The organism is Enterobacter cloacae complex sp. P18RS (genome assembly GCF_014982105.1).
GTDB lineage: Bacteria > Pseudomonadota > Gammaproteobacteria > Enterobacterales > Enterobacteriaceae > Enterobacter > Enterobacter hormaechei_C.
In genome coordinates, this window is sequence record NZ_JADCKV010000018.1 from 1 (window position 1) to 57,671 (window position 57,671).

At 55.9% G+C, this 57,671-nt stretch carries 53 protein-coding genes (1 of these 53 running past the window's edge); 25 read left to right on the forward strand and 28 right to left on the reverse strand.

Features of this window, described 5'->3' with window-relative positions; translation table 11 throughout:
* The first annotated feature begins 451 nt into the window (after positions 1-451).
* Together INF61_RS14670 and INF61_RS14675 are read left to right on the forward strand one after the other, a co-directional pair.
* Entirely contained in the window at positions 452-784 is a 333-nt protein-coding gene (locus INF61_RS14670; RefSeq protein WP_047636951.1) for an RcnB family protein, read from the forward strand.
* Positions 735-1,214 carry a GNAT family N-acetyltransferase gene (locus tag INF61_RS14675; protein ID WP_032654255.1) on the forward strand — a complete coding sequence of 160 codons (480 nt, stop codon included), beginning with the start codon at positions 735-737 and terminating at the stop codon, positions 1,212-1,214. The genes INF61_RS14670 and INF61_RS14675 overlap by 50 nt, the downstream gene beginning before the upstream one ends.
* 89 nt (positions 1,215-1,303) lie before the next feature.
* Here INF61_RS14675 and apbC read toward each other — a convergent pair whose 3' ends face one another.
* Complete coding sequence (gene apbC, locus INF61_RS14680; RefSeq protein WP_023295046.1) at positions 1,304-2,413, reverse strand: iron-sulfur cluster carrier protein ApbC; 1,110 nt, start codon at positions 2,411-2,413, stop codon at positions 1,304-1,306.
* Positions 2,414-2,550: 137 nt separating this feature from the next.
* On the opposite strand from apbC, the gene metG reads away from it, so the two are divergent.
* Complete coding sequence (gene metG / locus INF61_RS14685; RefSeq protein ID WP_023304104.1) at positions 2,551-4,584, forward strand: methionine--tRNA ligase; 2,034 nt, start codon at positions 2,551-2,553, stop codon at positions 4,582-4,584.
* Positions 4,585-4,694: 110 nt separating this feature from the next.
* Here the strand turns inward: metG and INF61_RS14690 are convergent, their stop codons facing one another.
* The 3 genes from INF61_RS14690 to INF61_RS14700 are packed head-to-tail and all read right to left on the reverse strand — an operon-like array spanning position 4,695 to position 7,610.
* The gene (locus INF61_RS14690; protein WP_015572337.1) at positions 4,695-5,165 is read right to left on the reverse strand and encodes a DUF1456 family protein; all 471 of its coding nucleotides are present in this window, start codon (positions 5,163-5,165) and stop codon (positions 4,695-4,697) included.
* A gap of 46 nt (positions 5,166-5,211) precedes the next feature.
* Positions 5,212-5,931 (reverse strand): two-component system response regulator BtsR, encoded by a 720-nt coding sequence (gene btsR / locus INF61_RS14695; RefSeq protein ID WP_047365136.1) that lies wholly within the window; start codon positions 5,929-5,931, stop codon positions 5,212-5,214.
* A complete protein-coding gene (locus tag INF61_RS14700) occupies positions 5,925-7,610 on the reverse strand; it encodes a sensor histidine kinase (RefSeq protein WP_017383370.1) in 1,686 nt (561 codons plus the stop codon). The genes btsR and INF61_RS14700 overlap by 7 nt, the downstream gene beginning before the upstream one ends.
* A 218-nt stretch (positions 7,611-7,828) precedes the next feature.
* On the opposite strand from INF61_RS14700, the gene mlrA reads away from it, so the two are divergent.
* Positions 7,829-8,569, forward strand: coding sequence for an HTH-type transcriptional regulator MlrA (mlrA, locus tag INF61_RS14705; RefSeq protein WP_193547873.1), 741 nt, complete (start codon positions 7,829-7,831; stop codon positions 8,567-8,569).
* Between the two features lie 69 nt (positions 8,570-8,638).
* The gene (locus tag INF61_RS14710; protein ID WP_017383372.1) at positions 8,639-8,752 is read left to right on the forward strand and encodes a protein YohO; all 114 of its coding nucleotides are present in this window, start codon (positions 8,639-8,641) and stop codon (positions 8,750-8,752) included.
* Here the strand turns inward: INF61_RS14710 and INF61_RS14715 are convergent.
* The 5 genes from INF61_RS14715 to bglX form a co-directional block, all read right to left on the reverse strand.
* Positions 8,727-9,464, reverse strand: a complete 738-nt coding sequence (locus INF61_RS14715; RefSeq protein ID WP_017383373.1) for an ABC transporter permease — start codon at positions 9,462-9,464, stop codon at positions 8,727-8,729. The genes INF61_RS14710 and INF61_RS14715 overlap by 26 nt on opposite strands.
* Positions 9,448-10,398 carry an ABC transporter ATP-binding protein gene (locus INF61_RS14720; RefSeq protein WP_193547874.1) on the reverse strand — a complete coding sequence of 317 codons (951 nt, stop codon included), beginning with the start codon at positions 10,396-10,398 and terminating at the stop codon, positions 9,448-9,450. The genes INF61_RS14715 and INF61_RS14720 overlap by 17 nt, the downstream gene beginning before the upstream one ends.
* Positions 10,391-11,548, reverse strand: coding sequence for an ABC transporter permease (locus INF61_RS14725; protein ID WP_193547875.1), 1,158 nt, complete (start codon positions 11,546-11,548; stop codon positions 10,391-10,393). The genes INF61_RS14720 and INF61_RS14725 overlap by 8 nt, the downstream gene beginning before the upstream one ends.
* 12 nt (positions 11,549-11,560) lie before the next feature.
* The gene (locus tag INF61_RS14730) at positions 11,561-12,478 is read right to left on the reverse strand and encodes an ABC transporter substrate-binding protein (RefSeq protein WP_015572333.1); all 918 of its coding nucleotides are present in this window, start codon (positions 12,476-12,478) and stop codon (positions 11,561-11,563) included.
* A 136-nt stretch (positions 12,479-12,614) separates the two neighbouring features.
* Positions 12,615-14,912 (reverse strand): beta-glucosidase BglX, encoded by a 2,298-nt coding sequence (gene bglX, locus INF61_RS14735; protein WP_017383376.1) that lies wholly within the window; start codon positions 14,910-14,912, stop codon positions 12,615-12,617.
* Positions 14,913-15,101: 189 nt separating this feature from the next.
* Here bglX and dld point away from each other — a divergent pair, with 189 nt between their 5' ends.
* Together dld and INF61_RS14745 are read left to right on the forward strand one after the other, a co-directional pair.
* Entirely contained in the window at positions 15,102-16,859 is a 1,758-nt protein-coding gene (gene dld / locus INF61_RS14740; RefSeq protein WP_045905494.1) for a D-lactate dehydrogenase, read from the forward strand.
* 102 nt (positions 16,860-16,961) lie between these two features.
* Positions 16,962-17,516 (forward strand): GNAT family N-acetyltransferase, encoded by a 555-nt coding sequence (locus INF61_RS14745; protein ID WP_017383377.1) that lies wholly within the window; start codon positions 16,962-16,964, stop codon positions 17,514-17,516.
* Between the two features lie 105 nt (positions 17,517-17,621).
* Here the strand turns inward: INF61_RS14745 and pbpG are convergent, their stop codons facing one another.
* Positions 17,622-18,545: a D-alanyl-D-alanine endopeptidase gene (gene pbpG / locus INF61_RS14750; protein ID WP_015572329.1), complete on the reverse strand. Its 924-nt coding sequence runs from the start codon at positions 18,543-18,545 to the stop codon at positions 17,622-17,624.
* Positions 18,546-18,712: 167 nt separating this feature from the next.
* Positions 18,713-19,300 (reverse strand): Yip1 family protein, encoded by a 588-nt coding sequence (locus INF61_RS14755; protein ID WP_003859296.1) that lies wholly within the window; start codon positions 19,298-19,300, stop codon positions 18,713-18,715.
* Positions 19,301-19,457: 157 nt separating this feature from the next.
* On the opposite strand from INF61_RS14755, the gene INF61_RS14760 reads away from it, so the two are divergent.
* Entirely contained in the window at positions 19,458-20,030 is a 573-nt protein-coding gene (locus tag INF61_RS14760) for a DedA family protein (protein WP_015572327.1), read from the forward strand.
* A gap of 77 nt (positions 20,031-20,107) precedes the next feature.
* On the opposite strand, the gene INF61_RS14765 is transcribed toward INF61_RS14760, so the two are convergent.
* The 3 genes from INF61_RS14765 to dusC all read right to left on the reverse strand — a co-directional run bounded on the left by INF61_RS14765 (position 20,108) and on the right by dusC (position 23,608).
* Entirely contained in the window at positions 20,108-20,872 is a 765-nt protein-coding gene (locus INF61_RS14765; RefSeq protein WP_073971596.1) for an SDR family oxidoreductase, read from the reverse strand.
* 50 nt (positions 20,873-20,922) lie between these two features.
* Complete coding sequence (mdtQ, locus tag INF61_RS14770; protein WP_193547876.1) at positions 20,923-22,341, reverse strand: multidrug resistance outer membrane protein MdtQ; 1,419 nt, start codon at positions 22,339-22,341, stop codon at positions 20,923-20,925.
* A gap of 331 nt (positions 22,342-22,672) precedes the next feature.
* The gene (gene dusC / locus INF61_RS14775; protein WP_015572323.1) at positions 22,673-23,608 is read right to left on the reverse strand and encodes a tRNA dihydrouridine(16) synthase DusC; all 936 of its coding nucleotides are present in this window, start codon (positions 23,606-23,608) and stop codon (positions 22,673-22,675) included.
* Positions 23,609-23,776: 168 nt separating this feature from the next.
* Here dusC and INF61_RS14780 point away from each other — a divergent pair, with 168 nt between their 5' ends.
* The 4 genes from INF61_RS14780 (at position 23,777) to sanA (ending at position 26,715) form a co-directional block, all read left to right on the forward strand.
* A complete protein-coding gene (locus tag INF61_RS14780) occupies positions 23,777-24,172 on the forward strand; it encodes a CidA/LrgA family protein (RefSeq protein WP_003859308.1) in 396 nt (131 codons plus the stop codon).
* A complete protein-coding gene (locus INF61_RS14785) occupies positions 24,169-24,864 on the forward strand; it encodes a CidB/LrgB family autolysis modulator (RefSeq protein ID WP_015572322.1) in 696 nt (231 codons plus the stop codon). Before INF61_RS14780 ends, INF61_RS14785 begins: the two co-directional genes overlap by 4 nt.
* A 128-nt stretch (positions 24,865-24,992) precedes the next feature.
* The gene (gene cdd, locus INF61_RS14790; RefSeq protein WP_032103253.1) at positions 24,993-25,877 is read left to right on the forward strand and encodes a cytidine deaminase; all 885 of its coding nucleotides are present in this window, start codon (positions 24,993-24,995) and stop codon (positions 25,875-25,877) included.
* 127 nt (positions 25,878-26,004) lie between these two features.
* Complete coding sequence (sanA, locus tag INF61_RS14795) at positions 26,005-26,715, forward strand: outer membrane permeability protein SanA (protein WP_017383381.1); 711 nt, start codon at positions 26,005-26,007, stop codon at positions 26,713-26,715.
* Between the two features lie 127 nt (positions 26,716-26,842).
* Here the strand turns inward: sanA and mglC are convergent, their stop codons facing one another.
* The 7 genes from mglC to INF61_RS14830 form a co-directional block, all read right to left on the reverse strand.
* Positions 26,843-27,853 carry a galactose/methyl galactoside ABC transporter permease MglC gene (gene mglC / locus INF61_RS14800; RefSeq protein WP_003859318.1) on the reverse strand — a complete coding sequence of 337 codons (1,011 nt, stop codon included), beginning with the start codon at positions 27,851-27,853 and terminating at the stop codon, positions 26,843-26,845.
* A 15-nt stretch (positions 27,854-27,868) separates the two neighbouring features.
* Entirely contained in the window at positions 27,869-29,389 is a 1,521-nt protein-coding gene (gene mglA, locus INF61_RS14805) for a galactose/methyl galactoside ABC transporter ATP-binding protein MglA (protein WP_193547877.1), read from the reverse strand.
* Positions 29,390-29,468: 79 nt separating this feature from the next.
* Positions 29,469-30,467, reverse strand: a complete 999-nt coding sequence (mglB, locus tag INF61_RS14810) for a galactose/glucose ABC transporter substrate-binding protein MglB (RefSeq protein ID WP_017383382.1) — start codon at positions 30,465-30,467, stop codon at positions 29,469-29,471.
* A 295-nt stretch (positions 30,468-30,762) separates the two neighbouring features.
* Positions 30,763-31,785, reverse strand: coding sequence for an HTH-type transcriptional regulator GalS (galS, locus tag INF61_RS14815; protein ID WP_003859324.1), 1,023 nt, complete (start codon positions 31,783-31,785; stop codon positions 30,763-30,765).
* Between the two features lie 155 nt (positions 31,786-31,940).
* Positions 31,941-33,098 (reverse strand): DUF418 domain-containing protein YeiB, encoded by a 1,158-nt coding sequence (gene yeiB / locus INF61_RS14820; RefSeq protein WP_045343783.1) that lies wholly within the window; start codon positions 33,096-33,098, stop codon positions 31,941-31,943.
* An 18-nt stretch (positions 33,099-33,116) separates the two neighbouring features.
* Positions 33,117-33,785, reverse strand: coding sequence for a GTP cyclohydrolase I FolE (folE, locus tag INF61_RS14825; RefSeq protein ID WP_015572317.1), 669 nt, complete (start codon positions 33,783-33,785; stop codon positions 33,117-33,119).
* A 102-nt stretch (positions 33,786-33,887) separates the two neighbouring features.
* On the reverse strand, positions 33,888-35,036 hold the full coding sequence (locus INF61_RS14830; RefSeq protein WP_193547878.1) for a YbfB/YjiJ family MFS transporter: 1,149 nt from the start codon (positions 35,034-35,036) through the stop codon (positions 33,888-33,890).
* A gap of 137 nt (positions 35,037-35,173) precedes the next feature.
* Between INF61_RS14830 and fghA the strand changes: the two genes are divergently transcribed.
* Both fghA and INF61_RS14840 read left to right on the forward strand, forming a co-directional pair.
* Positions 35,174-36,001 (forward strand): S-formylglutathione hydrolase, encoded by an 828-nt coding sequence (gene fghA, locus INF61_RS14835; RefSeq protein WP_017383386.1) that lies wholly within the window; start codon positions 35,174-35,176, stop codon positions 35,999-36,001.
* A gap of 267 nt (positions 36,002-36,268) precedes the next feature.
* Positions 36,269-38,254: a ligand-gated channel protein gene (locus tag INF61_RS14840; protein ID WP_193547879.1), complete on the forward strand. Its 1,986-nt coding sequence runs from the start codon at positions 36,269-36,271 to the stop codon at positions 38,252-38,254.
* Between the two features lie 54 nt (positions 38,255-38,308).
* Here the strand turns inward: INF61_RS14840 and INF61_RS14845 are convergent, their stop codons facing one another.
* Both INF61_RS14845 and yieE read right to left on the reverse strand, forming a co-directional pair.
* A complete protein-coding gene (locus INF61_RS14845; protein WP_006811308.1) occupies positions 38,309-39,778 on the reverse strand; it encodes an amino acid permease in 1,470 nt (489 codons plus the stop codon).
* 180 nt (positions 39,779-39,958) lie between these two features.
* Positions 39,959-40,825 carry a DNA-binding transcriptional regulator YeiE gene (gene yieE / locus INF61_RS14850; protein ID WP_193547880.1) on the reverse strand — a complete coding sequence of 289 codons (867 nt, stop codon included), beginning with the start codon at positions 40,823-40,825 and terminating at the stop codon, positions 39,959-39,961.
* Between the two features lie 97 nt (positions 40,826-40,922).
* Between yieE and INF61_RS14855 the strand changes: the two genes are divergently transcribed.
* On the forward strand, positions 40,923-41,969 hold the full coding sequence (locus tag INF61_RS14855) for a YeiH family protein (RefSeq protein WP_017383388.1): 1,047 nt from the start codon (positions 40,923-40,925) through the stop codon (positions 41,967-41,969).
* 64 nt (positions 41,970-42,033) lie between these two features.
* Positions 42,034-42,891: a deoxyribonuclease IV gene (gene nfo, locus INF61_RS14860; protein ID WP_193547881.1), complete on the forward strand. Its 858-nt coding sequence runs from the start codon at positions 42,034-42,036 to the stop codon at positions 42,889-42,891.
* A 74-nt stretch (positions 42,892-42,965) separates the two neighbouring features.
* On the opposite strand, the gene fruA is transcribed toward nfo, so the two are convergent.
* The 3 genes from fruA to fruB are packed head-to-tail and all read right to left on the reverse strand — an operon-like array spanning position 42,966 to position 46,736.
* Entirely contained in the window at positions 42,966-44,651 is a 1,686-nt protein-coding gene (gene fruA, locus INF61_RS14865; RefSeq protein ID WP_015572312.1) for a PTS fructose transporter subunit IIBC, read from the reverse strand.
* Positions 44,652-44,667: 16 nt separating this feature from the next.
* The gene (fruK, locus tag INF61_RS14870; protein WP_006811313.1) at positions 44,668-45,606 is read right to left on the reverse strand and encodes a 1-phosphofructokinase; all 939 of its coding nucleotides are present in this window, start codon (positions 45,604-45,606) and stop codon (positions 44,668-44,670) included.
* The gene (gene fruB, locus INF61_RS14875; RefSeq protein WP_017693041.1) at positions 45,606-46,736 is read right to left on the reverse strand and encodes a fused PTS fructose transporter subunit IIA/HPr protein; all 1,131 of its coding nucleotides are present in this window, start codon (positions 46,734-46,736) and stop codon (positions 45,606-45,608) included. The genes fruK and fruB overlap by 1 nt, the downstream gene beginning before the upstream one ends.
* Before the next feature lie 75 nt (positions 46,737-46,811).
* Between fruB and INF61_RS14880 the strand changes: the two genes are divergently transcribed.
* Together INF61_RS14880 and setB are read left to right on the forward strand one after the other, a co-directional pair.
* On the forward strand, positions 46,812-46,991 hold the full coding sequence (locus tag INF61_RS14880; protein ID WP_139152746.1) for a hypothetical protein: 180 nt from the start codon (positions 46,812-46,814) through the stop codon (positions 46,989-46,991).
* A 103-nt stretch (positions 46,992-47,094) separates the two neighbouring features.
* On the forward strand, positions 47,095-48,276 hold the full coding sequence (gene setB, locus INF61_RS14885) for a sugar efflux transporter SetB (RefSeq protein ID WP_015572310.1): 1,182 nt from the start codon (positions 47,095-47,097) through the stop codon (positions 48,274-48,276).
* Here setB and INF61_RS14890 read toward each other — a convergent pair.
* The gene (locus tag INF61_RS14890) at positions 48,273-48,527 is read right to left on the reverse strand and encodes a YkgJ family cysteine cluster protein (protein WP_003859353.1); all 255 of its coding nucleotides are present in this window, start codon (positions 48,525-48,527) and stop codon (positions 48,273-48,275) included. The genes setB and INF61_RS14890 overlap by 4 nt on opposite strands.
* A 164-nt stretch (positions 48,528-48,691) precedes the next feature.
* Here INF61_RS14890 and yeiP point away from each other — a divergent pair, with 164 nt between their 5' ends.
* The gene (gene yeiP / locus INF61_RS14895) at positions 48,692-49,264 is read left to right on the forward strand and encodes an elongation factor P-like protein YeiP (protein ID WP_003859355.1); all 573 of its coding nucleotides are present in this window, start codon (positions 48,692-48,694) and stop codon (positions 49,262-49,264) included.
* A 116-nt stretch (positions 49,265-49,380) separates the two neighbouring features.
* Here the strand turns inward: yeiP and uxuA are convergent, their stop codons facing one another.
* The gene (uxuA, locus tag INF61_RS14900; protein WP_045338068.1) at positions 49,381-50,571 is read right to left on the reverse strand and encodes a mannonate dehydratase; all 1,191 of its coding nucleotides are present in this window, start codon (positions 50,569-50,571) and stop codon (positions 49,381-49,383) included.
* A gap of 205 nt (positions 50,572-50,776) precedes the next feature.
* On the opposite strand from uxuA, the gene INF61_RS14905 reads away from it, so the two are divergent.
* The 6 genes from INF61_RS14905 to INF61_RS14930 all read left to right on the forward strand — a co-directional run.
* The gene (locus INF61_RS14905) at positions 50,777-52,243 is read left to right on the forward strand and encodes a mannitol dehydrogenase family protein (RefSeq protein WP_063659508.1); all 1,467 of its coding nucleotides are present in this window, start codon (positions 50,777-50,779) and stop codon (positions 52,241-52,243) included.
* Between the two features lie 123 nt (positions 52,244-52,366).
* The gene (locus tag INF61_RS14910; RefSeq protein WP_017383393.1) at positions 52,367-53,353 is read left to right on the forward strand and encodes a GTP-binding protein; all 987 of its coding nucleotides are present in this window, start codon (positions 52,367-52,369) and stop codon (positions 53,351-53,353) included.
* Between the two features lie 33 nt (positions 53,354-53,386).
* Positions 53,387-54,100 (forward strand): phosphatase PAP2 family protein, encoded by a 714-nt coding sequence (locus INF61_RS14915; protein WP_193547882.1) that lies wholly within the window; start codon positions 53,387-53,389, stop codon positions 54,098-54,100.
* 415 nt (positions 54,101-54,515) lie between these two features.
* Entirely contained in the window at positions 54,516-55,085 is a 570-nt protein-coding gene (gene mepS / locus INF61_RS14920) for a bifunctional murein DD-endopeptidase/murein LD-carboxypeptidase (RefSeq protein WP_003859364.1), read from the forward strand.
* A 127-nt stretch (positions 55,086-55,212) separates the two neighbouring features.
* Positions 55,213-56,766, forward strand: a complete 1,554-nt coding sequence (locus INF61_RS14925) for a cyclic di-GMP phosphodiesterase (protein WP_045327800.1) — start codon at positions 55,213-55,215, stop codon at positions 56,764-56,766.
* Positions 56,767-56,841: 75 nt separating this feature from the next.
* Positions 56,842-57,671: the 5' portion of an extracellular solute-binding protein gene (locus INF61_RS14930; RefSeq protein ID WP_017383396.1), read on the forward strand. The gene runs 976 nt beyond the window's last position; the window shows 830 of its 1,806 coding nt (coding positions 1-830); the start codon lies at positions 56,842-56,844; the stop codon falls past the right edge of the window.

Genomic DNA, 57,671 nt, shown 5'->3' on the forward strand with positions numbered 1-57,671 from the left:
ATCGTATACAGGATAAAACATTAACATTTCACTCAAGCACAAGTTGCTGTTATTCAATGAATTAACAGAAACACAAAGAGTATTTATAAAACCACACGACATTCCTTTGGGCAGACTTTACAGCCCTGCATTGTCTTAATCAGGCTTTCGGAAAGAGGGTTTCAGGCAATCTTAAATGTTCTATTTGTTGAATGCATGCCTGAATCTTAGTAAATTTGCCTTGAAAATGTTTTTTCAGAATTAATTAATAAACCAATAATTATGTTATCTGTATAAGCTCATATTTATTCGTCGAAGTAATAATTAATGACGGTTGCGACTACACAAAACCGTGCACTTTTGTTACATTTTTTGCAAACTCACCCTGTGAGGATACTTAAAATGAACTGTCTGCCATCCGTTAGCGGATCTGCACACAAAAAGTATCAGTAACGATATGACTGGAGAAAAAATGGCTAAGCGTAAATTGTTGCTTCTGGGTGTATTACTGTCACTGGCGGGGGTCGCGCACGCTGCACCGCAAACATCGACAGCGCCTTCCGGCATCAAGGCCTATGAAGAGCAAGAGTTTATTGCCGATTTTACGAAGTTTAAAATCGGCGACACCGCGCCCGCGCAGTATCAGACGCCTGAGTACACCATCAAACAGTACCAGCTGCGTAACCTTCCCGCGCCCGATGCCGGCACACACTGGACCTACATGGGTGAGAATTATGTTCTGATTGGCGATGCCGATGGCAAAATCTACAAAGCCTATAACGGAGATATTTTCTATCACCGCTGATACGATCCTAATCCGTCCGTGGCAGGAGAGCGATCGCCCTTTCCTGCGCACGCTCTTCCTTCACGCCCGACGTGAAGCCTGGCCGTGGCTGGACAGTTCTGCGTGGCAGCTTGAAGATTTTGACGCGGCAACCCTGGACGAAGGGATTTGGGTGGCGGAGCAGGATGGGCACCGACTTGGCTTTGCCTCAGTCTCGACGAACGATAATTTTCTGCACAACCTGTTTGTCGATCCGAACTATCAGAGCCTGGGCGTCGGACATGTGTTGCTTGAACACGTGCAGAAGACGTTTACCAGCACGGGTTCACTCAAGTGTCTGGTGAAGAATGAGCGGGCGGTTGCGTTTTACCAGCGCCACGGCTGGCACATTGAGGCGACGGGAGATTCTCCGGACGGAGAGTATTATTTGATGCACTATCGGCTTGGGTAAAGTCAGGTGGCGCTACGCTTACCTGACCTACAAAATCGAGCCAGGCCGGGTAAGGCGAAGCCGCCACCCGGCACTAACGCGCAGAGGCGTTACACCGCGCGGAAGGCAATTTCACCCGGAATGACTTCGCCCTGCCAGTAAAGCTGTGCCGCAACGCGCCCCGCCAGCTGACGATAGATTTCCGTGAATTCGCTATCCGGACGGCTGACCACCGTTGGCTTACCGCTATCCAGATCTTCACGCAGTGTGATATGCAGCGGCAGTTGCCCCAGCAGTTGCGTGTGGTATTGCGCCGCCAGCTTTTCGGCGCCACCGGTACCAAAGATAGGCTCATGGTGCCCGCAGTTGCTGCAAATGTGCATGCTCATGTTCTCGACGATACCCAGTACCGGCACCTCCACCTTCTCGAACATGACGATGCCTTTTTTGGCGTCGATCAGCGCGATATCCTGCGGCGTGGTGACCACGACGGCGCCGGTAACCGGAATGTTCTGCGCCAGCGTCAGCTGGATATCACCGGTGCCCGGCGGCATGTCCAGTACCAGATAATCGAGGTCAGGCCACATTGTCTCCTGCAACATTTGCAGCAGCGCCTTGCTGGCCATCGGGCCACGCCAGACCATTGCGTTATCGTCCGTGACCAGGTAACCAATGGAGTTGGTCGCCAGACCGTGCGCCACGATTGGCGCCATGTGGGTGCCGTCCGGCGAGGTTGGACGCTGGTTTTCCGCCCCCAGCATGTTTGGAATGGACGGGCCGTAGATATCCGCATCCAGAATGCCGACTTTCGCCCCTTCAGCCGCCAGCGCAAGCGCCAGGTTCACGGCGGTCGACGATTTACCCACCCCGCCCTTGCCCGAGCTGACGGCGATGATGTTCTTCACGCCGTTAACGCCCGGCTGATTTTTCACGCGCTTGAGCGTGGCGATGCTGTGGCTTAGCTTCCAGTCAATTGCATTTGCGCCGGTAATGCGCAGCAGCTCAGAGCTGGTTTGCTCTTTCAGGGCATCAAAGGCGCTGGTCCAGACGAACGGCATCTGTAGCTCAATGTGCAGCGTATCGTCCAGCCATGCGACGTGATGAAGCGCTTTTAGCGTCGTGAGATTGTGCTTCAGGGTTGGATGCTGAAAATTAGCCAGCGTCCCGGCGACCATTGCTCGTAAGGCTTCCGGTGATTTGGCCTGGGATTGAGAACTCATCCCGACTCCTTTGTTCTTGTGAATAAGACCTTAGACAAACAAGTTTACCTGAAAGGCCGCGGTTTGTGCTTACTTAATAATGCCCCTTTTGGTAATATCGAAAACCCTTTTCACAGTTAAAAGAAGTAATGCCTACTATGACTCAAGTCGCGAAAAAAATTCTGGTAACGTGCGCCCTGCCGTACGCCAACGGCTCAATCCACCTCGGCCACATGCTGGAGCATATCCAGGCTGATGTCTGGGTCCGTTACCAGCGAATGCGCGGCCACGAGGTGAACTTCATCTGTGCGGACGATGCCCACGGCACGCCGATCATGCTGAAAGCGCAGCAGCTGGGCATTTCCCCGGAACAGATGATCGCCGAAATGAGTCAGGAGCATCAGACCGATTTTGCTGGCTTTGACATCAGCTATGACAACTATCACTCCACGCACAGCGACGAAAACCGCGAGCTGTCAGAGCTGATCTACTCCCGTCTGAAAGAGAACGGTTTCATTAAAAACCGCACCATCTCTCAGCTGTACGATCCGGAAAAAGGCATGTTCCTGCCGGACCGTTTCGTCAAAGGCACCTGTCCGAAATGTAAATCCCCGGACCAGTACGGCGATAACTGCGAAGTGTGCGGCGCAACCTACAGCCCGACCGAGCTTATCGAACCGAAGTCCGTGGTCTCCGGCGCGACGCCGGTGATGCGTGACTCCGAGCACTTCTTCTTCGACCTGCCGTCGTTCAGCGAAATGCTGAAGGCGTGGACCCGCAGCGGTGCGTTGCAGGAGCAGGTCGCGAACAAAATGCAGGAGTGGTTCGAATCCGGGCTGCAACAGTGGGATATCTCCCGCGATGCGCCCTACTTTGGCTTCGAAATCCCGAACGCGCCGGGCAAATATTTTTACGTCTGGCTGGATGCGCCGATTGGCTACATGGGGTCGTTCAAGAATCTGTGTGACAAGCGCGGCGACACCGTAAGCTTCGACGAATACTGGAAGAAAGATTCCGATGCCGAGCTGTATCACTTCATCGGTAAAGACATCGTTTACTTCCACAGCCTGTTCTGGCCAGCAATGCTGGAAGGCAGCAACTTCCGCAAGCCGACCAACCTGTTCGTACATGGCTACGTAACGGTGAACGGCGCGAAGATGTCTAAATCTCGCGGGACGTTTATTAAGGCCAGCACCTGGCTGAACCACTTTGACGCGGACAGCCTGCGCTACTACTACACCGCGAAGCTCTCTTCCCGCATCGACGATATCGACCTGAATCTGGAAGATTTCGTGCAGCGCGTGAACGCGGACATCGTCAACAAGGTGGTGAACCTGGCGTCCCGTAACGCAGGTTTTATCGCCAAACGCTTTGACGGCGTGCTTTCTGCCGAACTGGCCGATCCTGAGCTGTATAAAACCTTCACCGACGCCGCCGCTGCGGTTGGCGAAGCCTGGGAAAGCCGTGAATTCGGTAAAGCCATTCGCGAAATCATGGCGCTGGCAGACGTGGCCAACCGCTATGTGGACGAGCAGGCGCCGTGGGTGGTGGCGAAACAGGAAGGCCGCGACGCCGACTTGCAGGCGATCTGCACCATGGGTCTGAACATGTTCCGCGTGCTGATGACCTGGCTGAAGCCGGTTCTGCCGCAGCTGGCAGCCCGCGCGGAAGCATTCCTGAACACCGAACTGACCTGGGATGCCATCCAGCAGCCGCTGCTCGGCCACAAGGTGAACACCTTCAAGGCGCTGTATAACCGCATCGAGATGAAGCAGGTTGACGCGCTGGTGGAAGCATCCAAAGAAGAGGTGAAAGCGGCTGCCGCACCGGTGACCGGCCCGCTGGCGGACGATCCGATTCAGGAGACCATCACCTTTGATGATTTCGCCAAAGTCGACCTGCGCGTGGCGCTGATCGAAAACGCGGAGTTCGTGGAAGGTTCTGACAAACTGCTGCGTCTGACCCTGGATCTGGGCGGCGAGAAGCGTAACGTCTTCTCCGGCATTCGTTCCGCGTATCCCGATCCGCAGGTGCTGATCGGTCGTCAGACCGTGATGGTGGCAAACCTGGCGCCGCGCAAAATGCGCTTCGGCATCTCTGAGGGGATGGTGATGGCCGCAGGCCCGGGCGGGAAAGATATCTTCCTGTTAAGCCCTGACGAAGGCGCGAAGCCGGGTCAGCAGGTGAAGTAATAAAAAAGCCGGATGAGAATCCGGCTTTTTTTTTTGCCCGGCGGCGCTACGCTTGCACGGGCCTACGGGTTTTGTAGGCCGGGTCAGGCGAAGCCGCCATCCGGCTAAAATCACCCCTTCTGGTTATGCACCCGCTGCGTCAACCCACGCAGGAAATAACGCAGAAACTGATCCCCACACTCGCGGTAATTCTTATGATCCGGCGCGCGCATCATGGCGGTGATTTCCGGCATCGACACGCGAAATTTCTGCTCGGTCATGATCGCCAGAATGTCGTCAGTTTTCAGGGAGAAAGCAATACGCAGCTTTTTCAGCACCGTGTTGTTATTCACCCGACGCTCCAGCGCCAGCTCAGGCGCAGATTCATCTTTGCCGCGCTTGTCGTAGATCAGGCCATTCAGAAAGCCCGACAGAATAATGTCCGGGCAGCGAACAAAACCCTCTTCATCTTCTTTAGTCATCCAGGTGTCGAACCCGGCGGACGTGGATTCCATGTCGGAGAGCGCAAGAATGCGCACCATGTCATTATTGTTCGCTTTCAGGGTGTAGCGCAGGCTACGAAGAATATCGTTACTTAGCATAGAGCCTTCGAATGTCGATGATGCAATGGCGCGCAGTGTACCAGTTTTACAGCCCTATCGCCTCTTTCAAACTTTTCAGGTAGCGACGACTGACGGGAACGGTTTGCCCGGCACGTAACACCAGCTCGGCCTGGCCGTTATCTTCCAGACGGATCTCTTTCAGGTGCGCCATGTTCACCAGATACTGACGATGGCAGCGGATTAACGGCGTGCGGCTCTCCAGCGTGCGCAGGGTCAGCTCGGTAAAGCCTTCGTTACCTTCAGCGCTGGTGACGTATACCCCGCTCAGACGGCTGCTGACAAAGGCAACGTCGTCCATTTGCAGGAGGTAAATCCGGCTGTGCCCGGTACAGGGTATAAACTTCAGGGGCTGCTGATGCTCCGGCAGCAGCGTCACGTCCTGCACGGTACGCTCCTGATGCAGGCGGGTCAGGGTCTTTTCAAGCCGTTTCTCTTCAATCGGCTTCAGCAGATAATCAAATGCGTGCTCTTCAAACGCCTTTACCGCGTACTCATCAAAGGCCGTCAGAAAGACGATATAGGGACGGTGCTCCGGGTCGAGCATGCCGACCATCTCCAGCCCGCTGATGCGCGGCATCTGAATATCGAGGAACAGCACGTCCGGGCGCAGTTTATGCACCGCACCGATGCCTTCAATCGCATTGGCACATTCCCCCACAACCTCGATATCACTCAGCTCCTGCAACAGAACACGCAGGTTTTCCCGTGCTAACGGCTCATCATCGACAATCAGCACTCTTAACATGCGTTCTCCTCCAGCGGCAATCGTAAGGTAATTCGGGTATAGCGGTCTGGCTCACAGGCGACGGTGATACCGCAGTCGTCACCAAAATGCGCGCGCAGGCGTTTATCCACCAGGCTCATGCCCAGACCGCCTGACGCGGAAGCTTCATACAGCCCCGCGTTGTCTTCAATATCCAGCACCAGATGGTGGTTAAAACGGGAAGCGGAAATCATAATCTCTCCACTTCCCAGCAGCTGCGACGTCCCATGCTTAATGGCATTTTCTACAATCGGTTGCAGGGTAAAGGCCGGAAGATGCTGATACGCCAGATCGTCCGGGACGGATAACGACACCTGTAAACGTGACTGGAAGCGCGCTTTTTCAATTTGCAGATAGGCGTTTACATGCTCAATCTCGTCCGCGAGTGTGACGATCTCCGAGGGTCGCTTCAGATTTTTGCGGAAAAAGGTCGAGAGAAATTGCACCAGCTGCGCGGCCTGATCGCTGTCGCGGCGGATCACCGCCTTCAGCGTGTTGAGCGCGTTAAACAGGAAATGCGGGTTCACCTGAGCGTGCAGGAGCTTAATTTCTGACTGCGTCAGCAGCGCTTTTTGCCGTTCATACTGCCCCGCCAGGATTTGCGCCGAAAGCAGCTGGGCGATCCCCTCCCCCAGCGTGCGGTTGATGGAGCTGAACAGGCGGTTTTTGGCTTCGTAAAGCTTAATAGTGCCCATGACGCGCTGGTTTTCACCCCGCAGGGGAATGACCAGCGTAGAGCCGAGTTTGCACTGCGGATGCAGGGAACAGCGGTACGGCACTTCATTTCCGTCGGCATACACCACTTCACCCGTTTCAATAGCGCGCAGGGTATAGGCCGAGGAGATCGGTTTGCCCGGCAGATGGTGGTCGTCGCCGGTACCGGTAAACGCCAGCAGCTTCTCGCGATCGGTAATCGCCACGGCTCCGATATCCAGCTCTTTATACAGCACCTGCGCCACCTTCATACTGTTCTCCTCGTTGAATCCCTGCCGCAGGATCCCTTCCGTCGACGCCGCAACTTTTAAGGCGGTGGCAGAAAATGCCGAGGTGTATTTTTCGAACATGGCGCGTTTGTCGAGCAGAATGCGCATAAACAGCGCCGCACCTACAGTATTGGTGACCATCATCGGTGCGGCAATGCTGCTGACCAGATGTAACGCATCGTCAAACGGGCGCGCGATCAGCAGGATGATCGCCATCTGCGCCATTTCCGCCACGAAGGTAATCGCCCCTGCGGTAAAGGGACTGAACACTTTATCCGGGCGACCGCGCTTAATCATATAGCTGTGGACGAGACCACCGAGCAGCCCTTCGACGATGGTGGAGATCATGCAGCTCAGCGCCGTCATACCGCCCATCGAATAGCGGTGCAGGCCGCCGGTTAACCCCACCAGACCGCCGACAACCGGGCCTCCGAGCAGCCCGCCCATTACCGCGCCGATGGCGCGCGTATTGGCGATGGAATCTTCGATATGGAGACCAAACCAGGTCCCCATAATGCAGAATATGGAAAATACGACGTAGCAGAGGAATTTGTGCGGCAGACGGACGGTGACCTGCATCAGCGGGATAAACAGGCGCGTTTTGCTCATCAACCAGGCGATGACAAGGAACACGCACATCTGCTGAAGCAACAGCAGCACCAGATTAAACTCGTACATACTCACAAACCGCACATTCTAAAAACGCGTAACATACACTGATAGCGGTTAACTTTCTTTGAAACGTGCCAAAAAAGCGATAAATCGTGTCCGCCATCACACCTTTTGCCGGAGATAACCTGTCTTTCGTATAATTTGTACAAAAAAGAATCAAATCTTCCTGGTTCCGCAAAGTGGGTCTACAGTTAAGCTGGGGACGCGCAAGCCTGGGGGCGAAAATGGCGCTTTACACAATAGGTGAAGTGGCACTCCTGTGTGATATCAATCCCGTTACGCTACGGGCGTGGCAGCGACGGTATGGATTGCTTAAGCCGCAAAGAACGGACGGCGGGCACCGCCTGTTTAACGATGCGGATATTGACCGGATCCGCGAGATCAAAAGCTGGATCGACAATGGCGTACAGGTCGGCAAGGTAAAATCGCTTCTGAGCCAGGACGATCCAGATACGCAGCTTCTCTGGCGCGAGCAGCAGGAAACGCTGCTGAGGCTGTTGCAGAGTGGCAATTTGCAGCGTTTGCGCGGCTGGATCAAAGAACAGGGTCGAGACTACCCGGCGCAAACCTTGATCACCCATCTTTTTATTCCCCTACGGCGTCGGCTTCAGTGTCAGCAAACCACCTTACAGGCACTGCTCAGCATGCTTGATGGCGTGCTGATTAACTATATTTCCGTCTGTCTTGCCTCAGCGCGGAATAAAAACAGCAAAGATGCGCTGGTGATCGGCTGGAACATACACGATACCACCCGGCTGTGGCTCGAAGCCTGGATTGCCACCCAGCAGGGCTGGCGCGTTGACGTGCTTGCCCACTCCCTGGCCCAGCTCAGGCCGGAACTGTTTGAGGGACAGACGCTGCTGGTCTGGTGCGGCGAAGTCCCCTCCGCTTCCCAGCAGCAGCTCCTGACGGAATGGCGCGAACATGGTTATCCCGTTTACTCGCTGGGGCCAAATGCGTCGTAACGGCATTTAATGGTTCATTAACAGCTGCGCTTCACCGTATAATTGTTCCGTTAACAACAGGAGCACATGATGAAGGCAACGAAACTGGCCGTAATTACCCTCTTTGCACTGATGGCCATCAGCGGTATCGGTGGCGTTATGCTTGCAGGTTATTCATTTATTGTTCGCGGCGGTGTTGGCTGAGGTATCCGGCCAGGCGTTCAAACAGGCGATCCACCACAATCGCCGCCAGCGCAACCAGAACCGCCCCCTGAATAATGTAAGCCGTATTAAACCCGCTTAACCCGATAATGATCGGCGTTCCCAGCGTATTGGCTCCGACCGTCGAAGCGATGGTTGCCGTACCAATGTTGATAATCACGGACGTTCGCACGCCGGCGATAATCACCGGTGCGGCCAGCGGCAGTTCGACCTTCACCAGCCGCTGCCAGGCGCTCATCCCCATCCCTTCCGCTACGCTCAGCACCGATGCAGGCACCGCCGCAATCCCCGCCAGCGTCCCTTGCAGAATGGGCAACACGCCGTACAAAATCAGCGCAATGATGGCAGGCTCCTGCCCAAAACCGATCGCCGGCACGGCAATCGCCAGCACGGCCACCGGCGGGAAGGTCTGCCCCGTTGCGGCGATGGTCTCCACCAGCGGACGAAACTCCCTGCCCGCGGGTCTCGTCACCGCAATCCCGGCGCCTGTGCCCAGCACGATGGCAATCACGCTTGACACCGCCACCAGCCAGAAGTGCGCCAGGGTGAGATTAACAAAGCTCTCCTGCTGGTACACCGGGCGCGGCAGCCCGGGAATAAGCGCATTAAACAGCGCCGCGCTGTGCGGCATCAGGTAGAGTAAGGCGATAAACAGCCCTGTCAGCCAGAGTAACGGATCACGGACCCACTTCACGCGTCACCTCCCCCGCCAGCAGATCGCGAAAATGGATCGTCCCACATGGCGTCCCCTGCCCGTCCGCAACGGGTAACACCTCGCACTGCCGGGCGACAAACGCCGACAGGGCATCGCGCAGGCTCATCCCATCGTGCAGCGGCTCACCAACGATTTGCGCATCGTGCGGACGCAGATAGTCCCTGACGGTGCGCAGCGAGAGCAGCCTGACGCCCAGCTCGCTGCGGCCAAAAAATTCACGCACAAAATCATTCGCCGGCGAGGTTAACAGCTCAAGCGGCGTACCCTGCTGGACGACTTCGCCGTGATCCATCAGTATCAGACGATCGGCCAGCCGCAGCGCTTCGTCGATATCATGCGTCACCAGCACGATGGTGCGCCCTAGAATACGGTGGATGCGACTCATCTCCGCCTGAAGTGCGCCGCGGGTGACCGGATCCAGCGCGCCGAAGGGCTCATCCATCAGCAGCAACTGCGGGTTAGCGGCCAGCGCGCGCGCCACCCCGACCCGCTGCTGCTGTCCGCCGGAAAGCTGGTGCGGATAGCGGTCGCGAAGCGACGCGTCCAGGCCCAGCAGCGCCATCAGCTCGTCGACACGCTCATTGATCTTCCCCCGGGACCATTTTTCCAGCTGTAGCACGGTGGCAATGTTCTGGGCCACCGTCCAGTGGGGAAACAGGCCGATGGACTGAATGGCGTAGCCCATACGCCGCCGCAGTTCCAGCACCGGCAGGCTGCGGATCTCCTCTCCGGCAAAGCGAATCGTCCCGCTGTCATGTTCCACCAGCCGGTTGATCATCTTCAGCGTCGTCGATTTTCCCGACCCCGACGTCCCGATCAATACCGAGAACGCCCCCTCGGCAAAATGCAGATTGAGGTGGCTTGCCGCCGGACGGCCCGCAAAGGTTTTACTCACATCATGAAATTCAATCATTGGCTCTTCTCCTGAGCAGCGCGAGCCACAGGGCAAACAATGCATCCAGTACGACCGCCAGCGCAATCGTGGGCACAACGCCCAGCAGCACCAGATCCAGCGCGCTGCTCAGCAGCCCCTGGAACACCAGTGCCCCAAAGCCGCCCGCCCCGATCAGCGCGGCAATCACCGCCATCCCCACGGTTTGCACCGTCACCACCCGCAGGCTGCGAACCAGCAGCGGAAGCGCAAGCGGCAGCTGTATTTTCCAGAAACACTGGCGCGCACTCATCCCCATCGCATGGGCGCTTTCCAGCACGTCAGGCGGAACCTGGCTTAACCCCGCCACCACGCCGCGCACCAGCGGCAGCAGCGCATACAGCACAAGGGCGATAAGGGCAGGCGTCAGCCCGGTTCCGGCAATGCCTGCCGCGGCCAACGCAGGGAAGGATTTCACCAGACCGGCCAGGGGGGCAATCAGCAGGCCAAACAGCGCAACGGAGGGGATGGTCTGAATAACGTTGAGCACGATAAAGACGGCACCCTGGCGGCTGGGATGCCGGTAGCACCCGATGCCCAGCGGCACGCCCAGCAGCAACGCCGGGATCAGCGTCCCGAACAGGATCGTCAGATGTTGCGCCAGCGCGTTGTCAAATACCTCCTGGCGGTTGGCGTACTCTTTTAACAGCGAGAGTTGATTCAGATCGCCGCTGAAGAGGATCAGCAGAGGGATGACCCAGAATTGCGCGTTCAGCAGCCAGCGCCAGACGGGTAGCGGTGTGAGACGGCGAATGGCATCGCTACAGACCAGCAGACAAAGTGCCAGCCACAGCCACAGCCCGCTGCCAATCGACGTGCGCGCCAGCGGGCTTTCAACCGAGGCCATCTGCGTTGCCGCCTGTCCCGCGCTCCAGAACAGCACGATAAACAGTGCTTCGCTGAGCAGAAGCGTCAGCCAAAGGGCGGCTCGCCCTGGCCAGAAGGCTAAGGCTACAGTACTCGCCAGCGCCGCGCCCAGCAGTAGCGGCGTAAATGACCAGATCTGCCAGAGCGCGCGCGGTTCGCCCGACACCAGACGGTTTGGCGCGACATTTACAAAGGGTAACGCGACCGCCGCAATGGCCACACAGGCCAACAGCAGCAGGACGCGGTTATGACATTTTATTGGCACAGCCTTGTCCCGTTACTTCACAAGCCCTTGTTGTTTCAGGAAGTCGGCAGCCACCTTTTTGGCATCCAGCCCCTCAACGGCAATGCTGGCATTCAGCTGTTGCAGCGTTTTCGCATCCAGTTTTTCAAACACCGGTTTGAGCCATTCCGCAATATCCGGGTAGGCTTTCAGCACCGCCTCGCGCACGACCGGGGTTGGGGCGTAAATGGGCTGAACGCCTTTCGGGTCGGTCAGGGTTTGCAGACCAAGCGCCGCGACCGGGCCGTCGGTGCCGTAGGCCATCGCCGCGTTGACGCCGGAGGTTTGCTGCGCCGCCGCCTTAATGGTCACCGCCGTGTCGCCGCCCGCCAGCGAGAGCAGCTGGGACTGATCGAGCTTGAAATCATAGGCTTTTTCAAACGCTGGCAGGGCATCAGCGCGCTCGATAAACTCTGCCGAGGCCGCGAGCTTAAACTCGCCCTTCTCTTTCAGGTAGCGGCTGAGATCGTCAAGCGAGGTGAGCTTGCCTTTCTCGGCAATATCTTTACGCACCGCGATGGTCCAGGTGTTGTTGGCCGGTGCCGGCGTAAGCCAGACCAGCTTATTTTTTTCCGCGTCCAGCTTTTTGACTTTTTCGTACCCGGCTTTGGCATTTTTCCAGGCCGGATCGTTTTCATCCTTGAAGAAGAATGCCCCGTTGCCGGTGTATTCCGGGTAGATATCCAGCTCGCCGGACGTGATGGCACCGCGTACGACAGGTGTGGTGCCAAGCTGTACTTTATTGACCGTTTTCACGCCGTGGCTTTCGAGTACCTGCAAAATGATATTGCCGAGCAACGCGCCCTCGGTATCAATTTTGGAACCCACCTTAACCGGCTCTGCGGCCTGTAGCGGCAGGCTTAGCGCCGCCAGAAGCACCGCCGATCCTGTTATCCCCTTAATAATCGTCATTCTGCTTTCCTCATTATTTTGTGGCCTTTTTCATAGGCTTGAGACAAAAGCGTAGCTTAAAACAGCGAATTTAACCGTTTTTCGTACAAGATGAGAGGCATCCCCCGCCAGGCGGGGGATGGGGAGGAAGGTAAGATTATTGCAGCTCGAATTCGGCTTTGTTCACGCGGGCGGAATCCACGCCAATGAAGACGTTGAATTTGCCAGGCTCGGCATCGTATTTCATCTGCTGGTTCCAGAACTTCAGCGCATTCACGTCAATCGGGAAGCTGACCGTTCTGGTTTCGCCCGGTTTCAGGTTGACCTTCTCGAAGCCGCGCAGCTGTTTCACCGGACGGCTCATGGAGGCCGTGACATCCTGAATGTACATCTGGATCACCGTCGCGCCTTCGCGTTTGCCGCTGTTGGTCACCTCCACGCTGGCGGTCACTTTGCCGTCATGCTTCATCGTAGGCGCTGACATTTTCACGTCAGAGACCTTGAAGGTGGTGTAGCTCAGGCCATAGCCAAACGGATACAGCGGGCCGTTCGCCTCATCGAAATAACGAGACGTGTACTTGTTCGGCTTGTCGGCGTTATACGGACGACCGGTGTTCAGGTGGCTGTAGTAAACCGGGATCTGCCCGACGGAGCGCGGGAAGGACATCGGCAGCTTGCCGGACGGGTTGTAATCGCCAAACAGCACGTCGGCAATGGCGTTACCGCCTTCGGTACCGGCGAACCAGGTTTCCAGAATGGCGTCAGCCTGCTGGTCTTCTTTCACTAGCGCCAGCGGACGCCCGTTCATCAGCACCAGCACCAGCGGCTTGCCGGTGGCTTTCAGGGCCGCGATCAGATCGCGCTGGCTTTGCGGGATGGTAATGTCGGTACGGCTGGAGGCTTCGTGCGCCATCCCCTGCGCTTCACCCACCACCGCAACCACCACGTCGGACTGCTTCGCGGCGTTCACCGCTTCGTCGATCATCTCTTTCGGCGTGCGCGGATCCACCTTCACCGCTTCCTCATACTGGTTGAGGAAGGTCACGATGTCTTTATCGTTGGTGACGTTCGCGCCTTTGGCGTAAACCACTTTTGCATTATCACCCACGGCGCTCTTAATGCCGGTCAGCACGGTAACGGACTGATCCGCCACGCCTGCGGCGGACCAGCTGCCCATGACGTCACGCTTGCTGTCGGCCAGCGGACCGACCACGGCAATGGTGCCGGATTTTTTCAGCGGCAGCGTGTCGAGACGGTTTTTCAGCAGCACCAGGCTTTCGCGCGCTACTTCCCGGGCTTCTTTACGGTGCAGACGGCTTTCGGCGTTGGTGTCCGCCGGGTCTGAATCCTTCGGCCCCAGATGGCTGTAAGGATCGTTAAACAGCCCCATGTCATATTTCACGTTCAGCACGTGGCGAGCGGCGTCGTCCAGCTCTGCCATCGTCACTTTGCCGCTCTTCACCAGCCCCGGCAGGTATTTGCTGTAGTACTCGTCGCTCATGCTCATGTTGATGCCGGACTTGAGCGCCACGCGTACCGCGTCTTCCGGATCGGACGCCGTGCCGTGTTTAATCAGCTCTTTAATCGCGCCGTGGTCAGAGACGGTAATGCCCTTAAAGCCCCACTGGTCGCGCAACACGTCTTTCAGCAGCCACGAATCGGAGGTGGCAGGCGTGCCGTTGAGAGAGTTCAGCGCTACCATCACCGCCCCGCTGCCCGCGTCCAGCCCTGCCTTGTATGGCGGCATGTAGTCGTTAAACAGGCGCTGTGGGCTCATGTCGACGGTGTTGTACTCTTTACCGCCCTCCACCGCGCCATAGGCGGCGAAGTGCTTGACGCTGGTCATCACCGAGTAACGATCTGCCGGGCTTTTGCCCTGCATCGCTTCCACCATGGTTTTGCCCATCGTGGCGGTTAAATACGTGTCTTCACCGAAGCCCTCCGAAGCGCGGCCCCAGCGCGGATCGCGGGAGACGTCAACCATCGGAGCCCAGGTCATATTCAGGCCGTCGTCTGCGGCTTCATATGCCGAAACGCGCCCGACGGTTTTCACCGCATCAAGATTAAAAGAGGAGGCTAAGCCGAGGCTAATCGGGAAGACGGTACGCTGGCCGTGCACCACGTCATAAGCGAAGAACAGTGGAATTTTCAGGCGGCTCAGCTCCATCACCTGATCCTGCATCTTGCGGATATCCTGGCGGGTAACGGTGTTAAAAATGGCCCCTACCTGCCCGTCTTTGATCATCTCGCGAATGGCTTCTTTCGGGTTATCCGGACCGACGCTGATCAGGCGCAGCTGGCCGATTTTCTCATCGACCGTCATCTTTTTGAGTAAATCCGTGACAAAGGCGTCGCGGGCTTCGGGCGTGAGCGGGTGATTACCAAACAAATCCTCTGCCAGCGCAGGTTGCAGCGCCAGGCTGACGGCGACACCTACAGAACATAGCCATTTCATGTTGTTATTCTCTCTCATCAATAACCGCGGGAAGCACCCGGCCAGACCGTGCGAAAAGCGCAGTGTGCCATAAAGCCTGAAAACCTTGCAGGGTTATTCTCTGATTTTTCTCATGAATACCCGACCGCTCAACGGCTAATCGCGCTATGCTTTACAGCGAGAAATTTGCCCCACCACAAGGAGTGGAAGATGTCTTCTGTTCGAACTGACGATAACACTACATTTATTAACGAACTGTCTCGCCTGGTCGGTCACTCTCACCTGCTTACCGACCCGGCCAAAACCGCCCGCTATCGGAAGGGCTTTCGCTCCGGCCAGGGCGACGCGCTGGCGGTAGTCTTCCCCGGTACGTTGCTCGAACTGTGGCGCGTGCTCAGCGCCTGCGTTGCGGCAGACAAGATTATTTTAATGCAGGCTGCGAATACCGGCCTGACCGAAGGCTCCACGCCGAACGGCAACGATTACGATCGTGACATCGTGATTATCAGCACCCTGCACCTCGACAAACTACACCTGCTGGACAAGGGCGAACAGGTGCTCGCCTTCCCCGGCACCACGCTTTACTCGCTGGAAAAAGCGCTTAAGCCGCTGGGACGCGAACCGCACTCGGTGATCGGCTCATCGTGCATTGGCGCCTCGGTGATCGGCGGGATCTGCAATAACTCCGGCGGCTCGCTGGTGCAGCGCGGCCCGGCTTACACGGAAATGTCGCTGTTCGCCCGTATCGATGAAAACGGCAAGCTGACGCTGGTTAACCATCTGGGGATCGATCTGGGCGTAACGCCAGAGCAGATCCTCAGCAAACTCGACGATGACCGCGTAAAGGACGAAGACGTTCAGCACGATGGCCGTCACGCGCATGACCACGATTACATCACCCGCGTGCGCGATATCAATGCCGATACGCCGGCGCGCTATAACGCCGATCCGGATCGCCTGTTTGAATCCTCCGGCTGCGCGGGCAAGCTGGCCGTTTTTGCGGTGCGCCTCGATACCTTCCCGGCAGAGAAAAAGCAGCAGGTGTTTTACATCGGCACCAATCAGCCGGAGGTGCTGACGGAGATCCGTCGTCATATTCTGGCCGAGTTCACTCACCTGCCGGTGGCGGGCGAGTATATGCACCGGGACATTTACGACATCGCCGAGCGCTACGGGAAAGACACCTTCCTGATGATCGACAAACTCGGCACCGACAAAATGCCGTTCTTCTTCACTATGAAGGGCCGCACCGACGCGATGCTGGAGAAAGTATCGTTGTTCAAACCGCACTTCACCGACCGCTTTATGCAGAAGCTGGGTAACGTCTTCCCGGCGCATTTACCGGAGCGGATGAAGACCTGGCGCGACAAGTATGAGCACCATCTGCTGCTGAAAATGGCCGGGGACGGAATTGCCGAAGCGCAGAGCTGGCTCACCGAATTCTTCAAAACCGCCGACGGGGATTTCTTTGCCTGTACGCCGGAAGAAGGCAGCAAAGCCTTCCTGCACCGCTTCGCCGCGGCGGGTGCTGCCATCCGTTATCAGGCGGTGCATTCCGAAGAGGTGGAGGATATTCTGGCGCTGGATATCGCCCTGCGTCGCAACGATACCGAGTGGTTTGAACATCTGCCGCCGGAGATTGACAGCAAGCTGGTGCATAAGCTCTATTACGGCCACTTTATGTGCTATGTCTTCCATCAGGATTACATCGTCAAAAAAGGGGTTGATGCGCATGCGCTGAAAGAACAGATGCTGGCGCTGCTGCACGAGCGTGGCGCGCAATATCCTGCCGAGCACAACGTAGGACACCTGTACAAAGCGCCGGAGACGCTTAAACAGTTTTATCGCAAAAATGACCCTACAAACAGTATGAACCCGGGCATTGGTAAGACAACGCGGAAGAAATACTGGAAAGAGAGTGCCGAAACAGAGGAACACAATACGCAAGCCTCTGATGAACTCTTATAGCCAAATTTAAGAGATTGTTAAGCCCTCCTCAAACGTACTAGAGTATCTGCCTGTTGCCAGAGAAACGTTTCTCTGGCTTTCCAAACAAGGAGCGGGCAGAACATGTCGGCTGTAGAAATTTTCCCCGAAACTGAAATCGAGGTGCGCGACGCCCTTCCTGACGATGCGCATGCCATCTCGGCGATATACGCCTGGCATGTGCTTCATGGCCGTGCGTCCTTCGAGGAAGTTCCTCCCACCGTCGATGAGATGCGTCAGCGGATGAAGAGCGTGACCGACAGCGGTTTACCGTGGCTGGTTGCGCTGTATCGCGGCATTGTTGTCGGCTACTGCTACGCCACGTTTTATCGTCCACGCCAGGCCTACCGGTACACCCTTGAGGAATCCATCTATGTGGATGCCAGCACTACCGGGCGCGGGTTTGGCTCGGCCTTACTCCAGGCACTGATCGCCCGTTGTGAACAAGGACCCTGGCGGCAGATGATTGCCGTGGTTGGTGACGGAAACAATAATGCGGGATCGTTACGGCTGCATAAAAAACATGGCTTCGAGGTTGTCGGTCAACTGCGCAGCGTGGGGTATAAGAAGGGCGACTGGCGGGATACGTTGATCATGCAGCGTCCACTCAACGATGGTGACTGGACGCTGCCGGAGTAGGCGCTTTCGCCCGGTGGCGCTTCGCTTACCGGGCCTACGTATCGGGGCCGCTTTAGGGCCGTAGGCCGGGTAAGGCGAAGCCGCCACCCGGCACAGACAGGCGGCTCAGTCGTTCTGCGCCGTCGCCATCTGTTCCGCTTTCTGCTTTTTATACGCCAGCGCTGAAGCCGGCACCGGCTGCACTTTCCCGGTTTCAATCCAGGTGCGCAGGCGGCTGGCGTCCGCAAAGTGGGTATATTTGCCGAAGGCATCCATCACCACCAGCGCCACTGGCTTACCGTTAAACACGGTGCGCATCACCAGGCAGTGCCCTGCCGCATTAGTGAATCCGGTCTTGGTTAACTGAATATTCCAGTTATCGCGATACACCAGATGGTTAGTGTTGCGGAACGGCAGCGTATACGCCGGGTTCGAGAATGTCGCCATCTCCTCACGCGTGGTACTGAGCTGACCGATCAGCGGGTATTGCTTACTGGCGATCAGCAGCTTGGTTAAATCACGCGCCGTCGAGACGTTATGAATCGACAGACCGGTTGGCTCTACGAAATGGGTATTTTTCATCCCCAGCGCTTTGGCTTTGGCGTTCATCGCGCGGATAAACGCGTCGTAACCACCAGGATAATGGTGGGCAAGGCTTGCCGCCGCGCGGTTCTCAGAGGACATCAGCGCCAGCAGCAGCATATTTTTACGGCTGATTTCACTGTTCAGACGCACGCGAGAGTAGATCCCTTTCATCTCTGGCGTGTGGCTGATATCCACCTTCAGCTTTTCGTCCAGCGGCAGTCGTGCATCAAGCACCACCATCGCGGTCATGACTTTGGTTATGGAAGCGATCGGGCGCACCAGATCCGGATGACTGGCGTAGATCACCTTGTTGGTATTCAGGTCAACGATCATCGCGCTGCCGGACGCAATCTGGGGTTGCGCAGCAGCGGTGGCGACTGCGGTCGTTTTGGCGATGGCTGGCGCGGTAGCGGAGACGCCCAGCAGCAGCGCAAGACTAAGGAGTGACACTCGAAATTTCAGCATGATGAGACTTCTGATAATGATTCACGCACGTTATGACGTACACCGCCTGTGTCAACGGATAAACACAGGCTGGCTTCGGCATCATAGCGATCACCGTGCGTTGTCGCCAGCGGAGAATCATAACCAGATGCTGCATTGCTGGCATTTACGCCAGCAATGCAGGGAACTTAAAAGAGACGGTATCCATAACCCCAAAGAATAACTGTCAGGGCCAGTAGCGCCTCAAGGACCAGTACGCCGATGGCAAGCGTAGAGCTGGAGAAGCTCAGGCCCTCTTCTTTATTGATATTGAGGAAGGTTGGCACCCCTACATACAGCAGATAACCGGTGTAAAAGAGGGCAACCGTACCGATCAGCGCGCACAGCCAGACCAGTGGATAGAGCGCGACAATACCGCTCAAAAACAGCGGGGTCGCGACGTATCCGGCGAAGACCATACAGTGTGCCAGCGACGGGCGCTGCGGATAGTTGCGCGCCATCCAGTGGATGACCCGCCCCATCACCGCCACCCCGGCCAGCATCAGGCCATAAAACAGAATGGCCAGGTACAGTCCGGTAAACCAGGAAAGCTGAACCACGGTGCCGTCACCAAAGTTCCAGCCTATCTGCGTAGTACCAATAAACGCGCAGACCACCGGCACCGCTGCCATCAGCAGGACATGGTGGGTATAGTGATGCGCGACCGTTTCGTTCTCGTTACGGATCACCTGCATTTCACGATCGGGATGGGAGAAAAGTCCCCAGACATGGTTCATAACGCCCCCTTGTTGTCGGCCCGTCAGCGATAGCTTAAGTATAATGCAGGCTTTAGATTATTTTATGTACAGTGGGAAATTTCCGTTGATTGCCGCGCGGTTGATGGATGGGGTATATGATTAACGCAGGCACAGTAAGGGAGATGACGTTTACGTAATGGATATCAACGGTCTTATTGAACAATATGGATACGCCGCGCTGGTGATCGGCAGCGTCGCGGAAGGCGAAACCATCACGCTGCTGGGCGGGGTGGCCGCACATCAGGGATTGCTGAAATTCTCGCTGGTGGTCGCCGCCGTCGCGTTGGGCGGTATGATTGGCGATCAGCTGCTCTACTTTCTGGGGCTGCGCTTTGGCCCGACGCTTTTGCAACGTTTTGCTAAGCATCAAAAGAAAATTCGCCGTGCTCAGCGGCTTATCCAGCGACGTCCCTGGCTGTTTGTGATTGGTACCCGCTTTATGTACGGCTTTCGCATCATCGGGCCAATACTGATTGGCGCGAGCCGCTTACCGCCGAAAATCTTCCTGCCGCTGAACATTCTCGGGGCGATTGCCTGGGCGCTGATTTTCACCACGCTTGGCTACGTGGGTGGCGAAGTAATAGGTCCGTGGCTGCATAATCTCGATCAGCATCTTAAACACTGGGCCTGGTTGATCCTGGTTGTTGCAGTGGTGATTGTGGTACGGCTGTGGCTCAAGCATCGCGAAAAGCGGCGGGATGAAGAGTGAGTTCGGCCTGCTGCCCCTCACCCTACCCCTCTCCCCAAACGCTATACACCCTCTCCCCTTGGGGGTGAGGGGAATGCTTATTCCGCAGGCTTAAACTGCGGATTCGCCAGCATAAAACCGCCGTCGACGATAAACGACTGCCCGGTGGTGTAGCTGGCGTCGCTGTCACACAGCCACGCCACCAGGCTGGCAATTTCTTTGGTATGCCCTGGCCGTGCCAGCGGGATTTCCGGCATTGCGCCTTCTTTCACTTCGCTGTCGTCCATATCATTCATCGGCGTGGCGATCGCTCCGGGCGCAACGGCGTTCACCAGAATCTTATGTTTAACCAACTCCAGCGCCATCGACTTCGTTAACCCGCCCAGCGCATGTTTGGCCGCCGTATAGGCGCTGGCGTCCGGCAATGGCGTATGTTCATGCACCGAGGTGATATTCACGATCCGCCCCCCTTCCCCCTGCTTCACCATCTGACGCGCCGCGATTTGCGAGCAGAGAAACGCGCCGTCCACGTCAACGGTGAATATGTGCCGCCAGTCGTCAAACGACAGGTCCAGAAATGGCGCTTTATTCATCGCCCCGGCATTGTTAACCAGCACATCCAGCCGCCCGAAACGCGTAATCAGGGTTTCAATGGCCTTTGCGCCTTCCGGCAAATTGCTTAAGTCGAGATGAATGGCCTCGGCACGCTGCCCGCGCGTTTCAATTTCACGGCAGGTTGCCAGCGCCCCTTTCTCATCTGAATGCCAGGTTACTCCGACATCAAACCCGCGTTCGGCCAGCATCAGGGCCGTCGTTTTGCCAATTCCTGAATCCGATGCGGTAACAATTGCGACTCGCGTCATACTCACCTCCTGATAATCTGCAAAGAGGTAAGTATAGATAATGCGCAATGTTAGCCGTGATGATATCCGCCACCCAGCGCGGAGGTGAGCTGGAGCGTGGCATCCACGTACTGACCTTTCAGCATCAACCCGGTAATACGCTCTTTGAGCGCCGGAATTTTTGCTTCACTCACCCGGGAGCCGGCAATGATCCCGGCGCTGAAACGCGCCTGTGCCAGCGCAACGACGCGCGCCGCATCTTTTTCGATCTGCTGCTGGTGCTGATTTTTGGCGGTCAGCGTATCCACTTCGCTGGCCGTCCGGGCAACCTGGTTTACGGCATCTACCACGGCCTTGTTGTAGTTCGCCACGGAGAGGTTGTTTTGCGCCTGGGCGATATCCAGGTTCGCATTCAACCGACCGCTGTCAAAAATTGGCAGCGTCAGCCCGGCGGTTACGCCCATTTGCTGCGCAGATGAGCGGAACAGGTCACTCAGGTGCAATGCATCCTGCTGCAAGAATGCCATCAAATTGATGTCAGGGTAGAACGCGGCTCTGGCGGCATCCACTTCGCTCATGGATGCTTCGATATACCAGTGCGCCTCCTGCAAATCCGGGCGCCGAGCCAGCAGTTCATAACCGAGCGTTGATGGCAACGACGCCTCTGCGTCAGGTAAGGCATGCCGGGCGAGCGTGACTGAAGGGGTATGGGTCAACGCATTCAGACGCGCCTCAATGACCTTCATTTTGCCGTGCACGTCAGCGAGCTGTTCATCGGTTTTGCTGGCATTGATATCCGTTTCAACGCCTTCCACCGAGGAGGTAATGCCGTGCTGATAAAGCTCGCGATCGGCACCGATGATATTTTCCTGCTCCCGTTTGATTTGCGCGAGTACGTCACCCACCGCGGCCTCGGTCTGCCAGTCCCAGTACAGCCGCGCGACGCTGCTGGCGAGCAGCTGGCGGGTCTGCTCCAGCTCCGCTTTTTGCGCATTCACCTGACCGATGCGGGCCTCAATTTGGGCGCGGTTTTTACCCCATAAATCCAGATCCCAACCCGCCGTCAGACCAAAGGTGCCGTTGGTGTACCAGGGGCCGGTTGTCCCCGCCGCCGGGTCGGTCAGCGCAAATGGCCCCATCAGCCCCTCTGCCGACATTTTTTGCCGTTCAACATCTGCGGAAAAATCCAGCTGTGGACCCTCAGCAGCGACAGCGGCTTTCGCCTGTGCTTCCGCCAGGGTGATACGCTGACGGGCAATTTGCATATCCGGCGCATCCGCCAGCGCTTTGTCGATCAGCGCGTTGAGCTGGGGGTCGTTAAAGTCTTTCCACCATTCGCTTTTTGGCCAGTCGGCATGACGCAGTTGGGTATTTACAGCTGCGGCGGCGGCTTGCGTTTTTACTGGAGACACCGTGGCATGTTCCGGCGCGCAGGCGGCCAGCATAAAAACAAGAGGAGCACTCAGAGATAAAGTAAGAGAACGTTTCATTACGCCATGAACTCAAAAAAATAAAGGCGCAACTTACGCTTACTGACGTTCCGTTTTTTAGTAACGCGTGGCAATCTGCATATTGTTATACATTTTCATATCCGGAAATTTATTCCCCAAGACAATGATTTAATTTCATGTATTCATGCTAATTATGAATTGACTGCTACACTTACTTCGACAGACATACGCAGGAGAGGCGAATGAAAATATTATTGTGGGTTATTTTGATTATATTTCTGATAGGGCTGCTGGTGGTAACCGGCGTATTCAAGATGATTTTCTGATTCCGTTGCCCGGCTCCGCGCCGGGCAAACACTTCACACTTCGCTCAGGATTTTGACTGGATCACCCGGGCAATATCCGCAGACGTCTGTAGCGTACGGATCTCCTGAAATAATCCCAGCGCGTCGTCGTACTCTTTACGCAAATAACTCAGCCACTGCTTAATGCGCGCGACGTGATACAAGCCGGTATCGCCTTGCTTTTCCAGCCGCGTGTATTTTTGCAGTAGTTTCACCACATCCGCCCACGGCATCCGCGGCTCATTATATTTCACCACCCGGCTGAGGTTCGGCACGTTCAGCGCACCGCGGCCAATCATCACGGCATTACAGCCGGTCTCTTTGAGGCAGGCCTGCGCGCTCTCGTAATCCCAGATTTCGCCGTTGGCAATCACCGGGATCGTAAGCCGTTTGCGGATCTCGCCAATCGCCTGCCAGTTAATGCGCTCGGCTTTATAACCATCCTCTTTGGTTCGCCCGTGCACCACCAGCTCGGTGGCGCCCGCCTGCTGCACCGCGTCAGCAATTTCAAACTGCTTGTCGTCGCTGTCCCATCCCAGACGCACTTTGACCGTCACCGGCAGATGCGATGGAACCGCCTCACGCATGGCCTTTGCGCCGCGATAAATCAGCTCCGGATCTTTAAGTAGCGTCGCCCCCCCACCGCTGCCGTTGACCAGCTTTGACGGACAGCCGCAGTTAAGATCGACGCCGTACGAACCAAGCGCTACCGCGCGGGCGGCGTTTTCAGCCAGCCACTCAGGATACTGGCCGAGCAGCTGGACGCGCACCAGCGTACCGGACGGAGTGCGGCTCTGACGATGCAGTTCCGGGCAGAGACGATAAAATGATTTTTCTGGCAGCAACATATCGACCACGCGCAGAAACTCCGTCACGCAGAGATCGTAATCGTTCACCTCGGTAAGCAGCTCGCGCACGAGAGAGTCGAGCACACCTTCCATCGGGGCCAGTAAAACACGCATTCTGAGTACCTGTGAAAAAAGACGCGCTATAGTAGCTGCTCTCTATGTATGTTGAAAGCCCGGCGTTCCATTGCGGAATGTCTGGTATGCCCAAAATTCATGATGTGATCCGTGGCACATTTTCAGGTTTAATTGTATGATGAATACGTCTCAGCAAGGACTTTCACCATGAGCAAATCACTGAATACTATCTGGCAATACCTTCGCGCCTTCGTCCTGATTTATGCCTGCCTGTACGCCGGCATTTTTATCGCTTCGCTGCTGCCGATTACGATACCCGGCAGCATTATCGGCATGCTGATCTTGTTTGTGCTGCTGGCATTACAGGTGCTGCCCGCGAAATGGGTCAACCCAGGGTGCTTCGTTCTCATTCGCTATATGGCCCTGCTTTTTGTGCCTATCGGCGTTGGGGTTATGCAGTATTACGATGTGCTTAAAGCGCAGTTCGGCCCGATTGTGGTCTCCTGCGCCATCAGTACGCTGGTGGTATTCCTGGTCGTCAGCTGGAGTTCACACATTGTGCATGGCGAACGCAAGGTCGTCGGGGAGAAAACAAAAAAATGATGGCGAATATCTGGTGGTCCCTGCCGTTAACCCTGGTGGTGTTCTTTGCTGCGCGTAAGCTTGCGGTGCGTTTCAAAATGCCGTTGCTCAACCCGCTGCTGGTCGCCATGGTGGTGATTATTCCTTTTCTGCTGCTCACCGGCATTCCTTATGAGCGTTACTTCGCCGGGAGCAAGATCCTCAACGATTTGTTGCAGCCTGCCGTGGTGGCGCTGGCGTTTCCTTTATATGAGCAACTGCATCAGATCCGCGCGCGCTGGAAATCCATCATTACCATCTGCTTTGTGGGTAGCCTTGTTGCGATGATCACCGGTACCTCGGTGGCCTTATTGATGGGCGCGTCGCCGCAGATCGCCGCCTCTATCCTGCCTAAATCCGTCACCACACCGATTGCCATGGCCGTGGGCGGCAGCATCGGGGGCATTCCGGCCATCAGCGCCGTGTGCGTGATTTTCGTCGGTATCCTGGGCGCGGTGTTTGGTCATACGCTGCTGAATATCATGAAAATTCGGACCAAAGCGGCACGCGGTCTGGCGATGGGTACCGCCTCGCACGCGCTGGGCACCGCACGCTGCGCGGAACTGGATTATCAGGAAGGGGCATTCAGCTCGCTGGCGCTGGTGATCTGCGGGATTATCACTTCCCTGGTCGCGCCGTTTATCTTCCCGATTATTCTGGCAGTCATGGGCTAAAATTTGCGATGCGTCGCGCAAATTTCATTTTCATTTCATAAGTTGCACACATAATGAGATTTGGATCACATATAAAGGCCGTACGGCTCCGTACACTACCGATCCATTAACCTTGATGAGGCAACGTCATGCATCCACGTTTTCAAGCTGCTTTCTCTCAGCTTGCAGAGAATTTGCAATCAGCCCTGGCTCCGGTTCTGGCGGATGCGCATTTCCCCGCCCTGCTGACGGCAGATCAGGTCACGACCCTTAAACAGGCAACGGGGCTGGACGAAGACGCGCTGGCTTTCGCCCTGCTGCCCCTGGCGGCTGCCTGCGCCCGCGCTGACCTTTCCCATTTTAACGTAGGCGCAATTGCGCGCGGCGTGAGCGGAACCTGGTACTTCGGCGGAAACATGGAGTTTCTTGGTGCGACCATGCAGCAAACCGTCCACGCGGAGCAGAGCGCCATCAGTCACGCCTGGCTGCGCGGCGAAAAAGCCCTGCGCGCCATCACCGTCAACTATACCCCTTGCGGCCACTGCCGCCAGTTTATGAATGAGCTGAACAGCGGTCTTGAACTGCGTATCAACCTGCCGGGACGCGCACCGCATACGCTGGGTGATTACCTGCCGGATGCTTTCGGCCCGAAAGATCTTGAGATCAAAACCCTGCTGATGGACGAGCAGGACCACGGTTATGCGCTCTCGGGAGATGAGCTGAGCGAAGCGGCCATTGCCGCCGCCAATAAAAGCCACACGCCATACAGCAAATCTCCAAGCGGCGTCGCCCTTCAGTGCCGCGACGGCCGCATCTTCACCGGCAGCTATGCAGAGAACGCCGCATTTAACCCGACGCTGCCTCCGCTCCAGGGTGCCCTGAACCTGCTTAGCCTGAACGGGTATGACTACCCGGATATTCAGCGCGCAATCCTGGCTGAAAAGGCCGATGCGCCGCTGATCCAGTGGGACGCGACCGCAGCCACGCTGAAAGCGCTGGGCTGTTCAACCATCGACCGCGTGCTGCTGGCATAATCTGTTCGGCGGGCAGAGTTGCCCGCCAGTCTGACGAAAAACCCCTCAGTTGAATCGCTGTTTCTTGCGCTAACCAGGCGGGTACAGTAGCCTGAGGGAAATTTCATCATCGGTACGAGCCATCTGCATGTTAAAGCGCGTGTTTTACAGCCTGTCTGTCCTGGTCGGCATACTGCTGTTGATCGTGCTGGGTCTCGACCGCTGGATGAGCTGGAAAACAGCCCCCTACATTTTTGATGACCTACAGGATCTCCCCTACCGTCAGGTTGGTGTGGTGCTTGGCACCGCCAAGTATTACCGCACTGGCGTCATAAATCAGTATTACCGGTATCGTATTCAGGGCGCGCTGAACGCCTATAACAGCGGCAAGGTGAACTATCTGCTGCTGAGCGGCGATAACGCGCTGCAAAGCTATAACGAGCCGGTGACGATGCGCAAAGATCTGATTGCCGCAGGCGTCGACCCGGCCGATATCGTGCTCGACTACGCCGGATTCCGCACGCTTGATTCCATCGTGCGTACCCGCAAGGTGTTCGACACCAATGATTTCATCATCATTACCCAGCGTTTCCACTGCGAGCGGGCGCTGTTTATCGCCCTGCATATGGGCATTCAGGCGCAGTGTTATGCGGTGCCATCGCCAAAGGATATGCTGAGCGTGCGCGTACGTGAGTTTGGCGCTCGTTTTGGCGCGCTGGCTGACCTGTACTTATTCAAACGTGAACCGCGCTTTTTAGGCCCGCTGGTGCCGATCCCAACGATGCACGAAGTGCCGGAGAATGCACAGGGTTACCCGGCGGTAACGCCAGAGCAGTTGCTGGAAATTCAGAAGAAGTAATAACTTTTGTCGGATGGCGGCTTCGCCTTACCCGACCTACGATCGCGATTTTGTAGGCCCGGTAAGCGTCGCGCCACCAGGCAAAAAAAGGCCCGCTACGTGAGCGGGCCTTTTCATTCTGAAGATCTTACTTCTTACGCGCGTACTTCAAGGAATCCAGCGCAACCGCGAAGATGATGATGGCACCCTTGATGATGTACTGCCAGTAGGGGTTCACGCCGATGTAGGTCAGGCCGTAGTTGATAACGGTGAAGATGATCACACCGGTCACCACGCCCAGCACGGTCCCCACGCCGCCGCTGAAGGAGACGCCGCCAACCACGCAGGCTGCAATCGCATCCAGTTCGTACATAAAGCCGAGGTTGTTGGTTGCAGAGCCGATACGGCCCGCTTCCAGCATCCCGCCGAAGGCGTAGAAGACCCCGGACAGGGCGTAAATCATCAGCAGGTTCAGAGCCACGTTGACCCCGGACACTTTCGCCGCTTCAGGGTTACCGCCGATAGCAAAGATGTTTTTACCGAAACGGGTTTTGTTCCACAGGATCCAGACGAACGCCACCGCAATCAGCGCATAGAAGGTGATGTAGGAGAGACGGAAGCTGCCCAGCGCAACAAACCCCTGCGTGAAGGTCGAGAAGCCGCTGTCGAAGCCAGAGATTGGAGACGCGCCGACGAAATCGTAGTACAGGGAGTTGATACCATAAACGATGATCATCGTGCCAAGCGTGGTGATGAATGGCGTCACGTTCAGGTAAGCAATGATGATGCCGTTAATCAGGCCAATTACCGCGCCGATGGCGCACACGATCAGGATCACCACGAAAATCGGCATGGTCGCCATCTCCGGGAACACCTTGTTGGCGTTTTCCATCGACTGCAACAGGGTTGCCGCAATGACCGCCGCCAGACCCACCTGGCGCCCTGCCGAAAGGTCAGTCCCCTGGGTAACGATAAGTCCCGCCACGCCAAGCGCGATAATAATACGTACGGAAGACTGGGTCAGAATGTTACTCAAGTTCAGCAGACTTAAGAACGTAGGGTCCTGGAAAATAATAATCGCCAGCAAGACTAAAAGAACAACGTAAATACCGCCTTCTTTCAGATAAGTGAGAAAACTTTTTTTATTTAACGCACTCATGAGGAGCCCCTGATCTTAAAGGTGCAAAGACGCAAGACGCAAAATTTCGTTTTGCGTTGTCGTTTTGGTTTCAACAATACCGGCAACGAGACCATTGCTCATAACCAGAATACGGACTGTGATCCCTAACAATTCCGGCATTTCGGAAGAAATAATAATGATCCCTTTATCTTTTTTCGCCAGCTCGGCGATCAGCTGGTAAATCTCAAATTTTGCACCAACGTCGATACCGCGCGTAGGTTCATCCAGCATCAGAATTTCAGGCTGGGTTAATAGCCAGCGACCAATAATGACTTTCTGCTGGTTCCCTCCCGAGAGTGAGCCAATTTGCGTGCGGTGGCCCGGCGTTTTCACGCGCATGGAGTCAATCACCCACTGGGTATCGCTCTTCATACGGGAATTATCCAGCAGCCCGACTTTATTTTTGTAATTGCGAATATTAGAAATTAACGAGTTAAAGTTAATATCCAGATAAGCATAAATACCGGTGGAACGACGCTCTTCCGTCACCAGCGCAAAGCCATTATTAATGGCTTCGTTGGCGTTGTGGTTGTTGATCTTCTTACCGTGCAGCGTAATGGTGCCTTCGGCTTTCTCACGGATACCAAACAGGGTTTCCACGATATCGGTGCGCTTGGCGCCCACCAGCCCTGCGATGCCAAGGATCTCCCCCTTGTGCAGATCGAAAGAGATATCGCGGATAGACGGCTGACGCAGCGAGGTCAGGTTACGCACCTCCAGAATCACTTCGCCTGGCTTGTTTTCTTTATCCGGGAAGCGCTGGTTCAGAGAACGGCCAACCATCATGGCGATGATCTTGTCCATATCCAGCCCTTCCAGCGGCTGGGTGGCGATCCACTGGCCGTCGCGCAGGATGGTGATTTCATCGCACAGCTGGAAGATCTCTTCCATTTTATGTGAGATATAGACAATGCCGCAGCCGCGATCTTTCAGCTTACGAATAATGGTAAAAAGGTGGTTAACCTCTTTTTCCGTTAATGACGATGTCGGTTCATCCATGATCACGATTTTCGCATCATAGGAGAACGCTTTGGCAATTTCGATCATCTGCATCTGGGAAACGGATAATGTCCCGACGCGTGCGCGCGGGTCGATATCAATATCCAGCTCATCAAAAATGGCTTTGGTGTCGCGATACATTTTATCCTGATCGACAAAGACACCTTTGGTTGGATAACGACCCAACCACATATTATCCATAACTGAACGTTGCAGAACCAGGTTTAATTCCTGGTGTACCATCGAGATACCGTTCTCCAGCGCTTCTTTCGCTGAATGGAAGTCGATCTCTTTTCCCTGAAAAAGAATGCTGCCAGAATCTTTTTGATAGATCCCAAAGAGGCATTTTAATAATGTTGATTTACCCGCACCGTTTTCACCCATTAACGCATGAATAGAGTGTGGACGAACTTTTAAATTAACATTATCGAGCGCCTTAACACCGGGGAATGACTTGTTGACACCGGTCATTTCCAACAAGTATTCACCGGACGACTGAGTAGTTGTGCTGACCATAATTATACCTTGTTGGCCTCGCATATCGCGTTATAAAAGGGCGCAACGAATTGCGCCCAGTGAAGACAATGCAGATAACTTATTTACCGATAAACTCAGCCAGGTTGGACTGGTCTACGCCCACGTAAGGAACGCGAACGATTTTGTTGTCAATTTTCCAGTTAGTCCCGTCAGCGGCGCCTTTACCGTCGGCCAGGTTTTTCGCCAGATCGAAGGTGGCTTTCGCCTGGTTGTTGGCATCGTTCAGCACGGTACCGGCCATAGCGCCAGATTTCACCAGCGCCAGCGCTTCTGGCAGGGCATCCACACCGAATACAGGAATGGCGGATTTGTTGTGGGCTTTCAGCGCTTCAACCGCACCCATTGCCATCGCATCGTTGTTGGCGATGACCACTTCAATTTTGTTGGCGTTCGGACCAGAGAGCCACGCGTCCATCTTATCTTTCGCCTGAGCGGTGTCCCACATTGCGGTGTCTAACGCCAGCTGCTGGGTTTTCAGGCCCTTGTCGTTCAGCTCTTTAATAACGTAGGTGGTACGTGCTTCAGCATCCGGATGGCCCGGTTCGCCTTTCAGCAGAACGAACTGAATCTGACCATCTTTGTTCAGATCCCAGTTCGGGTTCGCCGCCCAGTGTTTCGCAATCAGATCGCCCTGGATAATCCCGGACTCTTTGGAGTCGGTACCCACGTAATACGCTTTGTCGTAGCTGTCCAGCGCCTTACGGGAAGGTTCTTTGTTGAAGAAGACAATTGGCACGTTCTGGCCGCGCGCTTTCTCGATCACCGTGCCTGCCGCCGCCGGGTCAACCAGGTTAATAGCCAGCGCTTTCACGCCTTTTGCCAGAAGAACGTCAATCTGATCGTTCTGTTTGGACTGGTCATTCTGGGAGTCATTCATCAGCAGCTGCACGTCTGGCGCTGATTTAGCATCTTTTTCAATTGCTTTACGCACAACGGACATGAAGTTGTCGTCGTATTTATAGATAGTCACGCCAATACGGGTATCCGCTGCGTGCGCTGCTGCGCCAAAAAGCATGCTTGCCATGACAGCAGACAGAGTCAACACCTTCTTATTCATGGTATCTCCGGTTTTTTTTATGCAGGGTAGTTCTTGTGAAAAACGGTCGGCGGGCAGAAGTTAATAAAACGTTACTGATCGCCGAAGTTCACTTATAAAATGTCCAGCTTCCGTGTTCGGTAACGCTCCAGAAATGCGTTTTATTCGTTGTTTGAGGCATGCTGGTAACGGTAAAAGTGAATAATCACCGTTACATTGTGTTTCAGCCCCTAAAACGCTGACATCATAGACAGCGGCTTGTTAAGATACTGTGAATTTACTCACAGATTGAAAACGGTTACATCACGTGATGTTATCAGTTAGTGATCGGAGCCACAGTTTGTCGGATAGCGACCGAATGGCGGCGTACTAAAGTCGGCATAAAACAATGCGTTGCGTCAGGATCTAACAGCCCTGCCGCCCCCTGTAACGCCAGCTCTGTCGCCAGTTTCGCCATCGACGCAATGGGGTAACGCACCGTTGTCAGCTGCGGATCGGTGTAACGGGCAATCGGGATATCGTCAAAGCCGATCAGCGATAAATGCTGCGGCACCGCAATGCCGTTGTCTTTCAGCGCGGTAAGCGCACCTGCCGCCATGCTGTCGTTATAGGCAAACACGGCCGTCAGCTGAAGATTACGCCCCAGCAGTTCCACCATTGCCGCTTCACCGCCCTGCATGTCCGGCGAACCGGTACCTACCCAGCTTTCCAGCGGCGCAATGCCCTGCTCTTTCAGGGCGTTTTGCCAGCCCTCGCGGCGCATCATGTCGTCTTCAATACCGTGGCTGGAGGCCAGATAACCAATGCGCTGATGGCCGTTGCTGATGAGCATCCGCGTCGCCATCATCGCGCCGCTGATGTTATCCAGACCGACGCAGCGGTGCGCGTAGCCGGGGACGATACGGTTGATCAGCACCATGCCGGGGATCTGCTCCATAAACCCGGCCAGCTCTTCATCGCTCAGGGCTTTAGAGTGCACAATCAGGGCGTTACAGCGCTGGCGGATCAGTACCTCAATGGCATAACGCTCTTTTTCAGCCTCGTGATAGCTGTTGCCAATCAGCACATATTTCTGGTGCTGCTGGGCAACGACGTCCACCGCTTTGACCAGCGCGCCGAAGAAGGCGTCCGACACGTCCATCACCACTACGCCAATGGTATCGCTGACCTGCGTCGCCAGCGCCTGGGCATTAGCGTTTGGCCGGTACCCCAGCTGGGTCACGGCTTTCATTACGGTTTCACGCGTTTCAGGGCTGACCAGCGCACTGTTGTTCAGCACGCGGGAGACAGTAGCAACAGAAACACCCGCCTGGCGGGCGACGTCACGAATGGTGATCATATTCACCACCCTTTAAAGGATTGCAGCAACTCACAGACACCCCCTGTGTTTAGCAAGGTGGCTATTCTGGCAGCGAGAGAGAGGAGACTACGTGAAGAAGCTCACACAGATGAAAACGCTTACATCCGTTTTGTTAATGATTGTGATCCAGATCGTTATCTGGATGTATTACGCAATGACACGCCCGAAGCACGGACGGTTAACCGTCGCCATGCCCATTCCAGCGGGCCCTGGCGGAAAAAACGCAGCCAGACAACCGAAAACACCACGTTAACAATCCAGACCGGAATAACAAACGCCAGCAGCGTCAGGCGGTCGAATTTCATAAACAGGCCGAATCGGTAGAAAAGCGTGGTGCATATCAGCGTTTGCAGGATGTAATTGCTTAACGCCATCCGCCCAACGCAGGCCACCGCACTGACGATCCACAGGCGGGAAAGCTGGGGCCAGAAGCCGTAGATCAGCGCCGCATAGCCAATAGTCTGGAACGGCGCGCTCAGTTCGCGCGGCACCTGCAACAGGAATGCACACCAGCGGTAATCCCACTGAAGATGCCACTGCATCATCACCGCCGGGAGGTTGATGATCACGCCGAGCAGCACCAGCCCTGCTCCCGTACGACGATAGTGTCGCAGGCTAAATTCCCCTTTCAGCCAGCCGGTGCGCATCAGGGCTGCGCCCATCAGCATCATCCCCGCCAGTTGCCAGCCGTATTGCGCGCCCAGCGCCAGCAGGTTATCGCCGAGCATATCGGCCCGGTTGCCTATCGCTTCCATGCCGCCTTTCAGCTTCCAGAACTGCTCATATTGCAGGTTGGCCGCATCCGGGATCCATGAACGACTGGTGGAAGCATCGGCAATCATGCCAAGCAGCAATAACACGGCCAGTCCCATGACATAGAGCATCACGCCGGTATTAAACAGGCTTTTCACACCGGGCGCGTCGCGGATCAGCCGCCAGCAAATCAGCCCCACCAGACCATACGCGAGCAGAATATCGCCGTCCCAGAACAGCAGCCCGTGAATAAAACCGAGGATAACCAGCAGCGTTAAACGCGACTGGATCCAGCGCGTACCGCGTTTGAGGAGAAGCTGAAGTCCCGCGCCAAACAGAAGCGCAAAGAGGGTCAGGAATTTAACCTGTGCAAAGAGATCGAGGATTGCCCACGTCCAGGCGTCGCTGCGCGTGATGTCGCCATACCACGCAGGATTCAGATAGGCGGCCTTCGGCAGACCGAAGGCGCTGATATTCAGCAGCAGGATACCGAGAATGGCGACGCCGCGAACAAAATCGAGCGTGACGTTTCGCTCCATGGTCCCTGCCCTGTCTGGTTAGTTGTGGTGACGCACGGCGCGCAGGAACTCCTGGCGGGTGTTCTGGCTCGATTTGAACAGGCCGCCCAGCGAAGTGGTGGTGGTTGCGCTGGTTGCATCACGCACGCCGCGCGCTTTCACGCAGTAGTGCACCGCGTCGATAGACACCGCCACGTTGTTAGTACCCAACAGAGTTTGCAGTGCGGTCAGGATCTGCTGCGTCAGACGCTCCTGCACCTGCGGACGCTGGGCAAAGAACTGCACGATGCGGTTGATCTTGGACAGGCCAATGACCGTATCTTTTGGAATATAGGCCACCGTCGCTTTACCATCGATGGTCACAAAGTGATGCTCGCAGGTGCTGGTCAGCGTGATATCGCGTACCGTCACCATCTCATCGACCTTCATCTTATTTTCAATGACGGTGATTTTCGGGAAGTTCGCGTAATCCAGGCCGGAGAAAATTTCGTCGACGTACATCTTCGCGATGCGGTGCGGCGTCTCCATCAGGCTGTCGTCGCTCAGATCGAGATTCAGCAGTTGCATGATCTCCGTCATATGGCCGGCGATCAGACTCTTGCGGGTATCATTGTCCAGCTCCTGCACGGGCGGGCGCAGTGGCGTTTCAAGACCGCGCGCAACCAGCGCTTCATGGACAAGGGCTGCTTCTTTACTGAGTGATGACATTCTTTTCTCCTGCAGGTGTGGCGTCTTTTGCCCTCGTTGTGGCAAAAGTGTGCGCTCATTGTGCGTGAGGCGACGCACATAATCCAGTATTCACGACGATAATTATTGCAATTGCTGTTGCCTTTCAGCCTGACGGTTGCAGACTAACGCTCCGCCAACGAACAGCGCGATCCCCGCCAGCCCCAGCGCAGGTTCCAGCCGATGTGTGAGCCAGGTCGACAGTGCCGACGTGACCGGCCCCACCAGCTGACCAATGGCATACCCGGTGGTGAGCAGTCCCGCCATATAACGCGTGTGGTCTGGCGCCAGCTCGCGACCGTACAAAAGAGAGAGCTGCACGGCGCAGAGGAACCCGCCGCCCACCAGCAGCCCACCCGTCAGCAAGCCGCCTATGCCCGGCAGCAGCCAGGCCGCCAGCACGCCAATCCCCTGTAACCACAGAACAATCGCCAGCCTGCGGTTAGCGCTTGATGTATGCCGCAGGGCAATGCTGAGCGCAATTCCCACCACCGAGGCGGCGCCAAATATCGGCCAGACAAACTGGGCAAACAGGCTGCCGGGAAAACGCACCGCCGCCATTTGCGATAAAAAGGTCGCCGGGAGGATATAGCCGAACCCTGCCAGGCTGTAGCTCCAGACCAGACGCTTGAGATCTGCGGTCAGCAGCAGCGGTTCAGGCGCGGTACCGGGCCGATGGAGCTGCCCGGACCGCGGCAGGTAGCGCGCCACCAGCACAATCAGCACCAGCGCCAGTACGCCGTAGATTTGCCATGCCGCCCCGGCGGACAAGGATTTCGCCTGAATATAGACCGCCAGCAGGCCGCTCAGGGCGATGCCGGCCCCGGGTCCGGCAAAGACGGCCGCACTGAGTCCCGGTTTGCCCAGCTGCCCCAGCCGCTCGTTGGTCCAGGCGGCAATCAGCACCATCGACCAGCCGCTCATGCAGCCGATCACAAAGCGCAGCAGACCGTGAACAACGGCATTATCTGCCGCCGCGGAGAGCAGCGTTAGCGCCACCGCACCGGTGATGCCAAGCCAGAGACGCGTTTCAACGAAGCGATGGGCGCGCATGGCATCCCATGCCCCCACCAGATAGCCCAGATAGTTCATTGCCGCCACCAGCCCCGCGCTGGTAAGCGTGAGTTGCCCGGCGGCTATCATCAGCGGCACCTGAGGCGTGAAGGCGAAGCGCCCTATCCCCATCGCCACGACCAGAACCACAAATCCGCTGAGCGCGATACGCAGCGCCATGATCGCTCCAATTGTTAAAGAAAAGTAAATTTATGATGCAACATCTCGCCGTCCTGCGAAAGTGAAAGTTGCTCACAGGTCAATGAAAACTCTGTATTATGCGTTTTATGAATCGTCTTACCTTTAAGGAGCCCTGCATGGAACTGCTCGAAGAGCATCGTTGTTTTGAAGGTCGACAGCAGCGCTGGCGGCACGACTCCACCACGCTGAATTGTGCTATGACGTTCAGCATTTTCCTGCCCCCTGCGGACAATCCACCGGTGCTGTACTGGCTTTCAGGCCTGACCTGCAACGACGAAAACTTCACCACCAAAGCGGGTGCCCAGCGTATTGCCGCCGAACTGGGCATTGCGCTGGTGATGCCAGATACCAGCCCGCGTGGCGATGACGTGGCCGACGATGCCGGATACGATTTGGGTAAAGGCGCCGGGTTCTATCTCAACGCCACGGAACAACCGTGGGCGAGCCATTACCGCATGTATGACTACATTCGCGATGAACTGCCTGCCCTGGTGCACTCTCAGTTCGCGGTCAGCGAGCGCTGCGCGATAAGCGGACATTCGATGGGTGGCCACGGGGCGCTGATAATGGCGCTGAAAAATCCGGGGAAATACACCAGCGTGTCCGCATTTGCGCCGATTGTGAACCCAACGCAGGTGCCGTGGGGGCAAAAAGCCTTTACGCACTATCTGGGTGAAGATGCAGAAAAATGGCAGGAATGGGACAGCTGCGCGTTGATGCTGGCGAGCGATTCGGTGAATGCGATCCCAATGCTTATCGATCAGGGCGATGCGGATCAGTTCCTCGCCGGACAACTACAGCCTGCGGTGCTGGCGGAAGCCGCGCGCCAGAAGGACTGGCCGCTAACGCTGCGCATTCAGCCGGGATACGACCACAGCTATTACTTCATGGCGTCCTTTATTGAGGATCATCTCCGCTTCCATGCGGAGCATCTGTTCAGATAAGTTCCGCCTTTTGCCCGGTAGCGCCTCCTGCCTACCGGGTCTTCCCCTCCCCCTCTTTACATACTTCTATCCGCTTGAATCCAGCCTGATTTCTGTCGCCGACACACAAACACAAATGATTTCAATTATCATTTGTGTTTACAATTCTACATTCTTTTGTACAATTCCAGGCTCTTCTCCATCTCAAAGAGTTCTTACAAGACAAAAACATACAGTTCTCAGGGTTATCCCGATGGAGTTTTATTCATTTTTATACGGAATGTACAAATGACAATACCGCGCATTAAGCTCCTGGCCGTCGCCATTGGCGCTGCCACATGTTCCCCCTTCGTTCACGCAGCCGATCAGGACACCGTTGTCGTCACCGCGACGGGTTTTGAACAAAAGATCCAGAATGCCCCCGCCTCCATCTCTGTGATTTCAAAACAGCAGATTGAAGATAAAGCCTACCGTGATGTTACCGATGCCCTGAGAGACGTCCCGGGCGTTGTCGTCACTGGCGGCGGGAGCAGCAGTGATATCAGTATTCGCGGCATGGCCTCTCAGTACACCCTGTTCCTGGTGAACGGCAAACGCGTCAGTACGCGAAGCACCCGCCCCAACAGCGACAACTCGGGTATTGAACAAGGCTGGCTGCCGCCGCTGGAGTCCATTGAGCGCATCGAGGTCATCCGCGGCCCGATGTCTTCGCTTTACGGCTCCGATGCTATGGGTGGCGTAATTAACGTCATTACCAAAAAAGTCTCGAACACTAAAGTCTGGACCGGTTCGTTGCATGGCGATGCGACCTTCCAGGAAAACAATGATTCCGGCGATATCTTCCAGACCAACGCCTACGCTTCTGGTCCCCTGATCGACGGACTGCTGGGCGCAAAAGTGACGGGGCTGTTGTCACGCCGCGCAGAAGATAAAATCGTGAACGGCTATAACGAGCAGAAAATGCGTAACGGTGGCATTACGCTGAACTTCACGCCGGACGAGAAGAACGATTTCGACCTCGACTTTGCTCGCGAGCTTCAGGACAGAAACAGCACCCCGGGGATGTCGAAAGCGGCTGAAACCTGCCGGGGAACAACCTGTACGCCAAATACCAAAAGCGACTCGCGCTATGAGCACACGACCTACTCGTTAACCCACAGCGGGTATTACGACGACTTCAATACCACCAGCTATATCCAGCAGGAAGAGACCAATAATCCAGGTCGCGAAATGCGCTCCTATAACACCACCTTCAACAACCAGAACCAGATTTTCCTCGGCGATCATACGTTGACCCTCGGCGGGCAGTATCGTTATGAGAAACTGCGCGACAAGGGTAATCAGCTGGAAGCTGCTGACGGCCTGAACAAACTGACGCGCTGGAGCTGGGCCCTGTTTGCCGAAGATGAATGGGCAATGACGGAAAGCTTTACGTTGACCGGCGGTCTGCGTATGGACAAAGACCAAAACTACGGTACTAACTGGACGCCGCGCGGTTACGGCGTATGGCACCTGGCCGATCAGTGGACGTTAAAAGGCGGGGTTTCGGCTGGCTATCGTGCGCCGGATCTGCGTCAGTCGTCTGCCAGCTGGGGCCAGGTAACGGGTGGCGGCCGTCTTGACGGTATCATCGTTGGCAACCCGGATCTGAAACCAGAGAAGAGCCTGAGCGAAGAGCTCGCCCTGCTCTGGGATAACAACGATAACCTGAATGCCGGCGTAACGCTGTTTAATACCGACTTCAAGGACAAGATTACGGAAGTTCGCCGCTGTAACAGCAGCGCCGATCCCGCCTGTACGATTGGCGGTCACAGCTATGATTTCGTCAGCGATCGCGTCAACGTGGACAAAGCCAACATGCGCGGTGTGGAGTCCTCCTTCGGGTGGAAAATCACGCGCGATGTGAACTGGACTGCAAACTACACCTATACGGAGTCCGAGCAGAAGAGCGGCCAGTTCTCCGGCAAGCCACTGAACAAAATGCCGAAACACATGTTCAACACTACCCTGGACTGGCAGGCGACGCCAGATGTCGGATTCTGGAGCCGTCTGAACCTGCGCGGTAAAACGTCTGAGTACCTGAGCCGCACGTCAATGTCCCAGGGTACGCCGTCCTACACTCAGGTTGATGTCGGTATGCGCTACAACGCCAACAAAAACCTGCTGGTTACTGCCGGTGTGTATAACGTGCTCGATAAGCAGATTGATTACGATACGTATGACACCGTGCTGGATGGCCGTCGCTATACCGTCGGCATGACCTACAGCTTCTGATCTGCCCATAAAAAAGCCCGCTCAACTGAGCGGGCTAAAAGAGAGGAAGTGCGGTTATTGTTTAAATCGTTCCGGGAAATCCATTTCACTGTAGCGAACGAAGCGTGTTCCTTTCGTCAGTTTGTAGCCAAACCAGATGATCAGGAACAGCGGAATGCCAATATAGGTGGCCGTGACGGCGCCCCAGTCAATGGTGTCCGCAAGGAAGGCCTCATAATTCTGACCCAGGGTAATAATCAGGCACAGAACGAAGGCGAAGATCGGCCCCAGCGGGAAGAACCCTGACCGGTACGGCAGATTATTCAGATCATGACCCTGCTTGACGTACCCGCGACGGAAACGGTAGTGGCTGATGGCAATGCCCAGCCAGGCAATGAAGCCCGTCATACCAGAGGTGTTAAGCAGCCACAGGTAGACCGTCTGATTGCCGAACATGGAGGTCAGGAAACAGAGACCCGCAATCACCGTGGTCGCATACAGCGCGTTGCGCGGCACGCCACCGCGAGACAGTTTCGAGAAAATACGCGGCGCTTTACCGTCGCAGGCCAGGGTGTAGAGCATGCGGGTGGAGGCGTACATCCCGGAGTTACCCGCAGACAGTACCGCCGTCAGGATCACCGCGTTCATCACCGCCGCGGCAGAGAGCAGACCCGCGTGCTGGAAGACCAGCGTGAACGGGCTGACGCTGATGTCTTTCACATCGTTACGCAGCAGGCTTGGGTCGGTATACGGAATAATCAGGCTGATAATCAGGATCGCGAACACATAGAACAGCAGGATACGCCAGAACACCTGACGCACCGCGCGCGGAATGTTCTTCTCCGGGTTTTCGGATTCACCGGCCGCGATACCAATCAGCTCGGTACCCTGGAAGGAGAAGCCGACAATCATCGCCACGCCAATCATCGCCGAGAAGCCCCCGGCAAACGGCGCATCGCCTATAGTCCAGTTACTCCAGCCCGCCGGTTCAGCCCCTTTGAAAATACCAACGATCATCGCCACACCGACGACGATAAAGATGATGACGGTTGCCACTTTAATCAAAGAGAACCAGTATTCCGCTTCGCCAAAGCCGCGCACGGAGATGTAGTTCAGCAGGAAGATGACCGCCAGGAACAGGGCGCTCCAGATCCAGCCTGGCGTGTCCGGGAACCACCAGGTCATCACCAGCTGTGCCGCGACGAGGTCAACGGCGATGGTCACCGCCCAGTTGTACCAGTAGTTCCAGCCCAGCGCGAAGCCGAAGCCTTCCTCAACGTATTTTTGTCCGTAGGTCGAAAACGAACCAGACACCGGCATGTATGCCGCCAGTTCACCCAGGCTGGTCATCAGGAAGTAGACCATCAGGCCAATCAGAATATAAGAGAATAATGCCCCACCCGGGCCGGCTGCCGAAATTGTTGCGCCAGAGGCAACGAAAAGACCCGTACCGATGGAGCCGCCAATGGCGATCATCGTCAGGTGACGCGCCTTAAGTGCGCGACGTAGCGCGGGCGCTTCTGTGGTTTTAGTTTCTGAAACCATGTGAAAATGCTGTCCATTCAATAAATGAGGCGCGATTGTAGCAGACGATCTGCGTTGCTTCCGGCAGAAATGCTCAGTTATAAGAGAGCTTCATGACTCGGCCAGGATTATAAGTAAAGCATAAAAATGTGGGGTGATAAGCGCACATAGCCCCGGTAAGCGAAGCGCCACCGGGGAACGTTAAATGGCGCAGTAGCGCAGAAAACGCTGGAGCGAGCTGGAAAGGTGTTTCTGACGATGATGGATGCACCACAGCGTGCGCACCAGCTTCGGCAGCGGAACGGGGATCTCAACCAGAGAGCCGGTCTCCAGCTGTTCGGCAATCACCCGTCGGGAAAGACAGCTAATGCCCAGGCCATGACGCACCGCATGCTTAATCGCCTCGGAGTTACCTAACTCCATCCCTAACTGGAACTGCGGCAGATGAGACAGCAGCAGATAATCGACAATCTCACGCGTGCCGGAGCCCTGCTCTCGCAGGATCCACTGCGCCTGCGCCAGACGCTCCAGCGTCACCTCGCCCTGGAGTAAAGAAGAGGCCGGGGAGGCAAACACCACCAGCTCATCCTCCAGCCAGGGTTCCGCAATGATATCCACGTTGTGGCACGGCCCTTCGATAAGCCCGATGTCCACGCGGAAATCGATCACCGCGTTGATCACGTCCTGGCTGTTGCCGACGCTCATTTCCAGCGGCAGGGTCGGAAAATCCCGGCGGTAGCGGGCAATCACTTCCGGCAGGATGTAGTTACCGATCGTGCTGCTGGCGTAGACGCGAATAGCGCCGTTGTCCTCGCGGAACAGCTGTTCGATCTCCGTCGCCTGCTCCAGCAAGGCCAGGGCACGCGGATACAGCAGGCGGCCATGTTCGTTCACCACCAGCCGCTTTCCTACCCTGTCGAAAAGCTGAACGCCCAGTTGCCTTTCAAGATCGGTCAAGGCCGCGCTAACGGCGGACTGCGAGAGCGCCAGCATTTGTGACGCCTGGGTTGTCGAGCCGCTTTTCAGCACCTCGGCAAAAACTTCCAGCTGACGCAATGTAATGTGCATGGTTGCTTACCACTTATAAAGATTGATTATAAATATATAATCAATTTTATTTTTAAGCCAGAGCGCCGTAACCTTTAGCCAGACAAAGGAGAAGGTTATGTCAGAAATCACCTTACAACATCATCGTACAGTGTGGCACTTCGTGCCGGGTCTCGCGCTCAGCGCCGTGGTTACCGGCGTGGCTTTATGGGGCGGGAGTATACCGGCGGTTGCCGGCGCAGGGTTCAGCGCCCTGACGCTGGCCATTCTGCTTGGCATGGTGGTCGGGAACACCGTTTATCCACACATCTGGAAATCCTGCGACGGCGGCGTGATTTTCGCCAAGCAGCATTTATTACGTCTCGGGATCATCCTTTATGGCTTCCGTCTCACCTTTTCGCAGATTGCGGATGTCGGTGTCAGCGGGATTGCCATTGACGTCCTGACCCTTTCGAGCACCTTTTTACTGGCGTGCTTTATCGGCCAGAAGATCTTTGGGCTGGACAAACAGACCAGCTGGCTGATCGGTGCGGGTAGCAGCATCTGCGGCGCGGCGGCGGTATTGGCAACAGAACCCGTCGTTAAAGCCGAAGCCAGTAAAGTCACGGTTGCCGTCGCGACGGTAGTTATCTTCGGTACGCTGGCGATCTTCCTGTATCCGGCCATGTATCCGCTGGTGGCGCACTGGTTTAGTCCGGAAACCTACGGCATTTATATCGGCTCAACCATGCACGAAGTGGCGCAGGTGGTGGCGGCAGGTCACGCCATTAACCCGGAAGCGGAAAACGCGGCGGTCATCGCCAAAATGCTGCGCGTGATGATGCTGGCCCCGTTCCTGATTTTCCTCGCGGCGCGGGTTAAACAGCTTGCTCCGGCAGGCGGCAGCGAGAAAAGCAAAATCACCATTCCGTGGTTTGCGATCCTGTTCATCGTGGTCGCTGTCTTCAACTCTTTCCACCTGCTGCCAAAAGCGATGGTGGATATGCTGGTGACGCTGGATACGGTCCTGCTGGCGATGGCGATGGCGGCGCTGGGCGTCACCACACACGTCAGCGCGCTGAAAAAAGCCGGCGCGAAACCGCTGCTGATGGCGCTTGTGCTGTTCATCTGGCTAATCGTTGGCGGTGGTGCGATTAACCTTGCGGTACACAGCCTGTTGGCATAAACCATCTCGTCCTTCTCCTGTTAACCCGCTATCATAGGCATTTCGGGTTAACAGGAGTCTTTTTATGAAATATGTTGGAGCGCACGTCAGCGCTGCCGGTGGCCTTGCGAATGCCGCCATTCGCGCCGCCGAAATCGAGGCGACCGCTTTCGCCCTGTTCACCAAAAACCAGCGCCAGTGGCGCGCCGCAGCGCTCACCGCTGAAGTGATTGATGATTTCAAAGCCGCCTGTGAGAAATACCACTATGGGCCTGGCCAAATCCTTCCCCACGACAGCTACCTCATTAACCTCTGTCACCCGGTTGCCGAGGCGCTGGAAAAATCCCGCGAAGCGTTCCTGGATGAGGTTCAGCGCTGTGAACAGCTGGGGCTGACGCTGCTGAACTTCCATCCCGGCAGCCATCTGATGCAGATTGACGAAGACGCCTGTCTGGCGCGCATCGCCGAGTCCATCAACATGACGCTGGATAAAACCCAGGGCGTGACGGCGGTGATTGAGAATACCGCCGGTCAGGGCAGCAACCTCGGCTTTAAGTTTGAGCATCTGGCGGCGATCATCGACGGCGTGGAAGATAAATCCCGCGTGGGGGTGTGCATCGATACCTGTCACGCCTTTGCCGCCGGCTATGACCTGCGCACAACCGAGGCCACGAAAAATACCTTCGAGGAGTTCGAGCGTATTGTCGGTTTTAAATACCTTCGCGGTATGCACTTAAACGATGCGAAAAGCGCGTTCGGCAGCCGCGTTGACCGCCACCACAGCCTGGGCGAAGGCAACATCGGCCATGATGCGTTCCGCTTTATCATGCAGGACGCCCGCTTCGACGGCATTCCGATGGTGCTCGAAACCATTAACCCGGATATCTGGGCGGAAGAGATTGCCTGGCTGAAGGCGCAGCAAACCGCTGAACAGGCGGCATAAAAAAAGCCGGGCTGCTTACGCACCCGGCTTTTTTTGTAGGTCGGGTAAGGCGAAGCCGCCACCCGACACCGCTTTTAGGCTGCTTTTGCGACCACTTCCGCTTCCGGGCGCTTCAGCACCGCGTAAGACAGGCCTGCCACCAGCGTACCGGCAACAATCGCCAGCAGATAACCCAGCACCGGCGTGATGGCGCCAGGGATGAGCAGGACGAACAGACCGCCGTGCGGCGCCATCAGTTTCGCACCTACCGCCATGGAGATAGCCCCCGTCACCGCACCACCCACGATACAGCACGGCAGAACACGCATTGGATCGCGTGCCGCAAACGGGATTGCGCCTTCGGTGATGAAGCACAGGCCCAGCACCAGCGCCGCTTTACCGCCTTCCTGCTGCGCTTTATCGAACTTACGGCGGGCAATAATCGTCGCCAGACCGAGCGCCAGCGGAGGCACCATACCGGCCGCCATGATCGCCGCCATCGGCGCGTAGGTTTGGGTACTCAGCAGGCCAACGCCAAACGCATATGCCGCTTTGTTCACCGGACCACCCATGTCGGTACACATCATACCGCCGAGGATTGCGCCCAGCAGCACCGCGTTCGCCGTCCCCATGGTTTGCAGCCAGTGGGTCAGACCTTCCAGAATGCCCGCGACCGGCTTACCAATCAGGTAAATCATCGCCAGACCGACCACCAGGCTGGAAATCAGCGGGATGATCAGGATAGGTTTCAGCGCCTCCATACTCTGCGGTAGCTTCAGCTTCGAGCTGATCAGCTTCGCCACATAACCGGCGAGGAAACCGGCAATGATACCGCCGATAAAGCCAGAACCGGTGCTCACGGCGAGCATACCGCCGATAAGACCCGGCGTCAGACCCGGACGGTCAGCAATGGAGAAGGCGATAAAGCCCGCCAGCACCGGCACCATCAACGCAAACGCGGAGCCGCCGCCAATCTGCATCAACGCGGCCGCCAGTGTGCCCGGCTCTTTAAACGCCTCGATACCAAAGGCGAAGGAGAGCGCAATACACAGGCCGCCCGCCACCACCATCGGCAGCATGTAGGACACGCCGGTCAGCAGGTGACGATACGCGCCCGCAGACTCTTTTTTCCCTTCGGTCGCAGTTTTAGCCGCACCGGTTGCCTGATACGGTTTGGCTTCTGCCAGCGCCTTATCAAATTCCTGCGCGGTCTTCTTCAGCGCCAGGCCGGTAGAGGTACGGTACATCGGCTTGCCGGCAAACTTCGCCAGATCCACTTCGATATCCGCCGCCACAATCACCAGATCGGCTTCCGCCACCTCTTCCGGCGTGATGGCATTGCCCGCACCAACAGAGCCGCGGGTTTCAACCTTCACCCACCAGCCACGTTTTTTCGCTTCGGTTTCAATGGCTTCAGCCGCCATAAAGGTGTGCGCCACACCTGTCGGGCAGGCCGTTACCGCAACAATGCGTTTCGGCCCAGCGGCGGCAACCGGCGCCGCCTCAACAGGTGCGCTGTAAACCGTCGCATGACCTTTTGCTTCGCTCAGAAACAGTTCAGGGTGTGCCACGGCGCGATTAATATCACCCAGCCACACTTTTTTACCGTTCAGGGCGCTGTCCGCGGGGATTTTGTCGCCCAGAACAATCGCCATTTCAGCATCACCCGGGTTATCAATGATATCCAGATGCGCTTTTTGTGCCGCCGCGCCCAGCAGGGTCTTCGCCATATAGGCACGAGCCTGTCCGAGACCGGAGTCAATGATCAGCAGCGTTTTCATTATTCCTCTCCTGCTGTTAGTTAAAAGGTTTTAAGTCAACGCGCGCCATCATCGCGGCTAACTGGGTACGATCGGTAATACCGACATTGCTCTGGCTCACGGCCAGGGCCGCAACGGCGGTAGCAAGACGTAAGGTATGTTCACTGGATTCGCGCATCAGCAGACCGTAGATCAGGCCGCCAACCATCGAATCCCCGGCACCCACGGTGCTGACCACCTCCATTGAAGGCGGTTTGGCAATCCATTCCCCGGAGGCGTTCACCCACAGGGCACCTTCTGCACCCAGCGAAATCACCACGTGAGCGATACCCTGCTCGCGCAGCGCATGGGCAGCGTCAATCACATCCTTTAATTCTGGCAGCTTACGGCCCGCCCAGATCTCCAGTTCGCGGCGGTTAGGCTTAACCAGCCATGGCGAGGCTTTCAGACCGGCGACCAGCGCGTCGCGGCTGCTGTCGAAAATAATGCACGGGCACTGGCTGCGCAGGCGCGTCATCCAGTCGGTGAACGCTTCCGGGCTGACGCCGGACGGCAGACTGCCGCTGACGCACACCATGTCAAACTGGCCCAGCCAGCTCAGGGAATCGGCAACAAAGCGCTCCCAGTCAGCCGGGGTCACTTCGAAGCCGGAGAAGTTCAGATCGGTCACTTCACCGTCTTTCTCGGTCAGCTTAACGTTGATACGGGTACGGCCCTGCACAACCTGAAAACGGTTAGCGATGCCCAGTTCACTGAACAACTGCTGAAAACCATCCTGGTTGTCTTTACCGAGGAAGCCGCCTACGGTGACGTCGATGCCGAGATCTTTCAGCACCTTCGCCACGTTAATCCCTTTTCCTGCGGCATGCAGGCCGGTCGTCCGCACCAGGTTGACTTCGCCACGCTCAATTTCCGGACAGAAACCCACCAGATCGTAAGCCGGGTTCAGCGTAATGGTCGCAACACGTCTGCTCATTATGCGCCCTCCCCCAGACCGGCCGCGATGGCGTCGCCAATCGCTTTCAGCGCCTGTTCAGCATCCGCACCCTGCGCGGTAAAGCGCAGACGATGGCCTTTCTTCACGCCCAGCGCGACAACTTTCATCAGGCTGCGCCCGTTGGCTGGTTTACCCGAACCGTCCAGATTGGTCACGGTGATCTCACTTGCAAATTGTTTAATGGTATTCACCAGCATGGTGCCCGGACGGGCATGCAGGCCGTGTTCGTTACGCACCACGTACTCTGCGCTCAGCAGGTCATCCGTCAGCGCATCGTCGCTGGTCAGCAGGGCCAGCACCGTCGCCGCGTCTGCGTTCAGCAGTTTTTCAGCTTTATTGTTCAGCAGCAGATCGCCCAGACGCTTCAGCACGGATACCGGCTGATCGTCCGCCATGGCGACCGTTACCAGCATCGCGGCGCGTTCGCCGTCTGTCTCAAAGGCAACCGCAGCACGGCTGACCGCGATAGCGCTACGCAGGTTGCCTTCAGCACTGTCGTTCAGCCAGATGCCCTGACCCAGGTTTAATGGCTTATCATTGATGGCGCGCGTCACAAAAGTGGTATCCGCCGCACCGACCTCTTTCAGGCGAGCCGCGTTCAGCGCCTGGAGCGTCAGCAAATCGGACGCGACGACGTCCAGCGTCAGAGTTTCATTATCCAGCTTCAGCGCTTCGCTCTGTTTTTCGCCCATCAGCAGGGCACGCAGCTCTTCAGCAGTGGTGGCGGATTTAAGCTGTTCCGCGACGGCATCATCACTCAGCACGTGCGTCAGCTGACGCAGCAGGCCCAGGTGTTCGTCACCGCTGGCCGCGATGCCAATCGCCACGTAAGCCACCTGCCCCTCGCCCCACAGCACGCCCTGCGGGAACTGGAAGACCTGCACGCCGGTTTTCAGCACCTGATCGCGGGTGTCCGTGGTGCCGTGCGGAATTGCAATACCGTTACCGAGGAAGGTGGAGGTCTGCTGTTCACGCGCCAGCATGCCGTTGACGTAGCCGTCAGCCACGTTGCCAGCCTGCACGAGCGCAGCGGCGACCTGGCGAATAGCCTCTTCTTTATTCCCGGCCTGTTCGCCCGGGTGAATATCCTGAACAGATAACTGGAACATGATTCTCCTCTCCTGCTGAAATTGAATCGTTTCAGCTTAACTGAGAAACCAGGCGCTAGCCTGCTTCGTCAGGACATGCAAGATAGCGCTGAAACGTTTCAAGAAGTCTTGTCTTTTCTACAAAAGGTTGCAAGAAAAGTTACATTTCTTGTTGCAGAATTTAGAAGTGCAGCACATTTCTTTTTCAGTCGGGAGGTTTTTGCTGATGTTCAGCAAACAGGTTCAGCACGCTTCAGCGAAACGGCGATAAACTGAAATGCTATTTTGATTTATTGTGGCAATCTTGATTTTGCCCTCTGTTTATTTAATAACAGGCGGCGTAAACTCCGCCTCTCTCTGTTACTCGCAAAGACTGAACATGCATAACACCCCCGCTGCCGCCTCACCAAAGCCTTTTGATTTGACGTCAACGGCGTTTTTGATCGTTGCTTTCCTCACCGGTATTGCCGGTGCGTTACAAACGCCTACGCTGAGCCTGTTTCTGACCAACGAAGTCCACGCCCGCCCGGCGATGGTTGGCTTCTTCTTCACCGGGAGCGCCATCATCGGCATTTTCGTCAGCCAGTTTCTTGCCGGGCGTTCAGACCGCAAAGGCGATCGCAAAAGCCTGATCGTTTTTTGCTGCCTGCTCGGGGTGTTTGCCTGCCTGCTGTTTGCCTGGAACCGTAACTACTTCATTCTGCTGTTCGTGGGCGTCTTCCTGAGCAGTTTCGGCTCGACCGCCAACCCACAGATGTTCGCCCTTGCCCGCGAGCATGCCGACCGCACCGGGCGAGAAGCGGTGATGTTCAGTTCGATACTGCGCGCGCAGGTGTCGCTGGCCTGGGTGATTGGCCCCCCGCTCGCCTACGCGCTGGCGATGGGTTTTGGCTTTACGGTGATGTACCTCAGCGCAGCCGTGGCCTTCGTGGTATGCGGCGCAATGGTCTGGTTCTTTCTGCCCTCCATGCGCAAAGAGCCGAAAGTGGCGACCGGTACGCTGGAAGCTCCGCGACGTAACCGGCGCGACGCGCTGCTGTTATTCATTATCTGTACGCTAATGTGGGGAACCAACAGCCTCTATATCATTAATATGCCGCTGTTTATTATTGATGAGTTGCATCTGCCGGAGAAGCTGGCCGGGATCATGATGGGAACCGCCGCGGGGCTTGAGATCCCCACCATGCTGATTGCGGGCTATTACGCGAAGCGCTTCGGCAAGCGCTTTTTGATGCGCGTCGCCGCCGTAGCCGGGCTGCTGTTTTATGTCGGTATGCTGACGGTTCATACGCCAGCCCTGCTTCTTGCTTTACAGCTGCTGAACGCCATTTACATCGGTATCCTGGCCGGTATCGGCATGCTCTACTTCCAGGATCTGATGCCGGGTCAGGCAGGCTCTGCCACCACCCTTTATACTAATACCACCCGCGTGGGCTGGATTATTGCAGGCTCACTGGCGGGCGTTGTGGCTGAAATCTGGAACTATCATACGGTGTTCTGGATTGCGCTGGTGATGTGCGTCCTGACGCTGAGCTGCCTGACGCGAATCAAAGACGTTTAAGGCGCGGTGAGCGCTTCCAGCTCAAGCAGATAAGTGATGGCCTGCTGGCGCGTACTGCCGCACATTTCGGCGGTTGGCTGGAGCCCGGAGCACACCTTCGGGCGCAGGGGCGAGCCAAAGATCATGCACAGGTTAGTGTCAGAGAGCTGAACGCAGCGGGTATTGGCAGGCTTGCCCTCCGGCATGCCTGGAATGGGGCTTGAGATGGACGGTGCGGTACAGCACGCGCCACAGTCGGAACGACAATCCATACATGCTCTCTGTTGGTGGCAGATGCCCGCGCAGTCGGGCATTGCGCGCACAGTAACACCTTTTATGTATTGATAGCAAAACCCACGAATTCCGCTTGCCTGAAAGGCCGCGCGCGAGTAATTTGGCGCGATATTTTTTACCTCCCGTAAACAGGATTACTGCAATGCCAAGAGCGAACGAAATTAAGAAAGGTATGGTACTGAATTACAACGGCAAACTGCTGATTGTGAAAGATATCGACATTCAGGCACCCAGCGCCCGCGGCGCAGCAACGCTGTACAAAATGCGTTTCTCCGATGTCCGCACCGGCCTGAAAGTGGAAGAACGTTTTAAAGGCGACGATATCGTCGATACCGTGACCCTCACCCGTCGCTACGTTGATTTCTCCTACATCGACGGCAACGAATACGTGTTCATGGATAAAGAAGATTACACCCCGTATATCTTCACCAAAGATCAGATCGAAGAAGAGCTGCTTTTTATTCCTGAAGGTGGGATGCCGGACATGCAGGTGCTGACCTGGGATGGCGTGCTGCTGGCGCTGGAGCTGCCGCAGACCGTTGATCTGGAAATCGTTGAAACGGCGCCGGGCATCAAAGGCGCGTCTGCAAGTGCGCGTAACAAACCGGCTACCCTGACTACCGGTCTGGTCGTACAGGTGCCAGAGTACCTGTCAGCGGGCGAGAAAATCCGTATCCATATCGAAGAAAAACGCTATATGGGTCGTGCTGACTGATCGTGCTTTTCGCCCGGTGGCGCTACGCTTACCGGGCCTACAAAAAACCGGCTCTGATGCCGGTTTTTGTGTTTTTGTAGGCCGGGTAAGGCGCAGCCGCCACCCGGCAACAACCTTTACAGCAGTTCAGGATACTTCGTCATTTTCAGCGCCAGCTCGATACCGCGCACTTCCGCCATCCCTTTCAGACGGCCAATCGCCGAATACCCTGGATTCGTTTTCTTGCGCAGATCGTCCAGCATCTGGTGCCCGTGATCCGGACGGAACGGGATTGGACGCACATCCCCCGCCTGCTTACGACGTACCTCTTCAGAGAGAATGGCATCCACCACCGCAACCATGTTCACGTCGCCGCCAAGATGGGCTGCTTCGTGGAAGGTTTTAGGGTTCTCTTCACGGCAGGTTGCACGCAGGTGGGTGAAATGAATGCGATCGCCGAAGGTTTCGATCATCCGCACCAGATCGTTATCCGCCCGCACGCCATACGAGCCCGTACACATGGTAAAGCCGTTGTAGATGCTGTCCACCGTCTCTTTCAGCCACTGCATATCTTCAATGGTCGACACGATACGCGGCAGGCCAAGAATAGGACGCGGTGGATCGTCTGGATGAACCGCCAGCCGCACGCCGACTTCTTCTGCCACCGGAACAATAGCGCGCAGGAAGTGCGCCATGTTTTCACGCAGCTGGTTTTTATCGATATCGCCATATTCCGCCAGGCGCGCGCGGAACTGATCGAGGGTATAACCCTCTTCCGCACCGGGCAGGCCCGCGATGATATTGCGAACCAGCTTCTCAATGTCCGCTTCACCGGCGGCATTGAACCACGCCAGCGCCTGCTGCTGCTCTTCGACGGTGTAGTCTGCTTCCGCCCCCGGACGCTTCAGAATGTGCAGCTCGAAAGCCGCAAAAGCGATTTGATCGAAACGCAGCGCCTTCGAACCATCGGCCATTTCATATTCCAGGTCGGTACGCGTCCAGTCCAGGATCGGCATAAAGTTGTAGCAGACGGTATCAATACCACAGGCTGCCAGGTTACGAATGCTCTGCTGATAATTCGCAATCCAGGTATCACACTCACCGGAGTGGGTTTTGATATCTTCGTGAACCGGAATACTTTCCACAACAGACCAGGTTAATCCCTTCTCTGCCAGCTGAGCCTGACGCTTTTGGATTTCCTCCACCGGCCACACCTGACCGTTCGGAATATGATGCAGCGCCGTGACCACACCCGTTGCGCCAGCCTGACGCACATCATCAAGAGAAACCGGATCGTTCGGCCCGTACCAACGCCAGGTTTGTTCCATTGCCCCACCCCCTCAAGTTGTTATACCAATATGTGTTACTTCAATGACGACTACCATACATGTTTAATCGAAGTGGTCAATACAGCACGCGGCATTGATTGATCAAACTCACATAACAGGGATATTTACGGCTTACCAATTTAATTTGTTGTCATATAACTTTACACTGGCATTGTTAATTAATGGTTAATCAGGTGTGTATTACATGAAGACTATTGCCTCCACCGCGCTTCCTGCTCATGTCCAGCAGCCCCGCTACGATCGCGAGCAGTTACGCTCCCGCATCGTCCATTTCGGTTTTGGCGCGTTCCACCGGGCGCATCAGGCGTTGTTAACAAACCGGGTACTGAATGCCAAAGGAGGCGACTGGGGAATTTGTGAGATTAGCCTCTTTAGCGGCGATGTCCTTATGGGCCAGCTCCGGGCGCAGGATCATCTGTTTACCGTGCTGGAGAAAGGTGCCGAAGGCAATCAGCCCATTATTATCGGTGCGGTAAAAGAGTGCCTGAACGCCAAACTCGACTCGCTGGCAGCCATTATTGAGAAATTCTGCGAACCGCAGGTGGCAATTGTCTCCCTCACCATTACCGAAAAAGGCTACTGCATCGATCCGGCGACGGGAAAACTGGATATGCGGAACAGCCGCATCCTGCACGATCTCGAGCACCCGTCTGAGCCGCATTCCGCGCCGGGTATTCTGGTTGAAGCGCTTCATCGCCGCCGCGAGCGGGGCCTGCCGGCGTTTACCGTGCTCTCCTGCGACAATATTCCCGACAACGGCCACGTGGTGAAAAATGCCGTTCTCGGCATGGCCGGAAAGCGTTCCGCAGAGCTGGCCGCATGGATCGAGGCGCACGTGAGCTTCCCTGGTACCATGGTCGACCGAATCGTGCCCGCCGCCACCGACGCCTCACTCGCGGAAATCACCCAGGAACTTGGCGTTGAGGATCCCTGCGCCATCAGCTGTGAACCGTTCATTCAGTGGGTAGTGGAAGATAACTTTGTCGCCGGGCGTCCGGAGTGGGAGGTGGCAGGCGTACAGATGGTTGAGGATGTCCTGCCCTGGGAGCAGATGAAGCTGCGGATGCTGAACGGCAGCCACTCCTTCCTCGCGTATCTGGGCTACCTTGCCGGCTACGCGCACATAAATGAATGTATGCAGGACGACAGTTTTCGCGAGGCTGCCCGCAGGCTGATGCTGAATGAGCAGGCCCCTACGCTGCGCATCACCAACGTTGATCTGACAGCCTATGCTGACAGCCTGCTTGACCGCTTCGCCAACCCGGCCCTACAGCATCGTACATGGCAAATCGCCATGGACGGCAGCCAGAAGCTGCCTCAGCGCATGCTGGAAGGGATCCGCATGCATCTTGAGCGTAACACCGCCTGGCCATTACTGGCGCTGGGGGTGGCGGGCTGGATGCGCTACGTCAGCGGTACGGACGAACAGGGCAACGCCATTGACGTACGCGATCCGCTGAGCGACAAGTTTCAGGCCATTGTCGCTACCAGCAGCGACGCAGAACGCGTTAGCGCCCTGCTGACGCTAAATGAAATCTTTGGCGACGACCTGCCGCAAAACCCTGTCTTTGTCGAGGCAATCACCAGCGCGTACCAGCGCCTCGTCCGGCTCGGCGCGCGCCAGGCCGTTATCGAAACGTTAAAAATTTAGCGATTATTGCGTTTAAGGCGAACGGTTTTATGCTCCGTTCGCCCTTCCTCTTCTCAATGCCCGATTTTTTCGTCAGGATGATAGATAGTTGTTACTACATCACAATTATTTATCGGAGCGCACGTGACCAAAACCAACCTGATCACCGGTTTTCTAGGCAGCGGTAAAACTACGTCCATTCTGCATTTGCTGGCCAATAAAGACCCGGCGGAAAAGTGGGCCGTGCTGGTCAACGAATTTGGCGAAGTGGGGATCGACGGCGCGTTGCTCGCCGACAGCGGCGCGATGGTGAAAGAGATCCCGGGCGGGTGTATGTGCTGCGTGAATGGTCTGCCGATGCAGGTCGGGCTGAATACGCTGCTGCGTCAGGGCAAGCCGGACCGTCTGCTGATTGAGCCCACCGGGCTGGGGCATCCTAAGCAAATCCTTGATTTACTGACCGCCCCGGTATACGAGCCGTGGCTTGAGCTGCGTGCGACGCTTTGCCTGCTCGACCCCCGCCAGCTGCTGGATGAAAAAGCGATCAATAATGACAATTTCCGCGACCAGCTCGCCTCGGCAGATATTATCGTGGCGAATAAATCCGATCGCGCGACGGCTGAGAGTCAGGCCGCGTTCCAGTCCTGGTGGCAGCAGGCTGGCGGTGGACGTCAGTATGTGCAGACGACCCAGGGCAACATTGATGGCGCCCTGCTCGACCTTCCCCGCCTAAACCAGACGCAACTGCCTGCCAGCGCTGAGCATTCGCATAGCCACGGCGCGAAGCAAGGCCTGGCTGCACTGAGCCTGCCGGAGCATCAGCGCTGGCGTCGCAACCTGAACAGCGGCCAGGGGCATCAGGCCTGCGGGTGGATCTTCGATGCCGATACGGTTTTCGACACCATTGGTATACTGGAATGGGCGAGACTCGCGCCGGTTGAGCGGGTAAAAGGAATCATGCGCACTCCGGATGGTCTGGTGCGCATTAACCGTCAGGGCGAGGATTTCTTTATTGAAACCCAGAACGTCGCGCCACCCGACAGCCGGATAGAGTTAATTAGTGCGGTTAATACCGACTGGAATGCCCTCCAGTCAAGCCTGTTGAAGCTTCGTTTAAGTTTGGGCGGCTAACGTTGCCCCTGATTTCACACATTGCTGAAGACTATGACGACTCGACTTCCTGCTATTTTATTGCTCAACGCTGCCGGCCTGGCGATCTTTTTCTCCTGGTATATCCCGGCGGATCACGGTTTCTGGTTCCCGCTGGATTCCGGGCTGTTCCACTTCTTTAACCAGGCGCTGGCGAAGAGTGAAGCCTTCCTGTGGCTGGTGGCGATCACCAACAACCGCGCGTTTGACGGCTGTTCGCTGCTGGCAATGGGCTGTCTGATGCTCTCCTTCTGGCTGAAGGAAGACAAAACGGGTCGTCGCCGTATTCTGATTATCGGCCTGGTGATGCTGCTGACGGCCGTGATTATTAACCAGCTGGCGCAGCATCTGATGCCGGTTAAACGCGCCAGTCCTTCGCTCTTTTTCCCGAATATTAACCGCGTCAGCGAGCTGCTTCATATTCCAACCAAAGATGCCTCGAAGGACAGTTTCCCGGGCGACCACGGTATGATGCTGCTGATTTTTGCAGGCTTCATGCTGCGCTATTTTGGTAAAAAAGCCTTCACCATCGCCCTGGTTATTGTGGTGGTATTTGCATTCCCGCGGGTGATGATTGGCGCTCACTGGCTGACAGATATCGCCGTAGGCTCCCTCACGGCGGTGTTAATTGGTTTACCGTGGGTGCTGATGACCCCACTGAGCGATCGCATAATAGGCATTTTTGATCGCTATCTTCCTAGCAAATTTAAACAAGCCGGAAACAAATAAATAACGAAAATTAACACCATTTCTCAGGGATCGTTTTCGATCCCTGCGTCACTTCTTTTCGGCGTCATTCAACGCTGTCATCATCCCGTCATACAATTCGTGATAAAAATGAAGCAATTGCAGGGATTACCGATATGAATGGCGGCATTTTGAGCAATTCCGCGCTGTAACTTTGTGTATCACATTTTCTTATAAAAAAACGGACTTTTTTGCTCGCAATACCCCGTGCAATCGGTTAACCTCGAACTCGTTTTGCCCCACTGAGATAATTATTATCATGGTGAATAATTTTGTGCGTTGAGCCACAGTTTTCACCATAAAGAATTGTCTCATTGTGAACAGATTATTAGTCTCGTCACGGTTGGCATTTTTATAACGATATTTTCGTTAAGGACTTCAAGGGAAAACAAACAAAATGGTCAAATCTCAACCAATCTTGAGATATATCTTGCGGGGGATCCCGGCGATTGCAGTGGCGGTTCTGCTTTCGGCATGTAGTACGACGAATACCGCGAAGAATATGCATCCTGAGACGCGTGTTGTGGGAATGGAAGATTCCTCTTCACTGCAAGCCTCTCAGGATGAATTTGAAAATATGGTACGTAATCTCGACGTTAAGTCGCGTATTATGGATCAGTATGCTGACTGGAAAGGTGTGCGTTACCGTCTGGGCGGCAGCACCAAGAAAGGCATCGATTGTTCCGCATTCGTACAGCGTACGTTCCGTGAACAGTTTGGGTTAGACCTTCCGCGTTCTACTTATGAACAGCAGGAAATGGGCAAATCCATTTCGCGCACTAAACTGCGCACGGGCGATTTAGTCCTGTTCAGAGCGGGTTCAACCGGTCGACACGTTGGCATCTATATCGGTAACGATCAGTTTGTCCATGCTTCCACCAGCAGTGGTGTGACGATTTCCAGCATGAACGAACCTTACTGGAAGAAGCGCTACAACGAAGCTCGCCGCGTTCTGAGCCGTAGTTAATATTGCTGTCGTATCGTTGGTTATCCCTTGGCTGGCGATACGATAAAAAAAGCACTGCTCCGGCAGTGTTTTTTTTTGCCCGTTACACTGATAACTATCCAGCGGCATTTCAGGAATCACGACATCTATGTTTACCCGCTACTTCTCCAGCAACCGCAAGATTCTGTTTCTCAGTTTCCTTACGGGGTTATTCACTGCCCTGCTCCTGGGAGCATTACAGTTTTACTGGAGTTACCACAAGCGAGACGTCAGATTCGATACCCTTATTACCGATTTAAGCGTCTACATGGAGAGCTATTTCGATGAGCTCAAAATGTCGATTGATACACTCCAGCCACTCACGCTAAACAGCTGCGAGGAAGTGAGTGCCGCCCTGACCTCCCGGGCGGCCTTTAGCATCAACGTGCGCGCCTTTTTGCTGGTCAGGGATAAAAACGCCTACTGCTCTTCCGCCACCGGCCCGATGAATGTCCCTCTGGAAGCGCTTATTCCTGAACTGCACATCAATAAACAGGTTGATATGGCGCTCCTGCCGGGCACCCCCATGATGCCGGACAAGCCCGCGATTGCCATCTGGTATCGCAACCCACTGGTGAAGGACGGCGGTGTATTTACCTCCGTTAATCTTAACCTGACTCCTTATCTCCTCTACACCTCAAGACAGGATGAGTTTGCCGGTATTTCCATCATTATTGGCGATTATGCGTTATCAACCCATTCCGGAACGCTGGTCTCTGCGCGTGATTTGCCTGATATCCCGGTCCGTACCGCCACGCTGAAAAATGTGCCTCTGACCATCCATGTTTATGCGGAAGCCTGGACGACCGATGAAGTGCTGTACGCCCTGTTTTTCGGCCTGGTCTGCGGTATCGCGGCGGGCCTGTTGAATTTCTATATTCTTACTATCCGTCTTAATCCGGGGAAAGAGATCCTAACGGCCATCAAACGCGACCAGTTTTACGTGGTCTATCAACCCGTCGTGGATGCGCAGTCGCTCAAAATGACCGGGCTGGAAGTCCTGATGCGCTGGAAGCATCCGGTGATGGGAGAAATTCCACCGGATGCCTTTATTAATTTCGCTGAAGCGCAGAAGCTGATTGTCCCACTGACGCTGCATCTTTTTGACCTGATTATCCGCGATGCCCCTGTCCTGCAAACGGTGCTCCCGCCTGGGGCCAAGTTTGGGATCAACATCGCGCCCGGGCATCTGCATGCGGAAAGCTTTAAAGAGGATATGCGCGCGTTTGCCGCCGCCCTTCCACCCGATCACTTCCAGATTGTGCTGGAAATAACCGAGCGCGATATGATCAACCACCGCGAGGCTAATCAGCTGTTCGAATGGCTGCACGAAGAAGGTTTTGAAATTGCCATCGATGATTTTGGCACCGGCCACAGCGCGCTGATCTATCTGGAACGCTTTACGATGGATTACCTGAAAATTGACCGTGGCTTCGTGAATGCCATCGGGACTGAAACCGTCACCTCGCCAGTGCTTGACGCGGTGCTGACGCTGGCAGAACGCCTGAATATGTTAACCGTTGCCGAGGGTGTTGAAACGCCGGAGCAGGCGGCGTGGCTGCGCGAGCATGGCGTGAACTATCTTCAGGGCTACTGGATCGGCCGCCCGATGCCGCTGGAGCAGTTCAGGACGTGGCAACCCGACATCACGCTCGGGGAATAATTTCACAATCACGGCGCTGTCCCTTATTATTCTGTTCAACCGAGCCTGCCTGTGAACAAAGGGATCCGCCGCACTATGATTATGCGCGTTGTGTTGACGCTATTGGCGCTGGTGAGCCTGTCGAGCCAGGCGCAGACCATCAAAGAGAGCACGGCCTTTGCCGTCATTGGCGAGCCGAAGTACGCGGTTAACTTTAACCACTACGATTACGTTAACCCCGCCGCCCCGAAAGGCGGAAACGTGACGCTTTCCGCCACGGGAACGTTTGACAACTTTAACCGCTTTGCCCTGCGCGGCGTGGCGGCAGCGCGTACCGAATCCCTCTATGACACGCTGTTCGTCACCTCCGACGACGAGCCCGGCAGCTATTATCCCCTGGTTGCTGAGAACGTGCGTTACGCCGATGATTTCAGCTGGGCAGAAATCGCGATTAATCCGCGGGCGCGTTTTCACGACGGTACGCCGGTTAGCGCCCGTGACGTGGCATTCACCTTTCATAAATTTATGACCGAAGGCGTGCCGCAGTTTCGTCTGGTGTACAAGGGCACCACGGTGAAAGCCATCGCCCCGCTGACCGTGCGAATCGAACTCCCTGAGCCGAACAAAGAGAATATGCTGAGCCTGTTCTCCCTGCCCGTCATGCCCGAATCCTTCTGGAAAAATCATAAGCTGAGCGATCCCCTCTCTACCCCGCCGCTGGCCGGAGGGCCGTATCGCATTACCGACTGGCGAATGGGCCAGTACGTGATCTATTCCCGGGTGAAAGATTACTGGGCAGCCACGCTGCCGGTAAACCGGGGCCGCTGGAACTTCGATACAATCCGCTACGACTACTACCTGGATGATAACGTGGCCTTCGAGGCATTTAAGGCGGGCGCGTTTGATTTACGTGTCGAGAACAGCGC

Bases quoted from the DNA above. Each gene is read 5' to 3' on its own strand.
- INF61_RS14670 (WP_047636951.1), top strand. From the start codon at position 452: ATGGCTAAGCGTAAATTGTTGCTTCTGGGTGTATTACTGTCACTGGCG.
- INF61_RS14675 (WP_032654255.1), top strand. From the start codon at position 735: ATGGCAAAATCTACAAAGCCTATAACGGAGATATTTTCTATCACCGCT.
- apbC (WP_023295046.1), bottom strand. From the start codon at position 2,413: ATGAGTTCTCAATCCCAGGCCAAATCACCGGAAGCCTTACGAGCAATG.
- metG (WP_023304104.1), top strand. From the start codon at position 2,551: ATGACTCAAGTCGCGAAAAAAATTCTGGTAACGTGCGCCCTGCCGTAC.
- INF61_RS14690 (WP_015572337.1), bottom strand. From the start codon at position 5,165: ATGCTAAGTAACGATATTCTTCGTAGCCTGCGCTACACCCTGAAAGCG.
- btsR (WP_047365136.1), bottom strand. From the start codon at position 5,931: ATGTTAAGAGTGCTGATTGTCGATGATGAGCCGTTAGCACGGGAAAAC.
- INF61_RS14700 (WP_017383370.1), bottom strand. From the start codon at position 7,610: ATGTACGAGTTTAATCTGGTGCTGCTGTTGCTTCAGCAGATGTGCGTG.
- mlrA (WP_193547873.1), top strand. From the start codon at position 7,829: ATGGCGCTTTACACAATAGGTGAAGTGGCACTCCTGTGTGATATCAAT.
- INF61_RS14710 (WP_017383372.1), top strand. From the start codon at position 8,639: ATGAAGGCAACGAAACTGGCCGTAATTACCCTCTTTGCACTGATGGCC.
- INF61_RS14720 (WP_193547874.1), bottom strand. From the start codon at position 10,398: ATGATTGAATTTCATGATGTGAGTAAAACCTTTGCGGGCCGTCCGGCG.
- INF61_RS14730 (WP_015572333.1), bottom strand. From the start codon at position 12,478: ATGACGATTATTAAGGGGATAACAGGATCGGCGGTGCTTCTGGCGGCG.
- bglX (WP_017383376.1), bottom strand. From the start codon at position 14,912: ATGAAATGGCTATGTTCTGTAGGTGTCGCCGTCAGCCTGGCGCTGCAA.
- dld (WP_045905494.1), top strand. From the start codon at position 15,102: ATGTCTTCTGTTCGAACTGACGATAACACTACATTTATTAACGAACTG.
- INF61_RS14745 (WP_017383377.1), top strand. From the start codon at position 16,962: ATGTCGGCTGTAGAAATTTTCCCCGAAACTGAAATCGAGGTGCGCGAC.
- pbpG (WP_015572329.1), bottom strand. From the start codon at position 18,545: ATGCTGAAATTTCGAGTGTCACTCCTTAGTCTTGCGCTGCTGCTGGGC.
- INF61_RS14755 (WP_003859296.1), bottom strand. From the start codon at position 19,300: ATGAACCATGTCTGGGGACTTTTCTCCCATCCCGATCGTGAAATGCAG.
- INF61_RS14760 (WP_015572327.1), top strand. From the start codon at position 19,458: ATGGATATCAACGGTCTTATTGAACAATATGGATACGCCGCGCTGGTG.
- INF61_RS14765 (WP_073971596.1), bottom strand. From the start codon at position 20,872: ATGACGCGAGTCGCAATTGTTACCGCATCGGATTCAGGAATTGGCAAA.
- mdtQ (WP_193547876.1), bottom strand. From the start codon at position 22,341: ATGAAACGTTCTCTTACTTTATCTCTGAGTGCTCCTCTTGTTTTTATG.
- dusC (WP_015572323.1), bottom strand. From the start codon at position 23,608: ATGCGTGTTTTACTGGCCCCGATGGAAGGTGTGCTCGACTCTCTCGTG.
- INF61_RS14780 (WP_003859308.1), top strand. From the start codon at position 23,777: ATGAGCAAATCACTGAATACTATCTGGCAATACCTTCGCGCCTTCGTC.
- INF61_RS14785 (WP_015572322.1), top strand. From the start codon at position 24,169: ATGATGGCGAATATCTGGTGGTCCCTGCCGTTAACCCTGGTGGTGTTC.
- cdd (WP_032103253.1), top strand. From the start codon at position 24,993: ATGCATCCACGTTTTCAAGCTGCTTTCTCTCAGCTTGCAGAGAATTTG.
- sanA (WP_017383381.1), top strand. From the start codon at position 26,005: ATGTTAAAGCGCGTGTTTTACAGCCTGTCTGTCCTGGTCGGCATACTG.
- mglC (WP_003859318.1), bottom strand. From the start codon at position 27,853: ATGAGTGCGTTAAATAAAAAAAGTTTTCTCACTTATCTGAAAGAAGGC.
- mglA (WP_193547877.1), bottom strand. From the start codon at position 29,389: ATGGTCAGCACAACTACTCAGTCGTCCGGTGAATACTTGTTGGAAATG.
- mglB (WP_017383382.1), bottom strand. From the start codon at position 30,467: ATGAATAAGAAGGTGTTGACTCTGTCTGCTGTCATGGCAAGCATGCTT.
- galS (WP_003859324.1), bottom strand. From the start codon at position 31,785: ATGATCACCATTCGTGACGTCGCCCGCCAGGCGGGTGTTTCTGTTGCT.
- yeiB (WP_045343783.1), bottom strand. From the start codon at position 33,098: ATGGAGCGAAACGTCACGCTCGATTTTGTTCGCGGCGTCGCCATTCTC.
- folE (WP_015572317.1), bottom strand. From the start codon at position 33,785: ATGTCATCACTCAGTAAAGAAGCAGCCCTTGTCCATGAAGCGCTGGTT.
- INF61_RS14830 (WP_193547878.1), bottom strand. From the start codon at position 35,036: ATGGCGCTGCGTATCGCGCTCAGCGGATTTGTGGTTCTGGTCGTGGCG.
- fghA (WP_017383386.1), top strand. From the start codon at position 35,174: ATGGAACTGCTCGAAGAGCATCGTTGTTTTGAAGGTCGACAGCAGCGC.
- INF61_RS14840 (WP_193547879.1), top strand. From the start codon at position 36,269: ATGACAATACCGCGCATTAAGCTCCTGGCCGTCGCCATTGGCGCTGCC.
- INF61_RS14845 (WP_006811308.1), bottom strand. From the start codon at position 39,778: ATGGTTTCAGAAACTAAAACCACAGAAGCGCCCGCGCTACGTCGCGCA.
- yieE (WP_193547880.1), bottom strand. From the start codon at position 40,825: ATGCACATTACATTGCGTCAGCTGGAAGTTTTTGCCGAGGTGCTGAAA.
- INF61_RS14855 (WP_017383388.1), top strand. From the start codon at position 40,923: ATGTCAGAAATCACCTTACAACATCATCGTACAGTGTGGCACTTCGTG.
- nfo (WP_193547881.1), top strand. From the start codon at position 42,034: ATGAAATATGTTGGAGCGCACGTCAGCGCTGCCGGTGGCCTTGCGAAT.
- fruA (WP_015572312.1), bottom strand. From the start codon at position 44,651: ATGAAAACGCTGCTGATCATTGACTCCGGTCTCGGACAGGCTCGTGCC.
- fruK (WP_006811313.1), bottom strand. From the start codon at position 45,606: ATGAGCAGACGTGTTGCGACCATTACGCTGAACCCGGCTTACGATCTG.
- fruB (WP_017693041.1), bottom strand. From the start codon at position 46,736: ATGTTCCAGTTATCTGTTCAGGATATTCACCCGGGCGAACAGGCCGGG.
- INF61_RS14880 (WP_139152746.1), top strand. From the start codon at position 46,812: ATGCAAGATAGCGCTGAAACGTTTCAAGAAGTCTTGTCTTTTCTACAA.
- setB (WP_015572310.1), top strand. From the start codon at position 47,095: ATGCATAACACCCCCGCTGCCGCCTCACCAAAGCCTTTTGATTTGACG.
- INF61_RS14890 (WP_003859353.1), bottom strand. From the start codon at position 48,527: ATGGATTGTCGTTCCGACTGTGGCGCGTGCTGTACCGCACCGTCCATC.
- yeiP (WP_003859355.1), top strand. From the start codon at position 48,692: ATGCCAAGAGCGAACGAAATTAAGAAAGGTATGGTACTGAATTACAAC.
- uxuA (WP_045338068.1), bottom strand. From the start codon at position 50,571: ATGGAACAAACCTGGCGTTGGTACGGGCCGAACGATCCGGTTTCTCTT.
- INF61_RS14905 (WP_063659508.1), top strand. From the start codon at position 50,777: ATGAAGACTATTGCCTCCACCGCGCTTCCTGCTCATGTCCAGCAGCCC.
- INF61_RS14915 (WP_193547882.1), top strand. From the start codon at position 53,387: ATGACGACTCGACTTCCTGCTATTTTATTGCTCAACGCTGCCGGCCTG.
- mepS (WP_003859364.1), top strand. From the start codon at position 54,516: ATGGTCAAATCTCAACCAATCTTGAGATATATCTTGCGGGGGATCCCG.
- INF61_RS14925 (WP_045327800.1), top strand. From the start codon at position 55,213: ATGTTTACCCGCTACTTCTCCAGCAACCGCAAGATTCTGTTTCTCAGT.